This window comes from Paenarthrobacter sp. CCNWLY172, from assembly GCF_037402035.1.
Lineage (GTDB): Bacteria > Actinomycetota > Actinomycetes > Actinomycetales > Micrococcaceae > Arthrobacter.
The window spans coordinates 115,344-173,014 of sequence record NZ_JBBEGB010000007.1; the positions used below are offsets into that span (position 1 = coordinate 115,344).

Below are 57,671 nucleotides of genomic sequence, written 5' to 3' on the forward strand. Positions count from 1 at the left end.
GGGAGTCGGCGTAGGCGTAGGGGTCGATGTTGCCGAAGAGGGAGCGCCGGCCTCCGCAGCTCCACCGGGCCCTGCGCAACCAGTAGCTGCGAGCGGAGACATGACGATGCACAGCGCCAGCACCTTGAACAGTTGTTGATGAACGGTGGAACTCATTTGGCCTCCTGGGCCTAGGCGGGAGTTGTGATCATCAAACTTTGTCCGCCCCTCCGCGTACCCTCATGGGCATGGCGAAGTTTGACCCTGAGGGTTTCCAGACGATGATGGCTGAACTCAACGAGGAGGACCGCGGCGCCGTGGTTGTGCGCAGCCCGTACGAGGACATGGAATCAGACCTGGAGTACCTTTCAACTGGCAAGAACTAGCCCCGCAAGCCTATGTACGCGTAGACATCTTCTGTCGTAGCGTCTAGCGAAGGTGCCGCTCTCAGAACTTCACTCTCCAAGGTGTCCACGTGTGCCTTGGAGGCTGCTATCCATGCACTGTGCGCCTGGAAGTCGTCACCAGTTAAGCCTTCGCTGGCCTCTTGCAGACGAGACAGGAACGCGCGTCTTTCAGTGACCTGCTTCCATACCTCGAAGCGCTTCTCGAATTCAGCAAGCTGCCTCTGCACAAGTATGGAGCGTCCGACTACTCTGCGGAGCTCGGGCATGTGATCGTCAGCCAAGCGAGCCAGCCGCAGGTCTTCTTCCCTACGCCTTAGGGCGAATGTGGATTCAGCTTCTGCTTCACGAAAGAACCGCGGCAGGGAAAGTGGCGCGCCCGTGGAACCACCCCAACTGACTTCAAGCTGACCCGTGGGAACAAAAGTGTTCTGCCTGTCGCGCATCCACGCAGGAGTCTTCGGGTCTGTTCGAACATAGTATTTCTGCCTTTCGGAACCAGTCCCGCGCGTTTCCGAGACGTTAACCGTAATGACCATGTGTGGGGGCCTGATTTGAATGTGAGCACCCTCCGCTAATTTCCCATCCGACGGGCTAGGATCGCCGTGCATGTATGTGCCCCACCCTCGCCGGCGGGCTTCCTGGCGAATCTGCTGAAGGATCAGCGCAGCAGGCTCGGGTATGGGACTCCATTGCCGTAGAAAGTATCCGATGCGAGGTGGTTTCGGCTGAGCCGCGTACTAGTTCAGGCGGATCGAGGGGGTCAGCATCTACTGCCGGTGTTTTAGTGCAGACTTCTAATTGCGGAAGCATTTCGGTGTCCCAAGGAGTAACTTTCCAAAATAAAGAGAAGATTGCGTCGTCTTTCATGAAAGGCAGTGTGTTCGAGTTCGACATCGGTGTGACAGGAAGACGATGTCCAATAGAAATAGACCTTCTGAAGGCAAGGCTCCCAGGCGGAAGTTTCAGAGGCTCTGGCAGGTAGCAGGAGTCCTCATACTCCCTCTCGGGTTTCGTCAATTCATTGCTTGCAGCTATTAAGTACTAGTTCCAGCATGCTTACTGGGCTCATCACTGCGTGAACGGCGCCAGACCGATGCGTTCCGGTGCAATTTGCGGAACAGCCAGATGCACTTAATCCAGCACCATCCAGTAGGTTCCGTCGAGCGATCGCCAGTGTAACCCTGCGAACTGCCGTCGCCCGTCAGCGGGGGTCGAAGCGCCGACCTTCCTCCTTGGACGGCATAAGCGCCAAAATCAAAACAGCCAGTCCGCCGACCATCGGAACAAGCCCAACGAACGCAAGCGGACCCGCAAGATTTGCATCATGCAAACGCCGCCAAAGCAACGACAGCTGAGGCACCACAATGGCCAGCCCCAGAACAACGACGAGAATGAAACCTACCACCATGAGGCTTCCAGTCGGGGCATTCACGATACCAGGAGCGGCCTCATAGAACACTTCTTTACCGGTGGCCGGATCGAAACCCATGGATTGCACATTAGGGTTCTGTTGAGCCCAGGAGTACTGGCCACGAACCCGACAGTCATCACGAGGTATGGGACCACCATCACCAGGAAAACGAAAAGCTGACTCCACCAGAACTCACTCCGCGAGGCGCGACCAGCGAACTTCGCATACTTGGCAAAGAACCGCTTCACCGACTTACCAAACGACGCTCCATATAGAGGACCAGCCAGCTCACCCGAACCTTTAACCTCCGCAACGCCTCCGCCTGCAGGATCAACAGTCTTCATATCCATCTGTCTCCATGTCCTTCCCAGAAATATCTATAGAAACCAACAAACAACTATCTTCCGAACGCAAACGTTCTGCGCCCGATAATCTCTTCCGTAGAAGATAACTTGAATGAGCAGAACGAATAACCACTGATCAGAAGTGGAAACCTCACGAATTAGACCTTCCCGCGAAACCTCCCTTTTTGGCAGCTCAAGCCATCTGGTGCACTGAACACAAACACAGTCACCAGCTAAAAGCTAACGATGTTCACCGGCAGTCAGCGTCAAGCCAATCAATGGGCCGAGAGGGCATCCCGTCCACAGCGCACCGCCCGTCAAGCCAATCACCGGGATAACATTGGAAAGAACTGCGAAGGCTAAGCTGCCTAGGATGATGGTGGCACCAAACGATAACGTGGCGGCGAAGTTGGATTTCCAATACGTCACACATCCAATGCCAAGGGCAGTAGCAACAAGGACAATAGCGTTAGCAATCCAAACGGATATTCCGTACTCTTCAGTCCTATTGACGCACAGAACCAGCATGAGAATTCCCGGTATAACGCTCCCGGTCCAGTAATACCATTCCGGAGCGACTCGTTTAGTTGGCGCATACACCCTTTGCTTCGAGATCATCTTAGTTCACTTCCACAACTCGTCAACAACGACATTTGTGCTCAAACCCCTCGCTCCTTCAATACTTCAGCACTCATCCTGCTGCGGCGAGGCCGCCACGGGATGAGCCGTCGTTGCTTTCAGGTCCGCGTCGTTCAGGGGCCCGCAACCCGGTCGGGTCAGGAGTGTTGAGGGGATTGTTCCCGGCGTAGCAGTAGAGGCAGACTCAGCAGCGCGCCCCATGCCAAACCCGGAAAGCGACCTCAACGAGATGTCGTCTCCACCCAAGACCGGAAAATTCACGCCACCACAGAACGGAAAGAAATACTAAGTTCCGAAGTAACCGCCTGCAGTAAGGATGGACTGACCCATAACCCACTGGCCAGCAAGACATGCCATGATCATGGCTGTTCCTAGAATGTAGGTCCCGACGCGAGATCCCTTTCGCATCCGGTGCGCATCGGGCTTTCTACCGGACCGCCAAAAGAGGAAGAGCACAAGAAACACAATGAGCATGGCCATCCGCATTGGAATCCCATTGCCAGAGCGATCAAACCTTCCGTCGTAGGGCATTCGCGTATCCCAAGGGACGTGAGTGAAAACAAACACTGCAATACCTACACAAAGCAATGCGACAATCACGCAAAGTATGTCTATATATCTACAGGATTTCCTTCCCAATCGCAGATCTTCATCCGTGAAATCATCCTTTGCCTCCGAATTCCCCTTTGCACCATTCTCATCATCTACCACAGTGGCGCCCCTGTTCCTTGCTTTACAACTTCATTGCCCACAAATTTCACGCTTTCAACGATAGCCCCGGCATGCGCTCCGCCGTAGGCTGCCATGCTGTGAGTCATCCAGCCTGGATTGGGACTCAGTTCCGCGGCCCCTGGGAAGCGTGTAAGCAGCCCCCCGCCCAGTCCGTCATAGACCATCTCCGCGGCTCCGTAGCCCTCACCACGAATCGCATGATCAACGGAGCCACCAGCGAGTGATCCTCCCGCGCCGACACCGTATTGAACGAATGACGAGAACCGACCTGTCAGCGGTTGGGCTAAATAGCCCGCTTGGGAGCCAATGGCTCCGCTGACGATACCGCCACCTGCAGCTCCGAGGACGCCCTCGGGTTTCCACTCGTTCGGTGATCGCTGTACAAGGTACATGCCTGTGTTGCCTAGTCCCCCCGATATCCCATTCGTCAGTGCCGCCCGGCCCATCTGCTGGGCCGACAACTGCGACAAGTAACTCCCCGCACCGGCACTGACACGGGACACCCCCGCAGTGACCGCAGTCCCAACACGCGAACCCACAGCCGACACAGCAGATCCTGCCCTGGCCGCACCCGACGCAACCACGGAGCCCGCACGGCCCATCGCAGGAAGCAACTGCGTACTCACTGCCGTACCAGCCCGACCGAGCCCTGCCGTCACAACGCTGCTGACCTTCCCAGCCAACGGCCCTGCAACCACGCCAACGGCACCCGTCAAGGCCACCTGCCCCCAATTGACCGAACCGGTGGTTGCTTTCTGGATGATCGTGTCAGCACCCGCACCGATCAAGGCCAAACCAACCGGCCCACCAACACCGGTAGCCATCAACACACCACCAGCAATCACCATCGCACCACCAGCCAAATACTCCCAGTTGTCTCCGAGCCAGTCCCCGGTCGCTGCGAGGGCGCCGCGGGAGGAGCCGTCGTAGGCTTTCAGGTCAGCGTCGGTCAGGGGCCGCAGGCCGGTGGGGTCGGTGGTGTTGAGGGGGTTGTTTCCGGCGTAGGAGTAGGGGTTGCCGTCCCAGCCCGCGCCAAGGACGGGGGCGAGGGGGTCGGTGGAGAGGAATCCCCGGGTGACCGGGTCGTAAGCGCGCTTGCCGAGCCATTTGAGTCCGACGATGTCGATCCCGGCACCAGCGGTCAGGGCAATACCGGCCGGCTCCGGGTCCGGGCTCTGTGGTCGAATTACGACGGCGACACGAACCGTGCCGCTTTCACCGACGCGCCGGAGCTACTATCACCTAAATACGCCGCGTGCCGGGTCAGCAGTTTGGCGATACCCGTGCCAAATTTGCCGAAGTAGAAGCGGCCCACGCCCAAGTCACCGAGAAGGAGGGCCAATAGGCATGGAGTTAGAAATGACTGTCTGGACCACTGACATGGGAAATTTGCTGACTTCCGGTTGACTGCTAGCCTGCCGGGCCTTGCCAACCGAAGTCGGTTGGCGTCTTGGCGCGCACGTCAGGCGTGACGTTCACTCACAACCACCATCAACGATGACTACCGCGTTCTGTCGCGCTTGTTTATGTAAAATTGCCAGCCTCGCGCAGGATTGTTATGGCCAACATCACCTGAAAGGAAATGAGCACAAAGATTGTTGCTGGTCCGGAAATATAGCGCAGTTTGCGCGCTTTTTCACGAGGGCGATTCTCACTAAACACTCGTTCCGTTGCCCAAAATAGGAAAAGACCAACGACAGGTAGAGCAAGAGCAAAAGGTATTGGTATATGCTTCCCATAATAGATGATCCCGGTATCAATGGGAACATTCACAACGACAAATATCGAAACACCAAGGCAAATAATAAAGCCGACAATACAAATTACGTCTATATAGACGCATGTCTTTTTCGACTTCCAGGCAATTTCACTTACTAATTCCCGCTGCGGAACATCGCTCCTCAATTTGGGATCTACCGGATCATTCACCACGGCCCCTCCCAGCTCATTAAACGTCGATACCAACAAGCCTAAGACTTGCGTCCCCAGCTACTCCGGTCAAAGCACAGCTCACACCTCACAACGCGCCCAGCCCTACCAGGTGCAATCACTAGTGACCGCACAGCGGCAGGCCGCGTCCTGGTTGATGCCGGAAACCAGCACTCCACCGATGACGCCGTAGCTTGGCCAGAAACGTAGGGCCAAGCAGTGAGCTATTTCCCGAAAGCATGTCCTGTCCACCAGGACCATCATCCATTGCAACCTCCGTCCAGCCCCTTGTCCGAGCGCCCACCTATCGTCGTTCACCAGCAGTCAATGTCAGTCCAATCAATAATCCCAGAGGGCACCCCGTCCATAATGCGCCCCCAGTCAACGCAGCCACCGGAATGACATGGGAAAGCCCAGCGAAGGCTAAACTTCCTAAGACGATCGCGGCACCAAACGATAGCGCGGCGGCAATATTTGATTTCCAATATGTTACGCAACCAACAGCTATGGCACAGAGGATAAGAACAATAAAGTTAGCAACCCATACAGATATTCCGAACTCTTCCGTTCTGTTGACGCACAGGATCAGCACAAGAATTCCCGGAACCACAACCCCAGTCCAATAATACCACTCCGGAATGGCCCGGACACTTAGGGTTTTATTACCTGATTCATTCTTCTTCATCTATTTTGGCCACATCTCATCCGTGTAAAAGTTTGCACCGGTTCCTATCCCTCCATTAGCAGCCTCAGTGAACACATTGCCCCAGTTGAAGTACTTTATCGGGGAAGGTGTATTTGGTCCGATAAGATCCCCGTAACCCTGCGGAATTTTGCCACGCAGCGATGCCAGAGTGGAAGACCCTGTACCCGCCATCACAGATGACACTCCGGACTTTAGCGGGTCGAAGGCTTCCCCGTTCACACCACTCTTCACCATTTCGCCTGCGAATCCAGCGCCGATATTGATGCCAAGGGTCGAACCATACTGGAGGCTCTTGGTGGCAGCATGGCCCGCTGCAGGGCCAAGGGCCCCGCTGATAACGTTTGTGGCGGCGCCTCCGGCAACGCTCCCTAACAGTCCTTGGGCCGTCCAAGGACCTCCTTTCTGAACGCGCTCGCGGAGGTAATCTATCGCCCCAACTACACTGCCTGACGCCCCGCTCCCGACCATGTCTTTCATCACACCTGCACCGAATCTCCGCGCGATGACGGCGGCATTTCCTGTCCCACGGGTCAGTGTCGAAGTCGCGTTTGAAGCCATGCTTCGCGCAGCCTGCTGTGCCACCACTTTCCCAACAATATGCGAAGCAGTTTTAGTAATGGCAACCCCGACTCCGCCGCCGGAGATGGCTGCTTGGCCCCAGTTGACTTGGCCGGTGGTTGCTTTTTGGATGACTACGTCGGCGCCGAAGCTCATCAGTCCCATGCCCGCGACTTGGCCGCCGGGGACGAACATCAGCACGGCCCCGCCGACCACAGCGGCCCCTCCGACGACGTATTCCCAGTTGTCTCCGAGCCAGTCGCCTGCTGCGGCGATGGCGCCGCGGGAGGAGCCGTCGTAGGCTTTCAGGTCGGCGTCGGTGAGCGGCCGCAGGCCGGTGGGGTCAGAAGTGTTGAGTGGGTTGTTCCCGGCGTAGGAGTAGGGGTTCCCGTCCCAGCCCGCGCCCAGGACAGGGGCGAGAGGGTCGGTGGAAAGGAAGCCCCGGGTAGCCGGGTCGTAGGCGCGTTTGCCGAGCCATTCGAGTCCGGCGATGTCGATCCCGCCACCAGCGGTCAGGGCGATACCGGCTGGCAACACACCACCGGCACCCAAACCCGCACCAGCACCGGCACCAGCCAGCCCGGCACCGTTTGTTGTGGGACTGCCCGGGGTGGGGGTGGTGGGGGTTCCGAGGACGGCCCAGGGGTCGTGTTGGTCGGTGGGGCGGGCGGTACGCCACCCCGGCGCGGTCCACGCCGCGCCTGTGCCGGTGACCCCACCGGGCAAGGACAACACCTGGGTGGTGTTGATCCCGGCCAGGGTCGGCACGGGCGCGGCGGTGTCCCACCACAACGTCGCCCCGTCCACGGTGGCAAGTTCACCGAGCGCGTCGACGTGGCGCCGGTGCCGGGACACCTCGGCCCCGTCCCGGTCCTTCTCGATGGTTCCGGTGAGGTAGCCGATGGGGCCCCAGGCATATTCGGTCCAGGACCCGTCCGCCCCGATCACCCTGACCCGTCGGCCCAACCCGTCATACACGTACTCGGTGACCGCACCGTCAGGTTCCGTCACAGTTAGGAGCTGGCCTGCGGCGTCGTACTCAAACGTTCGGGCCCCGGTGGGGGTGGTTTCGCGGAGAAGCCGCCCACCGGCGTCGTACTCCCACCCCAACACCGACGCCGACGCCGACACGTTGTGGCTGTCGGTGGTGGCGGAGACCAGTTGCCCGGCAGTGGTCCGTGATGACCACCCGGCGACGGGTTGGGTCGCGTTCGATGGCGGCGATCAATGCACCGTCCACCGCGGTGGTCGCTTCCCGGCCCGCAGTGTCGTAGGTCCACGTGGTCGTGCGCCCGTCAGGATGCAGGCTGTTGCTTCTGGTTTCTTTTCTTATCACCCTAGACAGAGAAATCGAGCCGCTGGGCCCCCACGGAGACGTGAGCTAAGCTCCAGCGCTAGCAGCAAGCCAAAGCACTTCCTCAAATTTCAGTTGCTTCGGAAATTTTCTTGCCCAGCGCACAGCCAACAACTCCCCCCGCGGCCGAGGTCAGCGCACCAATCGATAGTCGTGAGCCGACGGAATGCCGCTCCTAAGGTCCTTCATGACAACACGAGAGAACCAGCCAATATCAAACTCATAATCTTTGCCAATTTCGAAAGAAGAAGAAATTTCCTGTTGATTTTCAAAAGTTATACCTTGCGATATGGAAATCGTTCCGCAGTTCGACGTTTCGACTAAAACGCCAGCGCTCGAGGCGGAGCCTCTGGAGCCCCCTGAATTCGTATTCGGCGATGCAGAAACTACCTTGCAACGAATGCTTTCAACTGCAATCGAATCCCAAGTGGGAATAAGCAGAACGAATAAACCAGCTACCAGGATAAGGACTCCCGTAAGCTTCCAGAACCGCTTAGATCTGCGGTTGGGGTTCTGCTGTTCTGAAGCATCGATATTGTTCTTCGACATCCATTTTCCTGTTCCTCACCAACCACTTGAACGACGTCCGCTCAGTGGGCCTGTTGCACCGTTGGCAAATCCTTGAACGGCTCCATTTACGAGGTCATCCGTGGTAGCAGTACCCGGCTGCAGCTCTGTGTTGACTGCACCCACAATTCCACCACCGATCCGATTGACCACCTGCTCAGTCACGACCGAACCCCAATTGTAGGGTGCGCCGCTGTGAGAGCCTCTGGAGATTGGGCCTGTCCAATTGGGCAAGCGCGCAGCCACGTCATCAGCCCATGCGGCTCCCGCCTTGCCGACAACCCAGGATCCCCCAGCGCCGGTCAAGAATCCGGTTCCGGCCGTGGCGAGGTACCCTCCGATCGTCTGATCTTCTTTATCGTCAAGGGCATAAGCCACGACGTTGCTACCCGACCCGCCCACACCGGCTGACAAGGTGCTCCGAACGGTCGTGCTTCCCAGCACTGTGTTTGCCCTCGTCACGAGAGACGACGTTGAGCCCATGGATGTCGCCACTCGAGTCGCGTTCGCAGCACGTGCCAGCAGACCGCCCGCGGCCCCGCCAAACCCACCGCCGACAGCGCCAATGGCGGCATCCTGCCATACCTTTCCCATGTCGACTTTTCCAGAAGAAGCCTTCTGCACGATCACTGAAGCTCCGCCCGATGTCAGCGCGCCCGCAGCCGCTCCGACGAGGGCCATTCCAACTGGTCCTCCAACACCGGTGAACATCAGTCCCACACCCACGGCGATCGCGGCCCCGGCAGCGACGTACTCCCAGTTGTCTTTCCACCAGTCCCCGGCTGCGGCGAACGCGCCGCGGGAGGAGCCGTCGTAGGCTTTCAGGTCAGCGTCGGTCAGGGGCCGCAAGCCAGTGGGGTCAGTAGTGTTCAGGGGGTTGTTCCCGGCGTAGGAATAGGGGTTCCCGTCCCAGCCCGCGCCCAGGACCGGAGCGAGCGGGTCGGTGGAGAGGAACCCCCGGGTGGCCGGGTCATAGGCGCGCCGGCCGAGCCATTCGAGCCCGGCGACGTCGATCCCGCCACCTGCCGTCAGCGCGATACCGGCAGGCAACACACTAGCCAACCCACCAGCGGAGCTTACTCCTGCACCTGCGTTGGTTGTTGTGGTGGGGTGTGGGGTGGTGGGGGTGCCGAGGACGGCCCAGGGGTCGTGTTGGTCGGTGGGGCGGGCGGTACGCCACCCGGGCGCGGTCCACGCGTCTCCGATGCCGGTGACCCCACCGGGCAAGGACAACACCTGCGTGGTGTTGGCACCGGCCAGGGTCGGCACGGGCGCGGCGGTGTCCCACCACAACGATGTCCCGTCCACGGTGGCAAGTTCACCGAGCGCGTCGACGTGGAGCCGGTGCCGGGACACCTCGGCCCCGTCCCGGTCCTTCTCGATGGTTCCGATGAGGTAGCCGATGGGGCCCCAGGCATATTCGGTCCAGGACCCGTCCGCCCCGATCACCCTGACCCGTCGGCCCAACCCGTCATACACGTACTCGGTGACCGCACCGTCAGGTTCCGTCACAGTTAGGAGCTGGCCTGCGGCGTCGTACTCAAACGTTCGGGCCCCGGTGGGGGTGGTTTCGCGGAGAAGCCGCCCACCGGCGTCGTACTCCCACCCCACCACCTTCGCGGTGGTTCCTGTTTCTGTGGTGGTGGTGGTGGCGGAGGTCAGTTGCCCGGCGGTGTCGTACCCGTACCGGGTGGTGACCCCGCCCCGGGACAGGCCAGTGATCCTGCCGCCGTCCTCCCGGCCAATCAGGGTCACATCAGCTGTTCCTGGGTCATCGGTGGTGGTTCGGATGTGTTCTGCAAGGTCCCCGTCCCGGTAGACCCATTCCTGGGTGTAGTTCCCGGCGGTCGCCGAAACGATGCGCCCGGAGGGGTCGTGGGTGAAGGTGGCGTCCCCGAGCAACGGGTTCGAGACCTTCACAACCCGCCCGGCGGGGTCGCGGGTGTAGCGGGTGGTGGTCCCGGTGGGGTCGGTGAACCCGATCCGGTTCCCGTCACCGTCGTACTCCCACCCCAGCGCCTGCGTCCCGTTCCCGTTGGACTTTCGGGTGAGGAGGCCGCGGCGGTCAAAGCACAGTTCGTGCTCCACCGCATACCCCGCCCCACCCGTGTGGTCCGTGATGACCACCCGTCGGCCCGCCAGGTCGCGTTCGATGGCGGCAAGCAGTGTCCCGTCCACCGCGGTGGTCGCTTCCCGGCCGGCAGCGTCGTAGGTCCAGGTGGTCGTGCGCCCGTCAGGGTCCGTTTGCGACAACTGCCGGCCCGCCGGATCATACGTCGCCGTGGTGGCCCTGCCGAGCGGGTCCGTCACACTATCGACCTTGTCCGTGGCCGTATACGTCCGGGTGGTCACCCCACCCAAAGGGTCGGTGATCTTAGTGAGGCGGCCGCGGGTGTCGTACTCGAACCCGGTCCTGCCCCCCACCCCGTTCGTCGTGGACACTAACTCCCCGGCAAGGTTGTATTCAAAGCGGCGGGTCCCGTACCAGGAATCCTGGGAGAAGCTCAGCCGCCCGACCTTGTCATACCCGTACCGGGCCGTCCCCTCCCCCGGCGTATGCCTCGCGGTCAACCGCCCACAGGCGTCGTAGGCGAAGGTTTCGACCTCCCCGGTCGGCAGTCTCCTCGCGGTGAGGCGCTGGTCCGGGTTGTAGGACAGTTCCGTGACCGCCCCGACCGGGTCAACACTGCGGAAGGGTCGGCCGCAGTGGTCGTACTCGAACCGGGTCACCGCCCCGGTCGGGGAGGTGATCGAGGTGATCTTCCCCGCGGCATCGCGGCCCAGGACCGTCAACCCGCCCTCACCATCGACCAACTCGACAGGGTTCCCCGCCGCGTCATAGCTCACCAGCTCCGCGGACCCGTCGACAGATTCGATTTTCGTGGGGCGGCCGTACTCATCAAAACTATAGGTATTCGTGCTGAACGCATCGGTCAAGGACGCGGTGCCGCTGGTCCGGTCGGTGACCGCGCCGGTCCGGACCCCGGTCGGATCGATCACGGCGGTGAGGGCACCGACCGTGTCGTACTCCCGCACCCAGTCATGCCCGCCCGGGTCCGTGACCGAGACGAGCCGGGAGAGGTTGTCGTGGGTGAACCCCCACTTCGCCCCGTCCGGCAGCACCGCGGCGGTGAGGTTCCCGAGCTCATCAAACACCCGTTCCACGACCCGGCCGAGCGGGTCGGTGGTGCGGGCCAGTTCCCCGTTGGGGGCGTACTCGAACACGGTCCGGCCCCCATCGGGGGCGATCATTGCGGTGGTCCGGCCCGCAGTGTCGTGCTCGAACGCCCACACCGCCCCGTCCGGGTCCACCCGACGCACCAGTACCCCGGCATCGTCGTAACTGAACCGGGTCTCAGCCCCCGACGGGGTCAACGCCGTCACCGGACGACCCGCCCGGTCCCGCACGATCCTCGCAGTGTCACCGGCCGCGTTGGACGTTCCGATGAGGTCTCCGAACGTGTCGTACTCAAAACCGATCACCACCCCGGCAGGGTCGGTGACCTGGGTCAGGAGTCCGTCCCGCCACCGAAGCCCGGTCCGGCCGCCCAGCGGGTCCACGATCACGGACGGGTCCCGGGACAGGTCATCGGCGTACTCATAGGCCACGACGGCACCGGATGCGGTGACCAAGGTCCTCAGACGGTCGTGTTCGTCCCACCCGTAGGTCAGGTCCGCGCCTTCGGGGGTGACGGTGCGGATCTTCCGGCCGCGGGTGTCGTAACCGTGGACCGTGACCGCGCCGTCACGCTCAGTCAAAGACACCAAGTTCCCGTGTCCGTCATAGGACATGGACTGGCGCCGGTCCTCCGCGTCCAACACCCCCACCAGCCGGCCCTTGGAATCAGCGACCCAGGAATTGGACCGGGACCCGTCCTCATCGGAGACCACCGTGACCCGGCCCGGTAAATACGCGAACCTCGTCCGCCGCCCATGCTGTGTGACCTGCCAAACCACACGGCCGGCCTCGTCATAGCTGTTCTCGGCCTCCACCACACCCGCAGCAGAAACCACCGAGGCGATCAGACCCTGCTCGTTCCACCGATACACCCTCGTGCCGGCCTCCGTGCCCACCGTGACCAACCGGCCCGTGGCGTCGTAACCATACTCAACCCGCCGCCCATCCGATGAACGAACCACCGCGACAACACCACCGACGTAGTCGATCTCCACGAACCGGCCCCGGACATGCACCAACCGGTCAACCACCCCCGGCACGCCGCCATCGACCGAACTCTCCGCATCCGGCGCAGCCGGTGTGTGGCGGTGGGCGGAGATGGTCCGGCCGGACCCCGCCCCGGTCCCGAGCCACACCCCGGCGATCGTGTAAGCCCACCAACCGCCCTGGTTATCGGTCACGACCAACACCTCGGAGACACCTGTAGGGACCGAGGACAGCTCCGCCAACCACGGTGTGCCGGCATCTTCGCGGGTGAGCCAGTAATTCTCCCCGACCGCACGGGCCCAGCCTGCACCCTCGCGGGGGAAGTCCACCGCCCGGCCGTCAGCCAGCACCCAGCGGCAGCCCTCATCGGTCAGGACCAGGTGCTGGTCCAGGACCGAGGCCCACCCAGGACCAAACACCCCAACAGTGTCCAGGCCGGAACCGAGGGAGTTATACATCCGGGTGAGAACCAGGTCCGAGCTGGCCCCGGCGAACCCAAGATCTGTTTCGGGTTCAATGAAGTTACCCGTGGCCGTGTTCACCGGATCATTCGCATACCCGGACGAGGGCATCGCCCCGGCCGCGGTGGGCGGGTCAATGACCAGGCCCGTCCGGTTCGCCGAGACCCCGGCCGCGGCCAGTGCCTCGTTCACCGCCGCGTCCGAGAGGGTCGAGACCGCGCCCTCGCTGCCGGCGGCAGCGAACGCGTCCGCGACCACCACCGCCCACGCCGCGTCCGCCTCGTTCAACCGCAAATACTCCCGGAACGCCGTCACCACACCAGCGGCGTCGATCCGGCCCCACCCGCACCGGTCCGCGAACGAAGACAACTCCGACTCCAAGGACCCCGGCACCGACGCGATCCCGTCATCCAGGCCACGGGAACCCGCAGCGAAACTCCGCAACGACTCCGGACGGGCCGAGGACGTCCCGCCCCCGTACCCGCCACCCGGGCCCGGGATCTCCCGCCGCCCCGACGCCGGAGACTCCGAAGGGAACGACGGCGCACTGCCGGGCTCCATATTCGGACGGGCCTCCTCACCCCAAAGGTTGTCCCAGCCCTCTTCGAGCCAGTTGCGGTTGTTATGCCGCCGCACCCACTCGTTGTTCTCCCGGCGCCGGTCATCCTCGTCCCGCGCCTCGGAAATCATGGTCCCCACATACCCGGCCACCGTCCGTAACGCCGCGGCCAGGGACTCCGCGTCCCGGGACGCCGTAGCCGCGTTCGCCGCGAACACCTCCGAAAAATGCCCCCGGAAATCCTCCCCCGCCGAGGTCACCAACGGCGTCCGCGAGCCCGAATGCTCCTGGACCCGCGACGCTGCGGACTCAAAAGCACCCTTCACCGACTCGGCAACCCCATACACAAACCGGCCACCATGGCCAGCATCGGAATCCGGCAACAACGGCATCTCAACGAACTCGGTCACAACCACAGCCCCCAACAGAACAAGAACGCGAACAAAACCCAACAACCCACAAAACCCGGCACCACAACCAACAAACCCGGCGCCACCAGACCACAGCGGAACGGCCGGGCAACCACACCGCACTAAAGCGGCACGATCACCCGGCCCCCACACTCACAGCAAAGAAGGAATCAGGCCCCGCCACCGGCAGAGAAAATATCCTGCGAAATCTTCTGCAACTGACCGCGCAACTGCTCCAGCTCTTCCTTGGCCTTATCCAACGCAGCCTTCGTCTCCGGCCACGTCGAACCACGGAACTCAGCAGCCAACGGCCCATCCCACACATTCGGATCCGACAACACACGACCCTGCGCATCCAACGCCGAAATCTGATCCGTAAACCCACCAGTAATAATCGACTGCACCTGACCAATAGCAGCCTTGGCTTGCTCAGTAGACAACACACGCGACATAGAACTTTCCTCCCAATAAGAACAATCGCAACACCCAAGCCAAAAAACCCAGGCAACCAAACACCCACAAACTACCAACACCACCGAATAAATCCAACAAACAGACAAACAAAGTTCGAAAAACATGATTCGTTCGTGAACTGCGGGCGGTGCCCCGCACGGCGGGATTAGTCCATTCGGGAGCGCAACCTTATGATACTCAAGGCACCGTGAACGGAAAGAGGGGGACGATCCATGCCCAGGCAGGCTAGTTTTAACCAGTACAAACCGGGGCGGCGTATCCCCTCGGGCCGTTCTCTGGGCATCGCCCTGATAGCGCTGGGACTGATCGCGACCACTTCGTGCACCCAGACTCCCGAGCCAGAGCCGGTGTCCAACCCGGTCAAACTCCTGCAGAGCGTCCGTGTAGGCCTGTCCCCCGCCGCCGGAGTGCAGAAGATCGAAGGCACCACCATCTCCGTGTCCGCTGCGGGTGACTCTTCGGCGGAAAACACCACCTATGACACCGCCCAGGTAGTGGGCGAACTCCCGGTGCGCGTGAGCCTCCAGTACCGTGCCGGCGAGAAATCGGGTTCCGACCTCGCCGAGTTGAAAGGCCACACCGGCCCGGTAGAGATCAACCTGACGCTTGAGAACCTCACCGTCAAACCACAGACCATCCAGTACGACGCCGCCGGCCAGGCCCGCTCTGACACCGCTCTGGTAGGCGCTCCGCTGACAATCGCAGCGTCCACCAAGCTCCCGGGCATCCGGGCGGACGACGTAACACCCGGCTCAGCCGACGGCACTACCGGTACCAACGGAGTCCTGAGCAGCACCGAAGACGGCGCCACCGTTGTCCAGTGGGCCACTGTCCTGGCTCCCCCGCGTTCCGGCGCCAGCACCACGTTGCGCCTCGCCGCCGACGTGAAGGACTTCCAGGTTCCCGAATTCGACGTCGCAGTCCAGCCTGGCCTCAATACAGACCTCAGTGCCAACGGTGTGCTCGCCAGCGCCTTCTCATCCGGAACCGGTTCGGAGATGGAGCTGCAACGCCGCACCATTTCGCTCGTATCTGATGTCAACACGGTCCTGGCGAAGGCCGGATCCACCATCACCGATGTCCGCAGGAACCTGCAGGCAACCTCGCAGACTCTCGGCGCAAAGACGGCCGGTGAACTGCGGGACAACTCCCAGGCCCTTGCCGCGACGATGTCTGACCTGAAGCAGCAGCTGCAGGTTCTCGGCTCTGATTTGGAGTCTTCAACAACTGCCACCCAGTCCACCACCATGTCGCAGTTGAAACTGACGGTCTCCGCCGTGGACGCCATGCTGGGCGACACTTCCGCGACACCGCCGGTCACCCCCATCACCGGTGACGGCTGCACCGCCGAGGTGGCCAAGGCCGCGCCGGCAGCCACCGTTTACTCCAGCGTTCTCACCATGTCCTCACAGCTGGACGCCTACGCTAAGGTCAGCGCGAGTTGCCGGGACACCGTTGCCGGCGCCCTCAAAGCCACCATGGGACCGGAAAACCCCACGCCAGCGGAATGCGCTGAGCAGGGTTCCATGACCTGCTCCCTTTATGGTTCGGCTGTGACAGTTACCGGAGCGCTTCTGGGCCTGGTGCAAAAGGGCGACGAGCTCGTCTCCGGTCTCCAGCCGCAGGTCATCGAAGGCGCGATCAAAGACCAGGCAACTTCCGCCGTCGCACTTGAAAAAGTGCGCACCGACCTCGGTGCGATGCTTGACGGCTCTGGAACGTCCGAGGATTACAGCAAGGCACTGGCTGCACTGGATACGGCCATCAAGTCCGCCGCCGACTCTGCAGCCGCGACGCGGAAAGCAGCCACGGCAGCCCAGACCAGCGTTGACGCCCTCCGGCAGAAACTGCTCGCCATCGCCACCAATGCCAAGGATGCCAAGGGCGAACTCGGTCAGGGAACCTGGCTGAACGGCTCCATGCTGCAGCAGAACCAGAAGGTGGCGGACGAGCTGTGCAAGCTGTCCGATGACAGCCTCATCCCCGGCAAGGGCAAGCTGTCCGCAAAGGATGTTGAGCGGCTGCGTTCCTATTTGACCTCAGTGCCGTGCGAACCGACTGATGAGGACGGCAACCCCACACCCGCGCTGAATCCGCCGCCGGGCTTCAAGGAGCCACTGGACGTGCGGCTCGAAGGTCAGTCAGCCGCTTGGGACGAGGTTCTTGCAGCCACTGACACGACTGCCGCCGACCAGGCAATTGGCCAGGCGTTCACCGCCTTGGAAGCGACGTTCGACGACGCCGACACCAAGCTCGAAGCGATCAAGACGGGCGTCAAGACGCTCGACGGCGCCGCAACAGGAAACGCCAATGGCACCAAAAAGGGACTTGAGGCGCTCGATACTGCACTGGCTGACGCGATTGACTCCTCCGGCACAGTGACGACCGCACTCGCGAAGTTGAAAGAGCAGCAGGACATGCTCGGCGACAAGATCAAAGAGTCACTCCGCGACGTTTCGGCCGAAACCGCCGCCGAGGTCTACAAAACCGTCGGCGAACAAGTACGCCAGGTTGCCGACATCGGCGATGCCAGCTCTGAATCCGTGACCACAGCCTTCAACCGGTCCATTTCCGGGCTGAAGTCCACCTCAGACGACGTTGTGAAGGACGCCGAGGGCACGGTCAACAAACAGCGCGACGAACTCCTCGGTCAAAGCGGTGACCTCACAGCCGCCCTGTCCAAGAGCACTCAGTCCTCGCTGGAGAACATTGCGTCCAGCACGTCCGGCTCCACCCGCGACGTCGAGGGTGCCAGCGCCCTTCTCGCCTCCAGCCTCAATAAAGTGATGCTGGATCTCGGTGACCGCACGGTCAACGGCTCGGGTCTGCTCGGCTCCATGGCCACCAGCGCGGCAAAAGCAGACACAGCGGACTTCCAACTGGCCCTGGCCTCCCAGAATGCTGAAGGCTACGCCAACATACGCTCCCGCGACGTTGCAGGACTTCTCCTGCGCCAGGCCCAGTTCAAGGCCTCGCTCACTGCAGTGGATGAACTGCCACCGTTCCAACTCGAGGTCCCTGCAGGTGCGACGTCACAGACGCTGTACACACTGAAGATCGGCGGCAACGCGTGAACCCCCGCAACCGTCTCTTCTTACTGATCGCTGCGGGAGCCGCCGTCGTGATTGCTGCTGCTGTGGTCCTGACCATGGCACTGAACCGCCCCACGGAAGCTCCCCGGCCCGATCCTGTGGCTGCCACAGTTCCTGTTGCCCTCAAGGCTGACGGCCTGCCGGCGGACTTTTCGATCGGCGTCGTCATGACATTCGGCCAGTCCGGTGAGCCCGGAACCGAATACAACCGCGCAGCACAGGGTGCCGTGGTGGCGGCACAGCGTTTCGCCCAAGGCGGCGCGACAGTCACCCTCCCCACCCAGAACGACCAAGGCACCGAAGACGGCGCCCGTGCCGCAGTCGGCGCGCTTGCCGAGCAGGGTGTGTCCGGCGTTCTCGTTGCCAGCACAGGTCCGCAAGCCCGTGCAGCAGCGAAGGCCGCTGAGGAGCGGGGCCTCCCGGTCATCTTGCCCTACAGCGAGGCGTCGGAACCGACCCAAACGACGTGGACCACTGGACCAACATCAGCCTCTGTCCAAGCCGCTCTGGGGACCGCACTTGCCGGCAAGAGCCGGGTGCTGCTGGTCAGCGACGGCGGCCAGGTCCCGGCATCCGTCACTCCCGCTGACACACTGACGCTGGAGGGCTTCTCCGACGTGTCCGGCTTGGCCCAGGAAGCAGCCATCCGTACGGGCGACCAGCTTCGACCTCCGGCCAAGGACGCGCCGGCTGATGCTGAAGGCACACGGATTGCCAACCCCGCAGACGCTGTTGTGGTGTCGGCGGCAACCCCGCAGCGCCTGGCCCGGCTGGTCCAAGCCCTCCAGTCACGCGACGTGTCCGTTCCGCTGGTACTTCCCGACGGCGCCATCACCCCCGCGTTCGCGTCCTCGCTCGCGGAGCTTGACGGCACCGCTTCAGGACAACTTGTCAGCGTCGCCCCGGCGACCGGCGATGCAATCGCACTTCAGCAGGACGCCCAAGGGCGGGGCATGTCCGCGTTCCTCTCCGGCATTAGATTGGCTGGCGGGAACCCGGAGATCAAGAACCTGACAGACGATACCCCGTTCTCGGCGGATGCCTGGGCCGCGGACGCCCGAAGCCATGACGCCGTGGTGGCCCTGGTCCGCGCGGCTGCACTGGCCGGCAGCAAGGAACCGTCGAAGGTCGCAGCGTCGCTGCGCACCCTGTCCTTCGGCGCCGGGGAAGGCCTCGCCGGACCGCCGCTGGACTTCTCGCAATCCCAAGCACTGACTGCCGAAGCGATCCCCGTCTTCGCGTCACCTCAGGACCTCGGTCTTCGTCCGGCAGACGAGAACGCTCCACGGCTCGTCTGGGTACCGGCACCAGCCAGCCCTTAACAACCCTTTCTGTCCCCACGCCTGAGGGGAACAGTTCCACTACAGGAGGAGCGCCCGTTGCGTGTGCTGATCGACCTGGACGATCGTCGTTTCGAGTGCGAGGTTGCCCATGCTGCGCCCGCCACCACGCTGTCCGACTTAGTGGAAGCTGCCGGCGGACCCAGGGTTTCGCCTGATGAGCCGGTGTTTGTCAATGAGACAGAGGTCCGGGGTGCCACGCCGCTCTCCGAACTGATTCTGTTGGAGGGCAGCCGCATCTCACGCGCACCGTGGCCCGCGCCGCACCGTGTCCGTGGTTGGAGCCTGACGTTGGCCGGCGGGCAACGTACGGGTGGTGTGGTGGATGTTCCGCAGGGGCGTGACATGCTGGTCGGCAGGTCGCCCCATGCCGACCTCAGTCTCCCCACCGAAAGTGCCTCGTGGGATCACTTCCGTCTTCGCCGCGAAGAGGAGGGGCTCCGGGTGGTGGATGGCGGTTCCACCAACGGCACCTTGGTCAACGGGGAGCCTGTGGGCGAGGACGGGGTTTTGGTCACACAAACGGCCACCATCACGGCAGGTGGCACGGTCCTTCTCCTCCGCCCCACCTTGGATGAGACCCCCGCTCCCGCCCCCGGCAGCCTGCACAACCTGACCCCGGCAGCCACTGCTCCCTTTAACAGGCCACCGCGCCCCGGCCGCGCACCCGCCGGGGATCCGTTGGTCCCGCCGAGCCGCAAGGACGTTCCGCCAGCCAACAAGTTCAGTTACATCACAGTGCTGGCACCGCTGGTCATGGCCGTTGCGATGGTGATGATCCTGAGGGACATGCGCTTCGCGATGTTCGCCATGCTCAGTCCGGTGATGGCGGTGGGCATGTGGTTCGAGCAAAAGCGTCGCCATGCCCGGGGCCTCAAGGAAGAGGCAGAGCGCTTCGACGGAGCCCTCAAAGAGTTTGAGCAACAGATCCGCACAGCCGCAGAGGTGGAAACCGCCCGCCGGCACAAGATGGTCCCCGATCCCGCTACGGTGGTCCGCCGTCCGTCACTTCCGGCGACGTCACTGTGGCAGCGCCGTGCTGACTCCGACGACTTCCTGGTCCTGCACGCGGGCACAGGTGACGTCCCGTGGAAGCCCGAAGTTGACCGTGCTGCGGGCTCGCGCCCGGACGAAAAAGTCAAGGAGACCCTCACCGCCGCCCGTCTCCTGGCAGCCCCTGTTCTGGTGGACCTGACCGACGCCGGCGTCGTTGGCATTGTTGGCTCACGGGAAGGAGCCCTGGCGTTGGCCCGTTCACTGGTTGCCCAGGCCGCGGTGCACGTTGGTCCTGCCGATCTGACGATCGGCGTTTTCTGCGACGCCGGCCGGGCCGATGAATGGGAATGGGCGTCCTGGCTCCCCCACACACGCCAAACCGGCAGCAGCACGGGCGATCGCTGGATGTCCGCGCATCGTGAGACCAGCCTGGCCATGCTGCGCATGCTGAAGGATTCAGTGGAGGAATTGCCCACCCCAGCGCTCATGGTGGTCCTGGATTCCGACGTACTGACAGAGGGCAGGGACGCCCCTGCCCGCGCCTTGCTCGGCATGGGGCGTTCCGTTCCCGGTGGCCACGTCAACCCGCAGCAGCGGCCTCCCCGCGTGGCGGGCATCGTCATAGCGACGTCCGAGGAACAACTGCCGGCGTCCTGCACCACCATTATCAGGGTTGGGACGGATGCTGCAGCCACCGTGGACCAGCCGGAGGACCTGACCCGCGTGGAGGACGTCATCCTGGCAGGTCTCGACCAGGAAGAAGCCCTGCGCTGCGCCACACGCTTGGCACACTTCGATGATCCCGAACTCAGCGTTCCCGGGGCTTCCTTGCCCTCTTTGGTACGGATGCCCGGGCTTCTGGGCTACGAACGCCCCGACGCGGCCACGATCCGCCGGATGTGGCAGGCCCCCACCGGCGTTTCCACGCCAATAGGTACCGGCGAAAACGGACCCCTGACCCTTGACCTCGTCAAGGACGGACCGCACGGGCTGGTGGGCGGCACCACCGGCTCCGGAAAGTCCGAATTCCTGCGCTCCCTGGTAGCTGGCCTCGCCGCCCGCAACGATCCCACCCGATTGAACTTCATTCTGGTGGACTTCAAGGGAGGGGCAGCCTTCAAGGCCTGTGAGCGCCTCCCGCACACCATCGGAACCATCTCCAACCTGGACGAACAACTGGCTGACAGGGCCCTGATCGCCCTGGAAGCAGAGATGGAGCGCCGCCAGCGGGTTTTCGCAGAGGCAGGCGAGGGAATCGACAACCTCAATGCCTACTTGGCCACGAACCCCGCCGAGCCGATGCCCCGGTTGCTGCTGGTGGTCGATGAGTTCGCCATGCTGGCCAAGGATTTCCCGGATGTCCTGACGGCCCTCGTCAGCATTGGCGCCGTGGGCCGCACCTTGGGAGTGCACATGATCCTGGCTACGCAGCGTCCGGCTGGGGTGGTGAGCGACGACATCCTCGCGAACACCAACCTTCGGGTGGCGCTGCGCGTCCAGAGCCGCGACGACTCCAACAACGTTATTGGCGTCCCAGCCGCCTCAGCGATCGGCAGGGCCCAGATGGGCCGCGCCTTTGTGAAACTCGGCCAAGACGACATCACGCCCGTCCAGACCGCGCTGGTCACCGGACAGGCACAGCTCGACGGCGGCCCCGCCGTCGATGTTCGCGACATCCGGCAGTTCGGTGTCCCCGCCCCCGCGCCCGTACTTCCACGGTCCGCTGCGATGGACGAAAACGATCTGGATCTCCTTATCGACGCCGTGGTGGAAGCCAATGCCGAAGCCGGATACGCCCCTCCGCGGCAGGTCTGGCCGGAGGCGCTGGGCGAGCGGGTGGAGCTGGAAGGATTCCTGGCGGAGGGATCTCCCGAGGAGACCTCTACAGCCGACCGTCCATCGGTCGGAAGCGTACAGGGGTCCACCGTCCTCTTGACCCTGTTGGACGAGCCTGACTTGCAGCGCCAGTCTGCCGCCGGATGGGACATGTCCATGGGCAACCTGATGCTGATGGGTGTAGCGGGCTCCGGTACAAGCACCACCCTGGCGACCATCGCGCTGACCCTTGCGAAGAATACAGATCCCGCCGACTTGGACCTGATGATTCTGGACATGGGTTCCGGCGACCTGGAGATGCTCAAACGCCTGCCCCACACGGTGGCCTATGTGGGAACCGGTGCCGGCGCCAAGGAGCAGCAAGCGCGTTTCCTGCGGCACCTGAACACCGAATTGGAAAGTCGCAGGGCAGCACCAGGTACGCATCGCCGCACGGTGGTCCTTCTCGACGGCCTGGCGTCGCTGCGCGATGAATTCCAGGACTTTGAGGGGCAGCAACTCCTGGGCCTGCTGTACCGGGCCTATGCCGACGGGCCGGCCCTGGGGCTCTCCTTCGCCGTGACCACGACCCGTGCCAAAGCAGTTCCTTCCGTGATGAATGAAGTAACGCTGCAGAAGTGGCTCTTCCGGCTTGCCGACACCTACGACTACTCGTCGCTCGGGGTGCGGGCAAAACATGTCCCGGCCGCCCTCCCCGGACGTTGCGTGGATCCGCGGACCTCCCTGCAGATGCACGTTGCTACTCCCGGCATCGGCTTGGAAGCCGCTGTGGACCGTGTCCGCCAAGGGTGGGGAGATGCGCCTGCCAAGACCACTGCAATCAGGAGCCTGCCCACCAACGTCACCATGGCGGATCTCGGCGTGAAGCCACAACTCGAGACCGAGCCGTGGCACATCCCCGTGGGAATCCGCGAAACAGACCTCTCACCGGCTTTCCTGGAAATTTATGAGGGCGAGCACGCCCTGATTGCCGGGCCGGCCCGTTCTGGTAAATCCACCGTGCTGCTGGCTCTGGCCGAGGCTGTCCGTGGCGTATCCACCTCCCGGGGCCCGGCCCAGGTCTGGGGCATCTGCGACCGCCGCTCCCCTTTGGCCACCGCCGATCTGGACCGGATAGCCGTAGGCACCGACGAAGTACCTGCGTTGTTGGCTTCACTGCGGATCGAGCGCGGCCCGGTGTTCCTCTTGATCGATGACGCCGAACGCTTTGAGGACACCGATCAGTCCATTGCGGGGATCGTAGCCTCCGGGCTGCCCGGGCTCTGCATTATTGCCTCAGGGCGGGCCGCTGACCTCCGTGGGCTGTACAGTCACTGGACCAAGGCCATCCGAAAATCCCGTCTGGGCGTGGTGCTCCAGCCCGACGTCAATTACGACGGCGAGCTTCTGGGTGCCACGCTTCCGCGGAAGGCACCCGTGGCGCTCACTGCCGGACGCGGATACCTCGGTGTGGGCGGGCAAATGTCGCTGATCCAGTCCCTGAGTCCCGGGAGCTAAACCAACAGCAGATACTTTGCAGGGGTCCGCGGAACGGCCCGGACATCAGATCGACAGCTTTGGAGAGTACGGACATGCAATTGGCACAAACGGGTCAGGCGTTGGGCGCGTCCTACCGCTTTGGGGAGCGCGTGGGCTCAGGGGCTGTGGGCGAAGTCTGGACGGTCACGTCCACCGACGGCCGCACCCTGGCGGCCAAAGTCCTGCGACCGGAGCATGCCGATGACCCTTCCTTGGTAGAGCGGTTCGTCCGCGAGCGCTCCGTGCTGCTCGGTCTGCAGGATTCCAGCATCGTCACAGTACGGGACATGGTGGTTGAGGGTGAACGGTTGGCCATCATCATGGACTACATCGCGGGCGGCTCGCTGCGCGACGTCGTCAAGGACTCCGGCCCGCTGCCCTCCGAAGACGCAGCGAAAGTGGCCGCCGAAATCTTCGATGCCCTCGCGTTCGCCCACTCGCGGGGCGTGACGCACCGTGACATCAAGCCGGACAATGTGCTCCTGGCCCGCCCGTGGTCCGAGTGTGAAAGCGGCGACGTGCGTGTGTCCGACTTTGGCATTTCCGACGTCGTGGGCGAGAAAATCCGCCAGACGACAGGCCTGATCGGCACTCCGCAGTACATGCCTCCCGAACTCATCAGCCAAGGGCGGTCCGGGCCCGCCGGAGATGTCTATTCCACGGGAGTCCTGCTCTACGAACTCCTTGCCGGCCGCACGCCGTTCGCGGGTCCGGGGACGGACTTCAGCGTTGCGTACCGCCATGTCTCTTCGCGACCGCCCCGTATTCCGGTGGATGATGCTTTGTGGAGCGTCCTGGATCGGCTGTTGTCCAAAGACCCCAACCAACGCCCAACAGCCGGTGAAGCTGCGTCGTCGCTCCGACGCCTGGCGCCCGGTCTTGCGGGCAAGCCCGCTCTCCTCCGGGGGACAGCGCCCGAAGAGTTCGACGACGTCGAACGTCCCGCTACCGTCGTCCGCGGCGCCTTTACCGATGACGAACTCACAGCCTTTGCAGCGGCCCCACCCGCCGGCGTCGATGTTGAGGCTCCGGACCTTGGGCAGGCCGGCAGCGCTACCATTGCCCGCCCCATGCCGCGCCGCGAGGTCCTTCCCCAAGCGGAGGAAAAGGCAGAGGAAAAAGACTCGACCCCGTTTTGGCGGACACGCAAGGCGCTGCTTCTGGCCGCCAGCGCGGTCTTCCTGATCGTGGCCATGGTGGTGGGTTTTATTCTCCTGTCCCCCACCACCCAGCAGGCAGCACCCCCGCCTCCCGGACAGCAGCTGTCAGCGCAACTTCAGGACCCTGCCCTTCCGACAGGCCTCGCCATTTCGCGGAGCGCAGCGTACGAGCCTTCGTCCGGCCAGGTCCGTTTGACAGTGTCCTACTCGGCGCAGAAAGCGCCCTTGTCCGGTGAGTTCCTGGAGGTCATCCCCGGACTTGCCGATGGCGAAGCATGCCCGGCTGTGACGTGGGATGGTGGCACGGTGAGCCGTAACCAGGCTTCCATCACCGGCCTGGATGTTGAATGCGGCTGGAAGCTGTCCGGGGTGGAGATTCCCGCCGGAGGATCTGTACAACTGACCGCCAAGGTACCTGTGCAGCCCGCGGACCAGAGGGCAATGGATGCCTGGCTTCGCAGCTCATCGGCTGCAACCACGGCTGCCACGCAAAACCCTGCCGTCAAAGGCACCGCGTACCCGGTGCAACGCCTCAAGGGCGTAGAGGTCCGCACCCCTGCCCGCGTTGTCACGCCCAGTCCCCTGAAAATCACGCTGGTTCCGGTGTGGGCAGGCGGCGCCGATGAACTCAATCCCCTCTACGTCAGCCCGGCCTCGGGTAAGCCATCGCAGATGCTCGACGCAGTCACCGGCGGTGAAAAGGGAGTGCGGTTCGCCGACGGTTGTGGCGGAGCGCTGGCGGTGGACAGCTCAGGACTCACTGTCACAGCCCTGCAGATCACGCCGCAATGTACGGTCCGGGCCAGCGTGGGAAACTTCACCGAGCTCCAGTCCGCGCCGTTCGGCATCACATCCCGGGAGAACTCGGGCGAGTAGCTTTGTCTTCGCTTCCGCCGAGGGGCGGGATCTCAACCCTTTCACGACCGGCGAGGGGCGGGATCTCAACCCTTTCACGCTGTCAAAGGGGCGAGAGCTAACCCTTCGACGATGCCAAGAGTAGATTAATCACGGATGCCACCAGACACCCTCGGAACCAGCACGGACCTCGGAGGCAACAATGGCCGGGACCACCAAAAGAACCAGCAAAAGCAGTGACTACGAGTTCGTTACTGTGTGGCGTGTGGCGGGATCCCGCGAGGAAGTGGTGGACATCCTCGGTGATGCCGCGGCGCTCAAGCAATGGTGGCCGTCCGTCTATCTCACGGTCACTCCCGTCGCCGACGGCGGACCTGACGGCGTTGGCGCCAGCTTCGACCTCCACACCAAGGGCTGGCTCCCGTACACCCTGCGTTGGCGGCTGACCGTCACTGAACCGGTGACCCTCGACGGCTTCGCCCTCACAGCACAAGGCGACCTCAACGGAACAGGCCGCTGGACGTTCGAAACCGACGGCCCGGAAGTGGTCATCACCTACGACTGGCGGGTCAGCGCAGCCAAGCCACTGCTCCGTTGGCTGAGCTGGCTTCTCAAACCCGCATTCTCGGCCAACCATCACTGGGCCATGGCGCGCGGCGAGGAAAGCCTCAAACTGGAACTCCGCCGTCGTCGTTCCACGTCGATAGCGAAAGTGCCTCAGCCCCCACAAGCAACCTTCGTCCGGCGGGCGAGGGGTTAGCTCTCACCTCTTTTGTCGCTGCCAAAGTGCCGGGATCCCGCCCCTCGGCGCACCTATCCACATAGCCACCCATCCGGGGCCAGGCCGGCGCCGAACTCCCGATAGAATCAAGACGCCGACAATCAAGCAACAAATGAGATCAGGGAGGACCACGTGCGCACATCGCGGACCCGGGCTCCCTTCCATGCTCTGCGGTCGGGCGCCGTCTCCCTTGTCGTGGTTCTCCTCGCAGCAGGTGCCCACATTGTGGGCGGCGGGACGCTTCCCACGGCCCCGGTCCTGTTGGCGCTCGTGGTGCTGACGGCTCTGGTGGCAACACTGGCTACCCGTTTCAAGCTGAACCTCGTCTCCATGGCGGGCCTCTTAGGCGCGGGACAATTGGTGCTTCACGAGGCCTTCACGGCCCTGGGGCCCATCACAGCCACGGGTCCGGCGGCAAACCACCACCTGGGCGGTGAATCCCTGGACCCCGGGATGGATATCGCGGCGACCCACACCCACGAGCTCGGGACGGCTTTCGGCGCACTGATGCTGGTGGGTCACATCCTGGCGACCCTCGCTTCCGCCGTCGTCCTGGCCAAGGGCGAAGATGCGCTCTGGCAGTTGGCGGCCTGGCTACGGCCGCTGCTCGCCCTGCCGACCTTGGTGTTCAGGCCCGACGCCGGCGCCTCCCCTGTCACGGTTGGCGCACCCGACGTCTTCATCCCCCGCCCCTGGCGGAACCTCAGGCAAGACAGCCGACGCGGCCCGCCCGCCGTCGTCGTACTTCCCTAGTTCCGCCCGGCACCAACGCGACGCGACAATGCGCCGCACACGCAAAGCCTTTGCATGGTGACGGGCCCCAACCCCGTACCCCTGCGCCGGTTCAGCCAGCGCATCTGAAAGGCATTCCCATGAACAAGTCCGCCCTCCGTCGCACCCTTTCCGCTACCGCCGTCGCCGGTGGAACCGCCGCCCTGATGATGGCCGGCCTGGCCGGAGCGTCAGCCCACGTTTCCGCAGACCCGAACAAGACCGCTGCCAACTCATACGCCCTGGTTACCTTCGGCATCCCGCACGGTTGCGACACGTTCGGCACCACCAAGGTAGCCATTTCACTCCCCGAGGAGCTGAACGACGCCCAGCCCACAGTCAACCCGAACTGGACCGTGGAGAAGGTCACGGAGACCCTCGCAGAGCCCAAGAAGCTGGACGATGGCACCACCATCACCAAGCGCACCAGCCAGATCGTGTACACAGCCAAAGCTCCGCTGGACCCGCACCTCCGTGACGCTCTGGTCCTGTCGGTCAAACTGCCGGACGCGGCTGGCAAGACCATCTACTTCCCCACCTTGCAGACCTGCGAGCAGGGCCAGACTGACTGGTCGGAGATCGCCAAGGAGGGACAGGACGAGCACGAACTCAAAGCTCCTGCGCCGTCGGTGACCATCACCCCTGCTGCCGCGGAAGGTGACCACCACGCGGCAACCGCCGTCTCCACCGAGCAGGCTTCCGCAGTGACCTCGGACGACGGTTCGCAGGCACGCAGTTGGGCCGGCCTGGTCGCCGGCATCGCTGGTTTGGGCCTGGGCGGTGCTGCCTTCTTCCGCAGCCGCGCTGCCAAGCCTGCGGTGGCCAAGGCTGATTCCTCCAAGTAGTTGACCCCGGGTTGGCGCCCGGAAGATCACGATCCGGGCGCCAATCCGCACACTGTGCCGTGGCTCAATTGACTCGCGTCACGGCCGGGGCAAGGCTGGTGCCCATGTGGACTCAGCGCATCAAAACCGGACTTGTCACAACGACGGCAGCCGCTTCATTGCTGCTCCTGGCGGCTTGCGGGCCAAGCCCCAGCCCGGCGGGAACCAGCAGTGCCCCGCCCACTTCTTCAACTCCGTCGGCCTCGTCGACACCCAGCTCACCATCGGCGACGGCCACGACGACGCCCTCCCCATCGCCGACCGCCACGTCCGCCGCGCCAGCAGACGCCACCCTGTGCAAAGCGGCGTCGCTGACGGCGGCTACCGATTCAACCGGCGGCGGAGCAGCAGGCAGCATCTACGAAAAGCTGATCCTGACGAACTCCGGCACAACCCCCTGTGTCCTCGAAGGCTTCGCCGGCGTCTCACTGACAGCCGATGCCAGCGGCGAACCGATCGGCGAACCGGCAACCCGCGAGACCACCACTCCGGTCACCAAGATCGAACTGGCCCCGGGCAAGTCTGCGTGGGCTGAAATCCGCTACACGCAGGCCGGCAACTACGGCGACTGCACCAAGGTCCCTGCCGCCGGCTTCCGGATCTACCCGCCAAACGACACAGCATCGCTGTTCGTCGCAGAGCCCCACGACGCCTGCAGCAATGCCGGCATCAAACTCCTGACCATTACCGCGTTCCAAGCAGTCTGACGTTGACTCCACGGCTCCCGGCTTATTCTGTCGGGGCCGTGGGGCATGATGGAGGGATGCAGGAGCCGCAGGCGTCGGATGGCGCCATCAGCCGTTTCAGCCAGGCAACCAGGGAATGGTTCCTCGGCGCCTTTTCCGAGCCCACCCCCGCGCAAGACGGGGCGTGGAACGCGATCTCGTCAGGTTCGCATGCCCTGGTAGTCGCTCCTACCGGTTCCGGTAAGACCCTCGCAGCGTTCCTTTGGGCGCTGGATCGGCTGCACTCCACCCCGTCGGACACCCTCCCAGGGCTGGAGACTGTCCCCGCCAACGGCAAGGGCCGCGCCAAACGTCCCAAGACCAAAACCCGCGTCCTGTATATCTCCCCACTCAAGGCACTCGGGGTGGACGTAGAGCGGAACCTCCGTGCGCCACTGATAGGCATCACTCAGACGGCCAAGCGACTAGGGCTGCCTGCACCGCTCGTGACAGTCGGCGTGCGTTCAGGAGATACGACGGCGGCAGATCGCCGAACGCTGCTGACCAACCCGCCGGACATCCTGATCACCACGCCCGAATCCCTGTTCCTCATGCTGACCTCCCGTGCCCGGGAGACGCTCAGCGAAGTGGACACCATCATCATCGACGAAGTGCACGCCGTTGCGGGTACCAAACGCGGGGCCCATCTGGCCGTTTCCTTGGAGCGCCTGGATGCCTTGCTTCCCAAGCCGGCGCAGAGGATCGGGCTCTCGGCCACCGTGCAGCCGCGTGAATTGGTGGCGCAGTTCCTGGCGGGCCAGGCTCCAGTGGAAATCGTAGCTCCACCATCCAAGAAAAACTGGAACCTCACAGTCACCGTGCCTGTGGAGGATATGTCGGACCTCCAAGGTGCCGCGGGAGCATTCGATTCCGGGCCGGCCTCAGGGTTGCAGCCCCAGGCGTCCATCTGGCCCCATGTGGAGGAACAGATTGTTGATCTTGTCCTGTCCAAGCAATCCACTATTGTCTTCGCAAATTCGCGGCGCCTTTCCGAGCGTCTGACGGCCCGGCTCAACGAAATCTACGCTGAACGGCAATTGATGGCTGTAGGCGGCAGCGAGTGGGCCGCCCCGGCATCGGACGCCGGAGTACCGGCATCCACAGCCACCCCGGCCCACATGATGGCGCAGGCCGGCAGCACCACCGGCGCCGATCCTGTCCTGGCCCGGGCCCACCACGGCTCGGTCTCCAAGGACCAGCGGGCCATGATCGAGGACGACCTCAAATCCGGCAGGCTCCGCTGCGTGGTGGCAACCTCGTCACTGGAACTGGGCATCGATATGGGTGCGGTGGACTTGGTCATCCAGGTGGAGTCTCCTCCGTCAGTGGCCAGTGGCCTCCAACGTGTGGGGCGTGCCGGCCACCAGGTGGGCGAGATTTCCGAGGGCGTGCTGTTCCCGAAGCACCGGGCGGATCTCCTGCACACGAGTGTCACCGTGGAACGCATGCTGAGTGGGCAAATTGAACGCTTGAGCATCCCCACGAATCCGTTGGACATCCTGGCCCAGCAGACGGTGGCGGCGACTGCCTTGGGGAGCATCGACGTCGAAGACTGGTTCAGCACTGTGCGCCGGTCAGCACCGTTCGCCAGCCTCCCGCGGTCCGCGTTCGAGGCCACACTGGACCTGTTGGCGGGACGCTATCCATCGGACGAATTCGCCGAGCTCCGGCCGCGCATCATCTGGGACCGGCATGCCGGAACCATCGAGGGCAGGCCGGGGGCCCAGCGTCTTGCTGTGACCTCCGGTGGCACCATCCCGGACCGTGGACTGTTCGGCGTGTACATCATCGGCACAGAAGTTGAGGGCTCAGCCTCGCCGGGCAGCGCGGACGGGAGCGAGCCAACTGCCTCGGCACGCGCAGCCAAGGGCGGCCGCCGCGTTGGTGAACTCGATGAAGAAATGGTGTACGAGTCACGGGTGGGCGACGTCTTCGCACTCGGCGCTACCAGTTGGAAAATCGAGGACATCACCCACGACCGCGTCCTGGTCTCCCCGGCCTTCGGCCAACCCGGCAAGCTCCCCTTCTGGAAGGGTGACTCCCTCGGCCGCCCCGTTGACCTCGGCCGGGCGCTCGGCGCTTTCATCCGCGAACTTTCCGCCGCTGACGAGGCTCCCGCCATGGAACGCTGCCAAGCCAGCGGCCTGGACGCCTTCGCGGCAAGCAACCTGCTTCAGTACCTCAGGGAACAGAAGGAAGCCACGGAGATCGTCCCCAGTGACCGAACCTTGGTGGTCGAACGCTTCCATGACGAGCTCGGCGACTGGCGGGTAGTCCTCCACAGCCCCTTTGGCATGCCCGTCCACGCCCCCTGGGCACTCGCCGTGGGGCAACGTCTGCAGCAGCGTTACGGACTGGACGGTTCCGCGATGGCGGCCGACGACGGCATCGTCCTGCGCGTGCCCATGATGGAAGATGAGCCGCCCGGCGCTGAGCTGTTCCTGTTTGACCCGGAGGAACTGGAACAAATCGTCACCGCCGAAGTAGGGGGAAGCGCGCTGTTCGCCTCCCGGTTCCGCGAGTGCGCAGCCCGGGCGCTGCTGCTGCCGCGCCAAAACCCCGCCAAGCGCCAGCCGCTGTGGCAGCAACGGCAACGCTCGGCCCAGTTGCTGGACGTCGCCAGGAAGTATCCTTCGTTCCCTATCGTGCTCGAAACGGTGCGCGAATGCTTGCAGGATGTTTACGATCTGCCCGCACTCAAAGACATTGCGGCCTCTGTGGAGCGTCGTGAACTCAGGATCGTGGAGACCACCACGCAGCAGCCGTCCCCCTTCGCCAAGTCGCTGCTCTTCGGCTATGTGGCCCAGTTCCTGTACGAGGGCGACTCCCCCTTGGCGGAACGCCGGGCCGCTGCCCTGGCGTTGGACTCCACTCTCCTCAACGAACTCCTGGGGCGTGTGGAACTGCGCGAGCTCCTGGATGCGGCAGTTATCGACTCCACGGAAAGGGAACTGCAGCGGCTGGCCCCTGACAGGCGCGTGCGTGGGATGGAGGGCGTGGCTGACCTGCTGCGGTTGTTGGGTCCGCTCAGCGTTGAAGAAGTGGCGGAACGGCTTCAAGGCGTGGAGCCCGCAGAAACAATGCTGCAGCCCGGAACACTGGAGCAGCATGTCAGCGCAGATCATCCGGACGGCGCCGAACACCTGGAGGAAGCTCAGCCGGCCGCGCCACCGGGCACCGTCACCGACGCCGGATCCCACCTCGCTGCCCTGCAGAAAGCCAACCGTGCGCTTAAGGTGACCATCGGCGGCGTCGAACGCTTCGCTGCGGTGGAGGATTCCGCAAGACTCCGCGACGCAATCGGCGTTCCCTTGCCGATGGGTGTTCCTTTGGCGTTCATTGAGCCGGTCAATGATCCTTTGGGTGACCTCGTCTCCCGGTATGCACGCACACACGGACCGTTCACGGCGTCGGAAGCAGCCTCAAGGTTGGGACTCGGTGTAGCGGTGGTCAATACGGCCCTGAAACGCCTGGCCGGGGACGGCCGGGTGGTGGAGGGAGAGTTCCGTCCACACGCCGTGGCCGAACCCCAGCCCATGGCGGAAGGGGCAGATCGCGAGCTCATGACCCTGGACGCCCCGCCGTCCAGCGAGTGGTGCGATGCCGAAGTTCTGCGCAAGCTGCGCCGCCGTTCCCTTGCTGCCCTCCGCGCCGAAGTGGAGCCCGTTGACACCGCCGCTTACGGGCGGTTCCTGCCGGCTTGGCAAAACGTCACCCCACCGGGCAAGTCGCGGAGCCAGGCGTTGCGCGGACTGGACGGCATCATCACGGCCGTGGACCAGCTGTCCGGCGTACCAATCCCCGCCTCAGCCTGGGAGCCTTTGGTGCTGGCGAGCCGGGTGGCGGACTACAAACCGGCCATGCTCGACGAACTGATGGCCGCGGGCGAGCTCCTGTGGTCCGGTGCCGGTTCCCTCCCGGGAAACGACGGCTGGATCAGCCTCCACGTGGCCGATTCCGCCGAGCTGACCCTCAACCCCTCCCCCGAGTTCGAACCCGGAGACGCACAACAGCGGCTCCTGGAGCACTTCAGCGCAGGCGGTGGCTACTTCTTCCGGCAACTCACTGACGTGGCAGGCGGCATGGATTCGGTGTTGAGCGACGACGCCGTGGTCTCTGCGCTGTGGGACCTGGTCTGGGCCGGCCGGGTGACAGGAGATACTTTTGCCCCGGTGCGCGCCATGATCGCCGGCGGCAAAACCGCACACCGGCAGGTGGCCAAGGCGCCAAGGGCGCGGGCTCCCCGCCTCAGCAGGCTGGGCCGCTCCCATGGGTCAGGTCTGCTGGGCTCGCCCGGGCTTACTGGTGGCCGCTACGGATCGGTTTCAGGCGGAATTGCTGCTGCACCGCCGTCTGCTGTGGGCCGCTGGTCGGCCCTGCCTGCCCCGGAATTGGATCCCACCATCCATGCCCGCGGCACGGCCGAACTGCTGTTGGACAGGTACGGCGTGGTCACCAGAGGTTCGGTCATGGCGGAGAACATCATTGGCGGCTTCGGGCTCATGTACAAAGTGCTTGCCCGGTTGGAGGAGGCAGGCCGGTGCCGCCGCGGGTACTTTATCGAACATTTGGGGGCTGCCCAGTTCGCCGTTCCAGCAACCGTGGATCGGCTGAGGTCCTTCACAGAGGATGCCCGCATTTCCAAGGCGGAACCGTCGGCTTTGGCCTTGGCCGCGACGGATCCGGCCAACCCGTACGGCGCCGCCCTTCCGTGGCCTGCCTTGTCAGTCGACGCCGGGTCCGGGCACCGTCCGGGACGGAAGGCCGGAGCGCTCGTGGTGATGGTCGACGGCGCGTTGGTCCTTTACGTGGAACGCGGCGGCAAGACACTGCTCACCTTCAATCAAGACGAGGCCGTGCTGACACTTGCGGCCCAGGCGTTGGTGGATGTGGTGCGCCGCGGTGCCGTGGACAAGCTTTTCATGGAGAAGGTCAACGGCCACGACCTTCTCGAAACCCCCATTGCCGTAGCCCTGGCAGCAGCCGGTGCCTACTCCACTCCGAAGGGACTCCGGATCCGTGCCTGAGGGTGATTCCATTTGGCGCGCTGCGTCGCGGTTGAACGAGGCCTTGGCCGGACAAACCATCACGGCCTCCGACTTCCGTGTGCCACGCTTCGCCACCCTGAACCTCGCAGGCTGGACCATGACCGAGGTGGTCCCCCGGGGCAAACACCTCTTGATGCGCCTTACCGGCCCCGTGGACGAGGCACCCGGCGCCAGCAAAAGGCCGCGTGCCCTGACCATCCACTCCCACCTGAAAATGGAGGGGAACTGGATGATCTATCCGCCGGGTGGTCGATGGACCAAGCCCGGCCATACGGCACGGTGTGTGCTCCGCACAGCCACGGCTGACGCAGTGGGGTTCTCGCTGGGCATCCTGGAAGTGGTGCCCACCGCCGAGGAAGACAAGATAGTTGGACATCTGGGACCGGACCTGCTCGGCCCTGATTGGAACGAGGACGAGGCTCTGCGGAGGCTGCGGGCCGAGCCGGACGTCACCGTGGGTTTCGCGCTGTTGGACCAGCGGAAACTGGCAGGCATCGGCAACATCTACCGCTGCGAAGCCTGCTACCTCTCCGGCATCCACCCCGCCCTCCCTGTGGGAGAGGTCCCGGACCTCGCCAAGACGGTGAACGACGCCAAGCGTCTCCTCGGCGAAAACCTTGGTCCAGGGCGGCGCAGCACTCTTGGGCCGCGGGCCCTAAGACCCGGTTACTGGGTCTACGGCAGGGAACGCCAACCGTGCAGGCGCTGTGGCGCCACGGTTCGGCGTGGCCTGTTGGCCGGCCCGGATGGAACCGAGGAACGGGACATCTACTTCTGCCCGAGATGCCAGCCGGCTCCGTAAAGCGGAAACGGCAAACACTCCACCGAAAAACCAGCCCAGCCCGGCCGGGCCCAGAACAACCAGCCCGGCCGGGCGACCCACCATCCGCCGCGACGACGACGCACACCCACGGCTCCGGCCGACTACTCCAGGAAGCTCCCCAGCCGCCCCAGCAATAGTCGAACGGACCCCGTAAAGCCGCGCGCCGCCGTCGGACGCTTTCCTACGCCATCCGCCACCACTTCTGGTTGGCGGACCCGGCGCAATCCCATAATTGCAGCCGTGCACCGTTGGATGGACTCCAATCGGCGACGTCAACACACTTATTGGCCTGCGGATTAACCAGGTCCCCGGCGTTGTTCAGAACGAACTTCTGCGCCGCGTTGCCGTTGCACCCGGTGAGTTGAATGCGTGCGCCGTTGGATGTGGATCCCCAGGCGACGTCCATGCATTTGCCCAGTGAGCGGATGGTGCCGTCGGCGGCGAAAGTCCACTGCTCCGAGGCTGCTGTGTCGCAGTCCCATAGCTGGAGTTGAGCACCGTCCACGGCTTGCCTCCCGGCGACGTCGATGCACTTGCCCGCGTAGCCCTGGATCCGGGTTCCGGCCGCGCTTGCAGGTGGTGACGGAGGGGCAGCGAGTTCATAGACCCGGACGTAATCGACCAGGAGGGACTGCGGAAACGCTGTGCCTGCGTCCGGAGCTCCGGGCCAGTAGCCGCCGACGGCCAGGTTCAGCAGGAGGAAGAAGTTGTGATCGAAGACCCAAGGGCCCGGAGTTGTGGCTTTAGTTTTCCGTGAGTAGGGAGTGCCGTCGATGTACCACGTGATGGATTCGGGCCCCCAGTCCACAGTGAATGTATGGAACGCGTCGCCCAGTGCTTTGCCGTTGGTTACGGTGTAGCTGGCGTTGGACGAGTTCGCGCCCGAGTAGCCGGGGCCGTGGATGCTTCCCCACACGGTTCCGGGTTCCTTGCCGACGTTTTCCATGACGTCCAGTTCCCCGCTGGCTGGCCAACCGTCGGTGAAGACGTTGTTGCCCAGCATCCAGAATGCGGGCCACATACCTTGCCCTTGAGGTAATTTGAGCCTGGCTTCGAACCGACCTTGCGTCCGGCTGAATTTTCCGGCGGTGAGGAGGCGTGCGGACGTGTATTGGCATGAGCCGTAATGGCACTGGTAGCCGGCAGGATTCTCCTTGCGTGCCGTGATGGCCATGTTTCCCCTGCCGTCTGCTGCGGCATTCCTGGGGCTGGATGTGTAGTACTGAAGTTCGCCGTTGCCCCAGCCGGATCCTCCAGTGTCGTAGGACCATTTTCCGGGGTCCGGCGCGGTTCCGGCAGGGCCGTTGAACTCGTCACTCCACACCAGCGCACCCGGGGCCGGCATGCCCGCGGCGGCCATTGCGGACGGCTCCGGAGCTATGACAGCAGCTGCGAGGGTCAGGCCGGCGACGAGCATCGTCAGGGGCATGAGTCTTCGCTTCATGGTTGCCACTCTGACGGTGCGGCAACCCGCGCGCAAGCCTTTTCAGGACGACACACAAAACGTCACGGCCTGGAAATAATCACCGCGACTTTACTTTTCTTTTTCGTAACAGCGATGAAATAGAAGCGGGGGAAAGTGGAATGAGGAACCATTTGGGTGACGAAAATGATGTCACTCCAGATGGCACAGGAAAATTCCGTTCGCAGCCGAATTCCTTCCTCTGAGCATCGACGATGCATGCTCCAGGCGCGTCAGCCGTGTCCTCCCAACCCCCACTTCGAGGGTGTTCGGGCATGCTGCGCGCCTTGGCCTTTTCCCAGCAGTTACCGGAGGCTAAAAATGGGCATTTACAGACAAATACTTGTAAGGATTCTTGCAGTTCTGGTGGTTTCCTTTGGATTGATCTACATCAGTTGGCGATGGTCCGGCACGGTCGCGTGGGACGCATGGTGGATTTCGCTGCCACTCGTGGTGGCCGAGACTTACAGTCTGGGCGAATCCGCCCTGTACGCGGTCACCATGTGGAACGCCCGACGACGGCCGCCTCCCCCGCCGGCCCTTCCGGGCAGGACGGTAGACGTGTTCATCGCCACCTACAACGAACCACTCGACCTGGTCCTCAAAACGGCCATCGCCGCCAGGGACATGGAGTACCCGCACCAAACATGGATCCTGGACGATGGCAACCGCACCGAATTCGCGAAGGCAGCCGGGCAGATAGGCGTCGGGTACATCACCCGCGGACCCGAATGGGATGGCAGGCAGCGCTTCGCAAAAGCGGGCAACGTCAACAACGCCCTGTCCTTGACCACGGGCGAGTTCGTGGCCATCCTGGACGCCGATCAGGTCCCGGAACCCCGTTTCCTGGACCGCGTCCTGGGCTATTTCGATGCTGAAGAGGTGGCCTTCGTCCAGACCCCGCAGCACTTTTGGAACGTCACAGACCGGGATCCCCTGGGCAGCCAGGCGGAACTGTTCTACGGACCCATCCAGCAAGGCAAGGATGGCTGGGACGCGGCGTTCTTCTGCGGCTCGAATGCTGTCCTGCGCCGGGAAGCCCTCATGGCCCTGGGCCTGACCCGATACACACGCACAGCAACGGAACAGACGTGGAGTTCCCTGCGTAAGGGACGCTCAAGGCTGCAGGATCTCCTGGGTGAACTCGGCAGGCGCCGTCCCGCGGCAATGCCGGTGGTCGAACAGGCCCTGGAAGCGATGGCGCGTGCGGAGCGCCAGCTCCGCAGGGGCGATGTCTTGGCGGAGATCACCTTCGAGCTTCGCGTAGCTTTCCATGCGGCCGCATTGTCAGTACCTGATGCCATGGATGATGTGGTTCCCGAACTCGACGCCATCCTGGAGTCGGTGGATGTGGCACACACAGACCAAGCACTGGCCATCCACCCCATGGACACCACCACCATTACCGAGGATATGGCCACCGCCATGCACCTTCACGCGATGGGGTGGGGCAGCGTTTACCACCACGAGGTCCTGGTCCACGGCCTGGCACCTGAGGATGTGTCCACCATGCTCTCCCAGCGTCATCGCTGGGCAGCCGGAACCATGCAGGTGTTCTTCAACGACAACCCGCTGTTGCTTCGTGGCCTCACGGTGGCCCAGCGCCTGATGTATCTGGGCACCATGACAAGCTACCTCAACGGGTTTGCCGCCCTGAGCTATATCGCAGCGCCGGTGGTTTTCCTGTGGGCCGGCACCTATCCGTTGACGGCCAGCCCTGTGGTGTTCTTCTGCCTGTTCCTTCCCTTCTTCATTTCGTGCCAGGTGCTGTTCCAGGTAGCGGGCAATGGCGCGAAGGGTCTGTGGCGTGGCCAGCAATGGTCTTTCGCGCTCTTTCCCACCTGGATCGCTGCCACTTGCTCAGGAGCAGCTGCCGTTTTTCTCGGCAGGCACCTCACCTTCTCCGTCACAGCCAAGAGCAAACAGGCCACGGGACGCGGTTTCCAGCACGTCAGGCTGCAGGTTGCTGCCATGGCGTTGCTGGCTATTTCCGCGGTCATTGGCCTCGCCCGCGTAACCACCGGGGAAGCTCCGCTGTATCCCACGCTCATCACGTTGGCCTGGGTTGCTTTGGACCTGGCACTTTTGAGCGTGGTGATCGGGGCCGCACGGTACCGCGGTCCCGGCGAGGATCTGGCGGGCCCGGTTCCCACCCCGCATGAGCTCAACCGCGTCCTCGAATCCACTCAAGGTTCACGCCCAACACATCCCTGACAACAAACCTGAATAAAGCCGTTCCAACCCCCAGCCAGGAGCGCCCCATGTCCGTTCTTTCCCATGCCCCGAATTCCATCCCCACCTTGTTGACATCAATCGATCTGACCATCGCGGGCCCATTGGACGCTTTGAGCGTCCTGGATTTTCGCCACCTCACCGCAGAAGCCGCGGCCGACGGCCCCATAGTGGTCCTGCTGAACGTTGCCGACGTGACAGCTGTCGGCGCGTCCGGCGTCGTTGGCCTGCTTGAAGTACTGCACGTGCTCCGCGCCCGCGGCGGCGATCTACGTCTTTTCGGCACATCCTCCGCCCTCGACCAAACACTGCTCCAAGCCCATCTGGGGCAGGTAGCCCGTATCTACGCCACCCGCCAGGAAGCGCTCGACGGCGGTACGAACCTGGTGGGGGCACGTCACCTCGCGCCGCAGTCACGCTGGCGTGGGCTCTTCGCGCGTCCGCGCCGCACCCTGGGATGGGGATGACGGTGGCCCCGGCACCTCCCACCTTTAGCGGCCACCCGAATCGCAAGCGCCGGCGGGCCAGCCTGCTCATCCCTTTGGTGGTGACGGCCCTCGCCGCCACTGGACTGGGTTTCGCGTCCAAGGAGGTGGTGCCTGTGGTGCAGGCGCTCTCCCTCTGCAGGGCCGTGGATGCTTCCACCATCGTGCCCAAGGACGGGGTGTTGCTGGGCGTCAACCTGGACTGGAACTCTGAAACCCTTGCAGAACACCAGGCCAATCTCGGGCATGATCCGGCGGTGGTGGTCCAGTTTTCGGACATCCCATACGACGACGAAACGTGGTCCCACACCACCAACGCCGTCACCCAGGTCCGTCCCACAGGCGGCGTCCTCCTCCTGACGCTGGAACCACACGGTGGCTTGGCGACCATGAGCGACGAAGTAATCGCCACGTTGGCAACCGACTTACGGGCCATCAACGATCAGGGAACGCCCGTCGTCGTGCGCTTTGCGCATGAGATGAACGGTTCCTGGTATTCCTGGGGCCAGCAGCCGCTGCGCTACGTGGAGGTTTTCCGAAAGGTGGCAGCAGCCGTGCATACCCAGGCGCCGGGTACGTCCATGATGTGGGCACCGAACTACGGCGGTGGCTACCCGTTTACGGGAGGCCAGTTCGCCGCCAGACCGGGCACCCCGGACTTCGCCACCCTGGACACTGACCACGACGGTACGCTCACCATGAACGATGACACGTACGCCCCCTATTACCCCGGGGACGACGCCGTGGATTGGGTGGGCGTGTCGCTGTATCACTGGGGCAACCAACGGCCCTGGGGCAACAACGACATCTCCGAACCGGGCAAATTCCTGGCCATGCTTACCGGCACCTACAACGGAACCGCAGGCGATGACAGTGCCGTCCCGGACTTCTACCAGGTCTACGGAGTGGACCATCAGAAGCCGGTAGGGATACCGGAGACGGCTGCGATCTTCACGCCGGCGCGCGGTGGAGCGTCAGAGCTGGACGTCAAACGGGCCTGGTGGCGCCAGGTCTTCTCCCCCGAAACCCACCAACAGTTTCCGCAATTGAAAATGATCAACTGGTTCGAGTGGAAGAAGTACGAAATCGAAATTAACGACGACGTCGATTGGCGGAGCGCTGGAACACCCGCCATCCGCGATGCCCTGACGCAGGACCTGCCGGACTGGTTGCGGTACGGCGAGGATCTGGGTGTGTGCCGCTAAGGTCCGCCGGTCAAGCGGCGGAGCTTAGGCCGCTGGCGCTGTCGGCACGGCTTCTGCGGGTTCCGTTGCCGGGCTGGAAGCCGTGCCGTCCGTTGCCTTGGCCCGTTCCGGAACCATAAATTTCGGCAGCAGCACTTGCACGATCGGGCCAATCGCCAAGGCATAGACCACGGTTCCCACACCTACTGAGCCTCCCAGCAGGAAACCCACGGCAAGGACCACCACTTCGATGCCGGTGCGCACCAGCCTGACGGACCATCCGGTGCGGCGAACCAGGCCTGTCATGAGGCCATCGCGGGCACCGGGACCGAGCCGGGCACCGATGTAGCAGGCGGAAGCAATACCGTTGAGGATCACGGCTCCGGCAAGCATGGCGATCTGGCCTCCAAGGTGGGATAACCCGGGGATCAGCCACAGTCCAAGGTCGGCAAAAAGTCCCACGAGCACCGCGTTGGCGATGGTTCCGATCCCCGGCATCTGCCGCAGCGGAATCCAGAGGAGCAGGACAAGGAAGCTGACCGCGATGACCACAACGCCAATGCTGAAACCGGTCTTCTGGGACACGCCTTGGTGGAACACGTCCCAGGGGTCCAAGCCAAGGCCGGCCCGGATGAACATGGCCAAGGAGATGCCATACATCGCGAGGCCGATCAGGAGTTGTGTGATTCTTCGGGTCATCATGATGTCAATCATCCAAGAGAACTGGCCTTGTATTCCATAGCCAGTTTGGAATACTGGTCTTATGTCCGGCTCACTGAATCCCATTGCACTCGTCCGCCTGCTGGGCTCTTGGAACTCCGGCGCCCTGCCTGCCTACCGCGAGTTGGCCGACGTCGTGCGGTTGCTGGTGATGGACGGGCGCATCCCACTGGACGTCGCGCTGCCCAGCGAACGCGCCCTCGCCCAGACGCTTGGCCTCAGCCGCACTACCGTCACTGCCGCCTATGCGAGCCTGCGGGAGCAGGGTTTTCTCACTGCCGGGCAGGGCAGCCGCGGCAGGACCTGCATCCCGCACCGCACGGTACCAGTCAGCGCCCCAGGGCTTGCCGTTCCGGACGGGGTGCTGGACCTCGCTTATGCATCGCTTCCCGCCGCCGGAGAAGTGGTGCACAGGGCATTCGCGGAGGCACTGACCGAGCTGCCGGCCCTCTTGCCGGGCTTTGGGTACGACGCCGTCGGCGTACCCGCCCTGCGTGAAGCCATCGCGGAAAAATATACCGCCGAGGGCGTGCCCACCACAGCCGGCCAGATCCTGGTCACCTCCGGCGCCCAGCATGCCCTCAACATCGTGCTGCGGACGCTCGCCGGTAAACAGGACCGGGTCCTGGTGGAACACCCCACCTATCCCAACGCGCTGGACGCCATCCGCTCCGCCGGCTGCAAACCGCTGCCGGTGGCGTTACCCGTCATAGAGTCGAGTACATCTCCTGCCTGGGACATCGACGCGATGGTGTCCACGATGAACCAGCAGCGGCCCGCCATGGCCTACCTCGTGCCGGACTTCCACAATCCAACAGGACGCATCATGTCGGATCTGCAGCGGCGGCGGTTGGTGCGCGCTGCAACTGCGTCCGGGACGGTGCTGGTGGTGGATGAGACGTTGCGGGGTTTGAACCTCGACGGCGTCCGTACGGCTCCGATGTCGTCCTTCAGCCCCTCGGTGGTTTCCATTGGGTCGCTGAGCAAATCGCATTGGGCAGGCCTCAGGACCGGATGGATCCGGGCCGATGAAGCGATGATCACCCGTTTTGTTGCGACGAGGACCGTCATGGATTTGGGGGGTCCTGTGGTGGAACAGTTGGCGGCTGCGCGCCTGATCAGGTCCTTCTCGGAGCCATTGGACGCCCGGCTGGAGGAACTCCGGCGCAACCGGGAATCGCTGTTGGACCTACTGGCCGAGCACTTGCCATCGTGGGAGGTGGAGCGACCACAGGGCGGACTCACCGTCTGGTGCCGGCTTCCCTCGCCGTGCAGCACGGCGCTGACGGTGCTCGCACCTGACTTCGGGCTCCGCTTGGCCGCCGGTCCGCGCTTTGGAGTGGGCGGAGCGTTCGAGCACTACCTGCGTGTGCCCTACACCTTGCCGCCCGCGCAGTTGGAGTCCGCCGTCGGTGCGCTCCGCACCGCCCAGGACAAGCTCGACGCCGCCCCCCACCTGCGCCGTACCCTCAAGGCCGGGCGACCCGCCGTCGTCGCGGTTGCCTAAGCCGCAGTACTCCGGGCCCCGCCCATGCGCTGCTTCGCCGTGTTGCTGCCGGGTCCCACTGGGACATGCGAGGTTGCCTTGGCTAATCCGAACAGTGGCATCCCGTTGTAAACCACTTCAATGCCCGACGCCGGAACCTGGTACGTTTCGTGCCACACACCGACGTCGCCGCTGCCCGCAATCTCCTTCATGAATTTCCGCCACGGACCTAGATGCGGCGAATCCTTGTCGGCAGCAAATGCGCGAAGATGCCCGGGGCTTTCCCAGTAGCTGAGCAGCATGGTGGTCCGCCCGAACCACTGCTCACTGCCGAGCAGTCCAGCCTCGGGGTTTTCTGCGAGGTGCCGCATCATGGCGGGCATGGCCGAGGCAACCTTCGCCACACGGCCCATCTTCCACCACCGGTTGGCGCGCATCCCGATGAGGAAAACGGTCACGGTGTCGCGCTCGATGTCCGCCGTGAAGCGGCCGGGGAAAATCTCCTGTGCCATGTGAAGCCTTCCTGGATGCGATCCTGGTTGCCAGTTTCATAACGCTGTTATGAAACAATGTTATGAAAGACTTGAGGGCATGGCAAGACCCGTCGTTCATGATCAGCACGTCCAGCAGCGTCTCCTGGCGGTCACTGCAGACCTTGTGGACCGCGAAGGTCCTGCCCGCGTCACCCTTCGGGACGTCGCAGCGGCGGCAGAGACCTCCACCACGGCCATCTACTCGCTGTTCGGCGGAAAGGCGCAGCTGCTGACGGCCGCCGTCGACGACGGTTTTCGGTCCTTCGGCCAGTCCCAAAAGGAGGCCGCCGAGGGCGGACTGCTGGAGCTTGGGCGCGCCTACCGGGTGTGGGCCTTGGAACATCCGGCGTTGTACCGGCTCATGTTCGGCGGCGCGTTGGCCGGCTACGTTGACTGCAGCCCGACGCCGGACGTCGCCTCGGATTCAATGCTCCCCTTGGTGGAGGCGGTGGTGGCTGCCCAGTCAGCCGGCAGGCTCCGAAGCGACGATCCCACCATGGTGGCGATGGCCATTTGGGGTCAGGTCCACGGGCTGGTCAGCCTCGAGCTGGCTCAAATGAATGACCCCGCAACGGACTGGGCTGGAATCTACGAGGCGGCCCTGGAATCCGTGGCACGGGCCTGGGCCGCCTAACCTGGTCCGCCTACGAGTAGACCTTCTGCAGGAATCCGCCCCAGGCCTTGGCCGTGAGCTCCGGGTCGCCCGAGCCGCTGAAGTCGTGCACGGTCATGCCAACGGGAGCGCCGAAAGCATTCCGGCCAAAAAAGCGGTAAAGGGTGTCGCCGGTCCGCAGTCCCAGGAAGTTCTCATTGGAGAAATCCACTTCGCCGCTCAGCTGCCCCACGCCGTCCACGTTCAGGTCGAATCGCGAGCCGGCATCAACATCCTCCACACCCAAGGCCTTCTTCAGCTGCACAAACCCTTCAGGGGTCTGTGAAGAAGCGGGCGCCTGGATGTCGGTGAACACTACGGGCTTGCCGTCGAAGTACTGCAGGTACTGGCCCAACGTGTGGAGGTAGAACTCCGTATGCTTGCTGGCGCCGTCGTACTGCTCGTCCCAGTTATCGGCGAAGATGCCGCTGTGGACGTAATGCAGCTTGGCACGGCCACCGTCGAGCGGCTCCAGGACGTGCTCCAACTGGTTGAACCAGCCGTCCGGGCCATCCATCCGGGACACCAAGTGCGTGGGAAACTCCTCGGTGGTCTTCACGTCGGGCCACTGATCCGTGGGGAACATCCAAGCGGCCGTGTCCGCCGTGACAGCATTCCATACCCGCTCGGGGGTGCCGGGCAGTTCAGTATCCGCCACGATGTCGAATCTCCGGTTGTCAGTCATTGCCTTGGTCCTTTTCTGCTATTGGATCTGCTGGGGGCTCGTGTTGCGTCTTCAGTGCGGGGTGAAGCACGACGACGAGCCGGTGCTTGCGTGCCCCGCCCGCCTCCGCGGCAGCACCGCCGTCGTGGTACTTATCCACCAGTTGGGTCACCGCCACGCCGAGCTCTTCGGCGAACGCTGCGCGTTCCGCCGCAGAGCGGAAGGTGATCTCGCCGTCGATCGCGAAACTGGCCAGCTTCTTCTTCGCCACGGCGGCACCGGAGATGAGCTTGCCCATTTCCTGCACGGTGCGCGAGGCAAGGGAGAGAAGCCAAAACGCGGAGAAGCGGTCCGCAAAACGTCGAGGGTCCGGCGCCACAGATGCCAAGGCGACGGGCGAGATCAGGTAGGAGGCCGCCGTCGCACGCACCACACGTTCGGTGACATTGCCCTTTCGACGCTCCTCCACCAGTTCCACCAATCCGTGCCGTTCGAGCGCTTTCAGGTGGTAGTTCACCTTCTGCCGCGGCAGGCCGACCTTGAGCGCCAGCTGCGTGGCGGACGCGGGCTCGGCGAGCTCGCGGAGGATGCGGGTGCGGATCGGGTCCAGCGACGCTTCCGCCGCGGCCGGGTCCTCGATCACTTCGATGTCCAACATGCTTCAAGTATGCTTACCGACAACTTTTATTGTCAAGAACTTTTTTATCGTCGGTTGTGGGCTGGTTGTGAGGCCCGCTCTGCACGCTTCAGCGCGGCCAAAGTACGCAGAGCGGGCCCCACAACGCAGCCGGTAGAATTGTCCGGTGATGCAATCCCCCCTCCCCGTGCGCGACGGCGTGAATGCGACCCGCCTCCGCCTCCCGGACGAGGGGCCGTGGACCACCGCCATGGACTACATGATGCATCGTTGGGGACACATCGACCCCCAAGGCATCGAGGACCGTTTCGATGCCGGCGAAATCGTAGGCGAGGGCGGCGTGCCGCTGGACCGGAACACCAAACTGGAGGACCACACCTTCATTTGGTACTACCGGACCTTGCCGCCGGAGACACGGCTGCCGGTGGATATCAACATCCTGCATCAGGACGAACACATCCTGGTGGTGGATAAGCCACACTTCCTCCCCACCACGCCCGGCGGGACCTACATCCAGGAATCCGCTCTGGTCCGGCTCCGGAACCTCCTGAACCTCCCGGACCTCATCCCCATGCACCGCCTTGACCGCATGACCGCCGGCATCCTCCTGCTGTCCACCAACCCGGACACCCGGGGAAAGTACCAGGTGCTCTTCGAGAAGCGCCAGGTCCAGAAGGAATACGAGTGCGTCTCTGCCGCGACGCCCGCCGCAGGCTATCCCGCCGTCGAGTTCCCCACGGTGGTCCGCAACCGCATGACCAAGTCCCGCAGCTATCTGCTCGCCGAAGTCATCGACGGCGAACCGAACGCCGAAACGCGGATCGAACAAACAACAACGTTCGACGCCGGCACTCACCAACGCGCGCTGTACCGCTTGGAACCCCACACCGGAAAAACGCACCAACTTCGCGTCCACATGGCGTCGTTGGGCCTGGGCATCATCAACGATGCCTTCTACCCGGACCTGCTGGACAAGGCCCCGGACGACTACAGCAAGCCGCTCCAGCTCCTGGCCCGCGGCATCCGGTTCGTTGACCCCATCACCAAACAACCCGTGGAATACCGGAGCCAGCTGGAGCTCAGCGAAGCCCACGCTTGAGCACCTGGCGCGGGTCTTTCCGGCACTTGTTCCGCGCGGCCCGGTGCGGACCCCGGCGGCTGCGTCAGTCCCCCGGCGTCAGGTGGTCGAAGACCAGGTTTGTTTGAGTGTTCGCGATAGCCGGATCCGAGGCCAGGTGAACCGCAATGAAGTCCCGGAGTTCCTTGGGCGTCCCGCAGGCCACATGCATGAGGAAGTCCTGGTCCCCGGCCAGCAGGAAGACGCTCTGAACGTTCGGCAGCGCCCTCAACCGTTGGCCGATGGCCAGCATCTTGTTCCTTGCCTGCGGATTCACGCGCACTGAGATCAGCGCGTAGACCAGGAACCCCAGCGCTTCCAGGTCCACCGAAGCGTGGAAACCCCGGATGATCCCGGCGTCCCGCAGTGCCCGGACCCGTCCGAGGCACGTGGAGGGCGCGATGCCCGCCTTCGAGGCGAGCACGTTGTTGGGGATCCTGGCGTCGGCCATGAGTTCTTTGAGGATCAGCCGGTCGGTTTCGTCGAGTCGAACCCGGTTCGGAACCGCTCCCCATGTACGCGCCGTAGGTGAATCCGACACGAACACACCTCCAATATTCTCGTGATGCTTCGAAATCCGTTGTTCTGCCTTGAGCTGGATTCTATCTTGAAGCGATTTGCAGAATCGACGAGGAGGTCGCGATGGGCAGTTTCGACAAGATCCAGGCACGTGAAGGTGGGCTTAAACGGCAGCTCACCTCCCGCCAGATGACCATGATCGCGCTGGGCGGTGCTATCGGCACAGGACTGTTCCTGGGGAGCAAGTTTGCCATCGGCCTTGCCGGTCCAAGCGTGATCATCAGCTACGCCATAGGCGGGTTGATCGCACTGCTACTCATGGGCAGTTTGTCCGAGATGACGGTGGCACACCCCACGTCAGGCTCGTTCGGTGCCTTTGCCGAGCACTACGTGAGCCCGCTGGCCGGGTTCCTGGTCAAGTACATGTATTGGTCCTGCATTGTGCTGGCTGTGGGAACTGAAGTAACGGCCGTTGGCGAATACATGAAGCTGTGGTTCCCGGACGTTCCATCAGTGCTATGGGTCATCTTCTTCTCCGCAGTGCTGATCGGCGTGAACACCATGAACGTGAAGGTATTCGGGACCCTGGAGTATTGGTTCTCCAGCATCAAGGTCTTCGCGATCATCGCCTTCATTGTGCTTGGCGCCTACATCGTGTTCGGCGCCCGTACGGAGGGCACGGGTTTCCACAACTACACTGCCGAAGGCGGCTTCTTCCCCAATGGCCTGTCCGGCACCTGGTTCGCCGTGATCGTGTCCATCTTCAGCTACCTCAGCATCGAAATGATCGCCATCGCGGCAGGTGAAGCAAAGGACCCCGCAACAGCAGTAAAGAAGGCTTTCCGCACCACCATCGCAAGGCTGCTCCTGTTCTACATCGTCACCCTGGCGCTCATCCTTGCGATCGCACCGGTCAGCCAGATCCTTGCCGGCGGCAGCCCCTTCGTCACTGTCATGCAAAACCTGGGCATCCCTTTCGCCGACAGCCTGCTGACTTTTGTGGTGATCATTGCCGCGCTCTCCGCCATGAACAGCCAGCTCTACATCTCCACCCGCATGATCTTCAGCCTCTCCCGCAGCGGGGACGCTCCGGCCATGTTCGGAAAGCTGCGCTCCAACGGCGCCCCCGTGAATGCACTGGTCCTGTCCACGGCCGGAATCGCCGTTGCCACGGTGGTCTACGCGATGTTCCCGGAGACAGCCTTCACCTTCATGATGGCCATTTCCATGTTCGGTGCCATGTTCACCTGGTTCATGATTTTCACCACCCACTGGTTCTTCCGCCGCAGTATGAAGCGCAGCGGAACGGAGCTCTCCTACAAGACCCGCTTCTACCCAGCGGGCACCATTCTTGGCGCAGTGCTCATGCTCTCCATCGGCATCAGTACGCTGGGCACCTCGGCCTTCAATATGACGTTGATCTTCGGCCTGCCGTCGTTGGCGCTCGTCGCGGCGCTCTATTTCGTGGTTCAGCGCCGCAAACGTCAGGAGTCCGGCCCCGGTGAGGAACCAAACACCGCCCGGAAGACCGCCGTCGTATCCTCTGAAAACAGCACGAACTCCACCACCTCAAGCAGGTTGTCCGCAGCCACGCTGCCGGAAGATGACGACGAAAACGACCTCACGGCGTCGAGCGCTACCCCGGCAACCTGACGGGCGTCCCATCCGTAAATTCCGGCGCTGATCGCGGGAAAGGCGACCGTCCTGGCGCCCAGACCGGCCGCGACTTTCAGGCTTTCGTGGAAACACGAGGCGAGCAGCGCCGGATCCGTCTGCCCCGCGTGCCGGTTGGGACCCACCGTATGCACCACCCACTGGGCGGGAAGCCGGAACCCGGGGGTCGCGACGGCAGAGCCCACCGGCAGCCCGTCCGGCAACGACGTCCGCCTCACCTCGCGACACGCGGCGAGGAGTTCCGGGCCGGCGGCCCTGTGGATGGCCCCGTCCACTCCCCCTCCACCGAGCAGAGACGAGTTTGCGGCATTGACAATCGCGTCCACCGGGCGGCTGGTGATGTCCCCCTTCAAAATGTCGATTCGCATGGCGTCAGTCTCGCGCCGGAGCGGCGGATGCGGCAAGTGCGGTACCTTGTGCCCATGGACATCACCGCCCCTGAGACGTGGGGATCCGCGATTTACCTGTGGATCGTCCCCATTGTGCTGGGCGACGCCATCTTCCCGCCCATCCCCTCGGAAATGGTGGTGATCACCGGCGGTGCCCTCGCCGCCGACGGCCACGCCAACTTCTGGCTGATCTTGTTCCTCGCCGCCTTGGCATCCTGGCTCGGCGACATGGCGGTTTTTATCCTCTTCAAACGGCGCATCAGCCATGTCCTGGACCGGTGGTCGTGGGGCCGTCGGCTACACCGCGGAATCCACGAGGCCATCGCCAAAGCCGGACGCTCCTCCACTTACGGCGCCATCATCGGCGCACGCTTCATCCCCGGAGGCCGGCTTGCTACATCCTCGGCGGCGGGCATTGCCAACGTTTCCGTCCGCGGTTTCAGCCTCTGCGCCGGCCTGGGTGCGGTCCTCTGGGCGGTCTGGCAAGTGGGCCTCGGCTACTTCACCGGCTCAACCACCAAGCTGCCGTTTTGGGCCAGTTCACTCATCGGCGTGGCCGTAGGCCTGGTGATCGGCGTGATGGTGGGACTGATCGTCACGCGGCGCCGCGGCAGCAGCTCACCCGTTGACGAACCGTACAACGCCGATAAGCCCGGCGACGTACCCCAGCCCGAGTAACTTCCCCGATTTAGACCGGTGACCAGCGTCGTTAGACCGGTGACCAGCGTCCGCGGCTGCGGCGCAATACGTAAAGGCTGCCCGTGATGGCCACGCGTTCGACGGCGTCACGCATCATGGCTGCCGACGTCCGGGCTTCGTCGTTCTCACCTGAATAATCGCGGTCCCCCACCGTGAAGCGCAGGCTGATCTGGGGTACGCCGCCCACGATATCCAGCTGGTTCGACTCCACGTGGTGGCGGGTTTCCAAGGCTTCCACGGCTGCGGCCATCACTGACTCAGGCGCATTCCCCGGTTTGAGGCCAGTGATCTTCAACTTGGTTTGGAACGACGGCATCCCACCACCCTAACGCTCTCTCACATCCCGCGCCCTTGGGCAGATCCCTCTCTCACATCCCGCGCCCTTGGGCAGATCCCTCTCTCACATCCCGCGCCCTTGAGCGGATCCCTCTCTCACCAGATGAGAGAGGGATCCTTGAAACCCCGAGGGACGTGAGTGAGCGTTTGTTAGCCGGTGTTGCGCAGGCCCGCGGCCACACCGTTGACCGTGATGAGCATGGCCCGCTGCAGCCGTTCGTCGATCTCGGTTCCGGACACGGACTCTTCGCGCACGCGGCGGAGCAGCTCCACCTGAAGGTAGCTGATCGGATCCAGGTACTGGTCGCGGATCTCCAGCGACCGCTTGAGCGTGGGCTGGGCATCGAGGAGCTCGATCTCGCCTGTAAGCCGCTCAATTTCGGCCACGGTGAGCTCGTATTCGTCACGAATCATGTGGAACAGGCGGTGAAGTTCCTCCGGTACCAGCGACGAAACGTAGTGACCGGCAATTTCCATGTCAGTCTTTGCCAGCGTCATCTCCACGTTGGAGATGACGGAGCGGAAGAAGTGCCAGCGGTCCATCATCTCCAGGAGCTGGTCGGTGTTGCCTGCCTCGCGGGCAGCCTTCAGGCCTGAACCCACACCAAACCACCCCGGAACGATCTGCCGGGACTGGGTCCAACCGAAGACCCAGGGGATAGCCCTGAGACCCCCGAGGCCTGCGCCGGAATCCGGACGCTTGGACGGGCGCGATCCGATGTTCAGCGAACCCAACTGCTCTACCGGGGTGGAGGCAAGGAAGTAGGCCGGCAACTCGGGATCGTCGATCAGTGCGCGGTAGCGGTCGAATGCTGCGTCGGAGATGGTTTCCATGACGTTCGCGTAGCGCTCGCGCTCGTCCTCCGAAGTACGCGGAGTCCGGTGCAGGGCCGAGCCCTGCATCACCGCTGCAAGAGACAACTCAAGATTTTCGCGTGCCAGTTCGGGCAGGGAGTACTTGTCCGAAATGACCTCACCTTGCTCAGTGAACTTGATCTCACCTTCCAGGACGCCGTTGGGCTGCGCCATGATGGCGTCGTATGTTGGTCCGCCGCCACGGCCCACGGAACCACCGCGGCCATGGAACAAACGGACTCGCACACCATGTTTGGCCGCAACATCGCGCAGTTTGCGCTGGGTCTTGTGGATTTCCCATTGGCTGGTCATCACACCGGATTCCTTGTTGGAATCGGAGTAGCCCAGCATGACCTCCTGGACATCGCCGCGGAGACGGACAAGTTCCCGGTATGACGGATCGGACAGCAACTGGTCCACGATCTCGGCAGAAGCGCGCAGTTCTTCCACGGTTTCCAGCAGCGGGGCAAACCCAATCTTGGCGTGAGGCTTGGCCCCGAAAAGGTCAATCAATCCAGCTTCACGGGCCAGGACCGCCGCGGCAAGGACATCATCAGCGCCCCGGGTCATTGAGATGATGTACGTCTCCACGACGTCCGGCCCATAGGTGTGAAGCGCCTGCCGGATGCTCCGGAAGACGTCATACGTGCCGTCGGCAGTACCCTCCAGCTTGATGGGGTGCCCGGAGAGCGGGCGGTGGGAGGCCAGTTCTGCGCCCAGGAACGTAAAGCGCTCCTCACGGCTGAGGTCGCCGTACGGCTTCTCCGTGCCGAGTCGGTCCACAAGCTGGCCAACAGCGTCGTGGTGGTAATCGGCGTGCTCGCGGATATCCAACGTTGCCAAATGCAGGCCGAAGGCTGCGATTGCCCGGCGAACACGGGCCAGAGCACCATCTGCCACCAGCGCGGCTGAGTGGTTCCGCAGCGAGTCCTCCAACAGCCCGAACTCTGCCAGCAGCTCGGAGGTGGTGGCGTAGTCCCGGCCAGGCTCGTGATACGTCGACGCCGAAACGCGGCGTCCAGTGTTGATGAGCTTGGCCTTGATGCATGTCAGCTTGAGCCTGTAGGGCTCCTGGGCGTTCAGTTCAAGGATGCGCTTGTCCAGCCCCGGGAGGTTCTTGAGGTCTTCGGCGATCGAATCCAGCAGTACCTGGTCGGCCCCAAAAAGTGCCGTGGAGTTGGACAAAACCGAAATGAGTTCGTCGATCAAGGCAATGCTGATGCGCACGGCGTTCTGATTCTGTAGCTGCAGGATCTCCCGGGTGACAGCGGCGGTGACGTTGGGGTTGCCGTCACGGTCACCACCGATCCACGAACCGAACCGCAGCGGAGCGGCGGCCACCGGGAGTGCGACACCGTGCTCGGCCAAAAGCTCGGACAGGTCCGTCAGCATTTCCGGCATGGCGTCGGTCAGGATGCTGTTCAAGTAGTAGATGGCGTTTCGTGCCTCATCCACGGGCGTGGGGCGGACTTGGCGCAACTCATCGGTCTGCCACATCTGATCAATGATTTCGGCAAGCTGCCGGTCCTGTCGACGACGCGCGGACGTGCCTTCCGCCGTGGGCTCGGCAAGGACATCGGAGAGTTTGCGGACCTTGTCCAGCACGGACCGGCGTGAGGCCTCCGTAGGGTGCGCCGTGAAAATGGGGCGGACATCGAGCTCGTTGATCACGTCCTGCAAGACCTGTGGACCCGCTTGGCCGGCGATCTCGGAAACCGCTTTGGCCAACCAGCCGTCCTTTTCCTGCCGGGTGCGGAGGCCTCGGACACGATGGACTTGTTCCGCCGCATTGGTGAGGTGGAAGTAGAACGCAAAGGCCCTCACCAAATCCGTCGCCTGGTCCAGCGGCAGGGAGGCGAGCAATTCGCGGACCTGGGCAACGACGTCGTGCGCGCTCCAAGGCCCGGTGGCATCAGCACCGCCGCGCGCCGCTTCCTTGGACTCCTTGGTCAGCAGGCGGACCTGCTCCACCAGGGCAAGCAATTCCGGACCGTGCTGGCGAACCAACGATTCACCCAGGAGGGTGGAAACGCGGCGCACATCGGCGCGCAATTCGGCAGCGAGATCGGTGTCTTGAGGGGCAGTGTGAACCATGGATGCATACCTTCGGGATCTGGTTTTGGCCCGTACACTGCGCTGGATACTGTGAGCCGGATTACTAGGGTTTCCTACGGGATCTTACCCGCCCCGAACTCGACCCATGGAATGCGTCTCAGATTCTGGCGTCACCTTTTTGATCAGTCCGCCCGGGCAGGACCACCTTGCCACTCATCAGCTCGTCGTGCACCATGCCGGGCCCCGCGGAGAGCTTCTCGTGCCTGCGCTGCCGCATTTCTTCGATCGCAGCAGCCGCCTCCACTCTGGTAGGCGCACCGGTGGCAGGTTCAATCATCGAGAGGACACTACCCAGTGTGCCTGTTGCCCCCTTCGCGCGAACACCCCGTTTAACAAGTCCTGTGCCAGCCCAAATGGAGCCGCATATCAGGGCACCACTGACAACGATTGCAACCACTGTGTCCATCCCCATGCGGTCAGCGTACTCCGCGGGGAATCGGCTCAACAGTGCTCACTTCCCCACCCAGGCCTTCCTCAGTTCCCCCCAGTGCTGCTCCTCCATGAGACTGGCGGGCGTCACGGATACAGAAGTGGCCCCGCCGAGCGCCGCCTCCCGCAAAGCTGTACCGAACTCTCCCGCCGTTATCCGGCCCTCACTGGACCAAAGTCCCACCGACAGGGACATGCGGGAACCCGCGCGGCGGTTCATGGATTCAGCCAATTCCCGGGTCTTGGGGGACCGTTCGCTGTTGAGCCCCACGTACTCCCACACGTGAAGCCGGTCCACCTGCTTGAGTAGGAGATCGTAGTCATGTCCGCTGTCCGCCCGGTCCCCGGACGGTGAATCGCGCGGCGAGCGCACGTCCATGTCCAGATTGACACCATAAGGTTCGACGGCGGAGCTCACTTTGCGCACGATGTCCGCCATGGCTTCGCTGCGCCAGGTATGGATTCGTGGGTCTGACGTATCGATGGTTCCGTCACCGTTTCGGGGCCAGTCCGTGGAGCCGGTGGTGATTTTGAAGTCCTTGAGATCGTTGCCGCCGAAAGTGAAGTCGTCGAACATGAGCTCTGTGAGGTTCACTGCCGAGGGCCTGTACTTCTTGGCGACAGCAGCGGCTAGGGAAGCCAGCCGGGTACCGGCCGCGCCATGCCTCAATGACCACACACCCGCAAAGGAATCGGATGCCGCCCCGTCAACGTTCCTCCCGGCAAGGGCAGGATCTTCCTTCAGCGCGCGGTCCAATAAGACGTCGATGGTCAGGATGACATCGCGTTTGCTTCCGTCATCCGCAGTCTCCAGCGCCGTGATGGACTCTGCCACGAAGTCCCGTCCTGACTGGGAAACCTCACTGGACTCCGCCCCGGATTGGTCCGGCCATGGGAAAGCTGTCCAATCGGTGCGTCCAACGGAGATGGACACCGCCGTGGCATTCACTGAGTCCAAACGTTCTGAGAGTTTCGCAAGGTAGCCGGGCTCACTGTTCACCACGTCCTCAAAGCCCAGGTTGACCATGCGGTCCGCAGGCTTGGGAAGCGGCTCCCCGGCGCACGAGGCCATCGTCAGGGTCGAGGCCAGCAGGGCGCCTGCGATCGCTGAGGCTGCGCGGTTCACGCGCCCACCTCTTTCGGGACTTTGGCCTCGGCAGCAATCACGCTGATGACACCGGTGCGTTGCAACTTGTTCCATTTGGCCGGTGTGCCACGGATCTCCTTGGCGATTGCGCTGGCCAACGCCAGTCCAACGAACACCGAATAGAAGGGCCATAACGGCAGGGTCCAAAGGAATCGCAGATCCCGCCATGACCGGTTAAGACCAATGGAAAAACACACCAAGGCCAGAGACACGAAAAGGCCCAACCAGCCAAGAATCGCGAAGACCTGGCCCGGCACCGGACCTTCACCGGCGATGTAGAGAAAGGGCAGGACCGCCAAGATGGCAAGTTGCAGCACGGGTATCACCACCATGGTGATGGCGTTGAACACCAGGAACATGCCAAACAGTCCGTAACGACGCCGCCCGAGCATCCCCATGTGCATCCGGAGTGTTTGCAGCAACCCGCGCGACCAGCGCACACGCTGGCGCCACAGTCCTCCTATGGTGGAGGGCGACTCAGCGTAGACCAGGGCACTGGGCTGGAAGCGAACCCGGTAGCCCACCTTGTAGACCCTCCATGTCAGTTCGAGGTCTTCACCAAGGGTGTCCTCGTGGAATCCGCCCACTTCCCTCACAAGTTCGCTCCGGAAGGCGCCAATGTTCCCGGAAACAATGGGCAGGCAGTGCAACAAGGAGAGAGCCCTGCGGACCAGGCCCGTGCCAACGTGGCTCAGGACGGCAAGCATCATGGTTTGGACACGGTTCAGGTTCACGGGCCGGTCATCGCCGCACACCGCTCCGACCTTTGGATGGTCAAAACCTTCCAGCATGTTCACGATTGTGTCCGGTGCAAAGATCCCGTCAGCGTCAACAAACATCAGGATGTCGCCGTGCGCTGCGGCGATTCCATTGTTGAGGGCGGCCCCTTTCCCGGCGTTCGTCTGCGACAGGAAGCGCACCCTGTCATACTGTTCCGCCAGTCCCGCCATGATGCGTGCAGTGGAATCGGTGGAGCCGTCGTCTACCAGGATGACCTCGAGCCGCAGATACCTGCTCGCCAGGATCGACTCGACGCATTTGGTGATGACCACGGCTTCGTTGTAGCCGGGGACGATGACCGACACCAAGGGCCTCTGGCTGAGAACCGAGTAGCGATGCTTTGGAGCTTTGGAACGGTGGAACCAGTTGAAATACAAGGCCAATGGAACGTAGGCGATCTTGACCGCTCCGAAACCCAGGATCACCAAGCCACCACACTGGACGAACACCATGGCCGCGTCAACCAAACTCACACAGTCCGTCCGAGCATTGGCCCGTGGATATAGCTCCGCAGGACCCGTTCCAGGAGTTCCGGTGCGAAGGCACTATTGGCACCAAATCTGGCGTTGACCTCCAGAACTACCGGAGTTCCGTCCCACATGCGGCGGACGTCAACGTCGACGGGACCAGCCAGGCCCAGTGCGGCGGAGGCTGCTTCCGCTATCCGGGCGATATCGGGAGCCTCCGGCGTATCCACTCTCCTGACCGAGAGCGCGTTGCCGATACGACCGTGTTTAAGCTCTGTCTTTTCCAGCACCACCACAAGATCGTCCTGCTCCGACTCCTGCCAGGGCCGAAACACCACAGGCGCATACTCGGCGCCCGGCGCAAAGCGCTGCACGATCCAGGAATCATCCAATGAGGACCATATGCGCGCGGCGCTTCTTCCGCCGTCGGCAGCCCTTTCCAGGATCTGGACTCCGCGTCCACCGCGCGATACCCGGGGCTTGACCACCAAGGATCCGCCAAAGCGGGCCATTGCCTCATTGATTGAGCTGAAATCCCCCGGCAACGCGAAATCCGGAACCCCCACATTGGCGTTGGCAAGGCACTTCATGGTGAGGTACTTGTCATTCGCGAGCCGAACGGGTGTCGGGTCCGCGATCAGGATCTCGACTCCCGGAGCGAAACCATCCCGGGCCTCCGCCACCATCACCAGTTCCTCGCTGACGGTTGGCACCACCAGTTCTATCTCATAAGCGGCTACGAGTCCGCGAAGTTCCCACAAGTAGCCCGGTGCACTAGAGGGTGACACCACAGACACGGTGTCCGCCGCCGAAGCGTGGACCTGTTTCATATCGACGCCCAGAACCCAATGTCCCTGGTCCACCAATTGACGTGCCAAGGAATCCCCAGCCGGCCCGCCAACACCCGTCACCAGCACGCGCACCATCAGAACTCCCCTACGGCAGAGCCGAGCAACCGGACAGGTTCAAAACCCTCTGCATATGTGGTCTTGACCTGTGAACCCCGGAAGGCCGCGAGACTGCGGACCCTTTCAGCGCTCATGTACGGCTTTCCCTTTTGATCCCGGTGCATACCCACGGCATGGATTTTTACGTCCACATACCCGGCGATGTCCACGAAAACGCTGGGATCGAACTGCCGCGTGGATGACGGACTTTCAAAACACAGAATGGAGGAGTGCCGCCGCGCCGCCCGCATAGTGGCACTATGGACCGCTTGGTGATCCTGGTGGTAGTCATTGCGGGAATGCGTGATGACAACGTCCGGACGGAAGTCCTCAATGGCCTCCTCGATCGCTTTGACCATCTCCGGCCCATGCCCGGACAAGTTGGTGTCTTGGAAGTGGTGGACCTGCACTGCAGTGGCGCCCATGAAGTCCGAGCCTGCAGCAGCCTCCGTTACGCGGACTCTGCTGTCTCCGCCCTGGCTCCCGTTACTCATCACCATGGTCCTGACGTCATGGCCGGCGTCGGACAACTTGGCCAGCGTGGCCCCACAGGCCAATTCCAGATCATCGGGGTGTGCTCCGATGGCGAGCACTCTTCGAGGCCGGGCAGCCACCCTGTAGCGGATCCGAAAAGCCGGAGCAACAAGGCACGCAACAATCAGCCCTGCACCGGCAAGCACAACCACCGTATTCAGCCAGGAAGGATGTGTCTGGCCGACTGCACACCCCGCAAGGGCTACCAGCAGCAAACTTCCAAAACAGGCCAACGTCCAACGGAGCCTGTTCGGTGAGCTGAACTTTCGCGCGAACCAGTTCCGGCCAGCTGGAACCAAAGTCCAGCCAGCCACCAGAATCCCCAACAAACCAGCAACGGAGAACAGCGTTGCTTCCATAATGCCCCCATAATGCGTAGCGAATTAGCACGGTTCCCATCTCCGGAGACCGCCGTAGAAGTAGTGAACTGGGAAGGAGATTCGTGACGCTGCCGATGAATCCCTTTAATAGCGGTACTCAAACTCCCCCGTGACCAGGCCGCTTCCGCTCAGTGAGTACCTCAGCACGCTGTTGGACTTATGGCGCTTGGATTGCACCGTCACGTGGAAGTGCAGATCGCTGCGCTGGACTGAATCCGTGTTGCACGTAACTTCTGTGCCCCCCGCCATGGAACACGACCATCCTTCTGGTGCCTCGATGGAGTTCTCCACAATCCGTGAATCCCTGCCCACTGCAAACACCGCCGTACCTGCGCCCAAGGGTCGGGTGCCTGAGGCATTGAAGTCGATTTCCATGGCAGTGCCGCGGAAGTAGCCCTCAGAGGTGCGCCTGGCAGTACCGGAGACCTGTGCCCGCCCAGATTGCGAAGGCACGGCAGAGGGAACTGGTACAGGCGTGGTGGGGGTGGACGTCGGAACCGGAACGGGATCCGGCTCCGGTACTGGTGGCGCCACGGGCTCCGTTGACGGCTCCGGCACTGACACCGGAGGGGTGGTCTCCACCGGCGCCGGCTGAACCTCGGCCGATGGGGCAGGGGCCGAGGTACTGGTTGGGGACGCTGAAGGTGTAACGAGCGCTCGGCCCGTCCCCACCGGAGGGGCGCCGGTTTCGACAGCGCGCTCTT

44 protein-coding genes and 2 pseudogenes (2 of these 46 cut by a window edge) are annotated in these 57,671 nt (G+C 63.2%); 19 read left to right on the forward strand and 27 right to left on the reverse strand.

All coding sequences use genetic code 11. The features are described 5' to 3' along the window. Positions 1-156, reverse strand: the start of a protein-coding gene (locus WBN73_RS12715; RefSeq protein ID WP_280626723.1) for a hypothetical protein. Its footprint begins 372 nt before the window's first position; 156 of the gene's 528 nt are visible here — the first part of the coding sequence; the start codon lies at positions 154-156; its stop codon lies off the left edge, out of view. A gap of 71 nt (positions 157-227) precedes the next feature. Between WBN73_RS12715 and WBN73_RS12720 the strand changes: the two genes are divergently transcribed. After that, on the forward strand, positions 228-365 hold the full coding sequence (locus tag WBN73_RS12720) for a hypothetical protein (protein ID WP_337340421.1): 138 nt from the start codon (positions 228-230) through the stop codon (positions 363-365). A 1,222-nt stretch (positions 366-1,587) separates the two neighbouring features. Here the strand turns inward: WBN73_RS12720 and WBN73_RS12725 are convergent. The 11 genes and pseudogenes from WBN73_RS12725 to WBN73_RS12765 form a co-directional block, all read right to left on the reverse strand. After that, the gene (locus WBN73_RS12725; RefSeq protein WP_280626719.1) at positions 1,588-1,875 is read right to left on the reverse strand and encodes a DUF805 domain-containing protein; all 288 of its coding nucleotides are present in this window, start codon (positions 1,873-1,875) and stop codon (positions 1,588-1,590) included. Continuing rightward, complete coding sequence (locus WBN73_RS21445) at positions 1,815-2,147, reverse strand: DUF805 domain-containing protein (protein WP_443193261.1); 333 nt, start codon at positions 2,145-2,147, stop codon at positions 1,815-1,817. The genes WBN73_RS12725 and WBN73_RS21445 overlap by 61 nt, the downstream gene beginning before the upstream one ends. 1,337 nt (positions 2,148-3,484) lie before the next feature. Then, complete coding sequence (locus WBN73_RS12730) at positions 3,485-4,360, reverse strand: hypothetical protein (RefSeq protein WP_280626717.1); 876 nt, start codon at positions 4,358-4,360, stop codon at positions 3,485-3,487. 123 nt (positions 4,361-4,483) lie between these two features. Then, a pseudogene (locus tag WBN73_RS21450) lies at positions 4,484-4,699 on the reverse strand (RHS repeat-associated core domain-containing protein); the annotation flags it as partial. Beyond that, entirely contained in the window at positions 4,699-4,944 is a 246-nt protein-coding gene (locus WBN73_RS12735; RefSeq protein ID WP_089593720.1) for an NINE protein, read from the reverse strand. The pseudogene WBN73_RS21450 and the gene WBN73_RS12735, both read right to left, overlap by 1 nt. A 92-nt stretch (positions 4,945-5,036) precedes the next feature. Continuing rightward, positions 5,037-5,441, reverse strand: coding sequence for a hypothetical protein (locus WBN73_RS12740; RefSeq protein WP_157731599.1), 405 nt, complete (start codon positions 5,439-5,441; stop codon positions 5,037-5,039). 304 nt (positions 5,442-5,745) lie between these two features. After that, positions 5,746-6,126 carry a hypothetical protein gene (locus tag WBN73_RS12745; RefSeq protein WP_280626714.1) on the reverse strand — a complete coding sequence of 127 codons (381 nt, stop codon included), beginning with the start codon at positions 6,124-6,126 and terminating at the stop codon, positions 5,746-5,748. Further along, entirely contained in the window at positions 6,127-7,836 is a 1,710-nt protein-coding gene (locus tag WBN73_RS12750; RefSeq protein WP_337340422.1) for an RHS repeat-associated core domain-containing protein, read from the reverse strand. Between the two features lie 355 nt (positions 7,837-8,191). Further along, a complete protein-coding gene (locus WBN73_RS12755) occupies positions 8,192-8,608 on the reverse strand; it encodes a hypothetical protein (protein ID WP_207596280.1) in 417 nt (138 codons plus the stop codon). A gap of 15 nt (positions 8,609-8,623) precedes the next feature. After that, entirely contained in the window at positions 8,624-14,221 is a 5,598-nt protein-coding gene (locus tag WBN73_RS12760) for a DUF6531 domain-containing protein (RefSeq protein ID WP_337340423.1), read from the reverse strand. Positions 14,222-14,391: 170 nt separating this feature from the next. Further along, positions 14,392-14,799, reverse strand: coding sequence for a hypothetical protein (locus WBN73_RS12765; protein WP_280626706.1), 408 nt, complete (start codon positions 14,797-14,799; stop codon positions 14,392-14,394). Positions 14,800-14,907: 108 nt separating this feature from the next. On the opposite strand from WBN73_RS12765, the gene WBN73_RS12770 reads away from it, so the two are divergent. The 10 genes from WBN73_RS12770 (at position 14,908) to WBN73_RS12815 (ending at position 34,503) form a co-directional block, all read left to right on the forward strand. Next, complete coding sequence (locus WBN73_RS12770; RefSeq protein WP_337340424.1) at positions 14,908-17,769, forward strand: hypothetical protein; 2,862 nt, start codon at positions 14,908-14,910, stop codon at positions 17,767-17,769. After that, positions 17,766-19,109 carry a hypothetical protein gene (locus WBN73_RS12775; RefSeq protein ID WP_207596277.1) on the forward strand — a complete coding sequence of 448 codons (1,344 nt, stop codon included), beginning with the start codon at positions 17,766-17,768 and terminating at the stop codon, positions 19,107-19,109. The genes WBN73_RS12770 and WBN73_RS12775 overlap by 4 nt, the downstream gene beginning before the upstream one ends. Positions 19,110-19,166: 57 nt before the next feature. After that, on the forward strand, positions 19,167-23,456 hold the full coding sequence (locus WBN73_RS12780) for an FtsK/SpoIIIE domain-containing protein (protein ID WP_443193262.1): 4,290 nt from the start codon (positions 19,167-19,169) through the stop codon (positions 23,454-23,456). Positions 23,457-23,530: 74 nt separating this feature from the next. After that, positions 23,531-25,513: a serine/threonine-protein kinase gene (locus tag WBN73_RS12785; protein WP_337340425.1), complete on the forward strand. Its 1,983-nt coding sequence runs from the start codon at positions 23,531-23,533 to the stop codon at positions 25,511-25,513. A 181-nt stretch (positions 25,514-25,694) separates the two neighbouring features. Then, the gene (locus WBN73_RS12790) at positions 25,695-26,252 is read left to right on the forward strand and encodes an SRPBCC family protein (protein WP_207596274.1); all 558 of its coding nucleotides are present in this window, start codon (positions 25,695-25,697) and stop codon (positions 26,250-26,252) included. 153 nt (positions 26,253-26,405) lie between these two features. Then, the gene (locus WBN73_RS12795; protein WP_337340426.1) at positions 26,406-27,026 is read left to right on the forward strand and encodes a hypothetical protein; all 621 of its coding nucleotides are present in this window, start codon (positions 26,406-26,408) and stop codon (positions 27,024-27,026) included. Positions 27,027-27,145: 119 nt separating this feature from the next. Next, positions 27,146-27,889: a YcnI family copper-binding membrane protein gene (locus WBN73_RS12800; protein ID WP_337340427.1), complete on the forward strand. Its 744-nt coding sequence runs from the start codon at positions 27,146-27,148 to the stop codon at positions 27,887-27,889. 104 nt (positions 27,890-27,993) lie between these two features. Beyond that, positions 27,994-28,635, forward strand: coding sequence for a DUF4232 domain-containing protein (locus WBN73_RS12805; RefSeq protein ID WP_207597470.1), 642 nt, complete (start codon positions 27,994-27,996; stop codon positions 28,633-28,635). Between the two features lie 56 nt (positions 28,636-28,691). After that, positions 28,692-33,680 (forward strand): Lhr family ATP-dependent helicase, encoded by a 4,989-nt coding sequence (locus WBN73_RS12810; RefSeq protein WP_337340428.1) that lies wholly within the window; start codon positions 28,692-28,694, stop codon positions 33,678-33,680. After that, positions 33,673-34,503, forward strand: a complete 831-nt coding sequence (locus WBN73_RS12815; RefSeq protein ID WP_337340429.1) for a DNA-formamidopyrimidine glycosylase family protein — start codon at positions 33,673-33,675, stop codon at positions 34,501-34,503. Before WBN73_RS12810 ends, WBN73_RS12815 begins: the two co-directional genes overlap by 8 nt. Positions 34,504-34,705: 202 nt before the next feature. On the opposite strand, the gene WBN73_RS12820 is transcribed toward WBN73_RS12815, so the two are convergent. Beyond that, a complete protein-coding gene (locus tag WBN73_RS12820; protein ID WP_280626691.1) occupies positions 34,706-35,968 on the reverse strand; it encodes a glycoside hydrolase family 16 protein in 1,263 nt (420 codons plus the stop codon). A gap of 339 nt (positions 35,969-36,307) precedes the next feature. Here WBN73_RS12820 and WBN73_RS12825 point away from each other — a divergent pair, with 339 nt between their 5' ends. From WBN73_RS12825 to WBN73_RS12835, 3 genes are read left to right on the forward strand one after another with little or no spacing between them, the layout of a single operon-like run. Beyond that, complete coding sequence (locus tag WBN73_RS12825) at positions 36,308-38,200, forward strand: glycosyltransferase family 2 protein (protein WP_337340430.1); 1,893 nt, start codon at positions 36,308-36,310, stop codon at positions 38,198-38,200. A gap of 47 nt (positions 38,201-38,247) precedes the next feature. Next, positions 38,248-38,685 (forward strand): STAS domain-containing protein, encoded by a 438-nt coding sequence (locus tag WBN73_RS12830; protein WP_337340431.1) that lies wholly within the window; start codon positions 38,248-38,250, stop codon positions 38,683-38,685. Further along, entirely contained in the window at positions 38,676-39,908 is a 1,233-nt protein-coding gene (locus WBN73_RS12835; RefSeq protein ID WP_089593706.1) for a glycoside hydrolase family 26 protein, read from the forward strand. Before WBN73_RS12830 ends, WBN73_RS12835 begins: the two co-directional genes overlap by 10 nt. Before the next feature lie 24 nt (positions 39,909-39,932). On the opposite strand, the gene yczE is transcribed toward WBN73_RS12835, so the two are convergent. Further along, positions 39,933-40,589: a membrane protein YczE gene (gene yczE, locus WBN73_RS12840; protein ID WP_337340513.1), complete on the reverse strand. Its 657-nt coding sequence runs from the start codon at positions 40,587-40,589 to the stop codon at positions 39,933-39,935. 61 nt (positions 40,590-40,650) lie between these two features. Between yczE and yczR the strand changes: the two genes are divergently transcribed. Beyond that, entirely contained in the window at positions 40,651-42,114 is a 1,464-nt protein-coding gene (gene yczR / locus WBN73_RS12845) for a MocR-like transcription factor YczR (protein ID WP_337340432.1), read from the forward strand. Here yczR and WBN73_RS12850 read toward each other — a convergent pair. Next, positions 42,111-42,605 carry a DUF4188 domain-containing protein gene (locus tag WBN73_RS12850; protein WP_337340433.1) on the reverse strand — a complete coding sequence of 165 codons (495 nt, stop codon included), beginning with the start codon at positions 42,603-42,605 and terminating at the stop codon, positions 42,111-42,113. The genes yczR and WBN73_RS12850 overlap by 4 nt on opposite strands. 79 nt (positions 42,606-42,684) lie before the next feature. On the opposite strand from WBN73_RS12850, the gene WBN73_RS12855 reads away from it, so the two are divergent. After that, positions 42,685-43,260 carry a TetR-like C-terminal domain-containing protein gene (locus WBN73_RS12855; protein ID WP_337340434.1) on the forward strand — a complete coding sequence of 192 codons (576 nt, stop codon included), beginning with the start codon at positions 42,685-42,687 and terminating at the stop codon, positions 43,258-43,260. A 10-nt stretch (positions 43,261-43,270) separates the two neighbouring features. Here the strand turns inward: WBN73_RS12855 and WBN73_RS12860 are convergent, their stop codons facing one another. Together WBN73_RS12860 and WBN73_RS12865 are read right to left on the reverse strand one after the other, a co-directional pair. Then, positions 43,271-43,963 carry an SRPBCC family protein gene (locus WBN73_RS12860; protein WP_337340435.1) on the reverse strand — a complete coding sequence of 231 codons (693 nt, stop codon included), beginning with the start codon at positions 43,961-43,963 and terminating at the stop codon, positions 43,271-43,273. Next, positions 43,956-44,600, reverse strand: coding sequence for an ArsR/SmtB family transcription factor (locus WBN73_RS12865; protein ID WP_207596261.1), 645 nt, complete (start codon positions 44,598-44,600; stop codon positions 43,956-43,958). Before WBN73_RS12865 ends, WBN73_RS12860 begins: the two co-directional genes overlap by 8 nt. 148 nt (positions 44,601-44,748) lie before the next feature. On the opposite strand from WBN73_RS12865, the gene WBN73_RS12870 reads away from it, so the two are divergent. Continuing rightward, positions 44,749-45,678 carry a pseudouridine synthase gene (locus WBN73_RS12870; protein ID WP_337340514.1) on the forward strand — a complete coding sequence of 310 codons (930 nt, stop codon included), beginning with the start codon at positions 44,749-44,751 and terminating at the stop codon, positions 45,676-45,678. A 64-nt stretch (positions 45,679-45,742) separates the two neighbouring features. On the opposite strand, the gene WBN73_RS12875 is transcribed toward WBN73_RS12870, so the two are convergent. Next, the gene (locus WBN73_RS12875) at positions 45,743-46,237 is read right to left on the reverse strand and encodes an Lrp/AsnC family transcriptional regulator (RefSeq protein ID WP_337340436.1); all 495 of its coding nucleotides are present in this window, start codon (positions 46,235-46,237) and stop codon (positions 45,743-45,745) included. 173 nt (positions 46,238-46,410) lie between these two features. On the opposite strand from WBN73_RS12875, the pseudogene WBN73_RS12880 reads away from it, so the two are divergent. Continuing rightward, a pseudogene (locus tag WBN73_RS12880) lies at positions 46,411-47,613 on the forward strand (amino acid permease); the annotation flags it as partial. An 86-nt stretch (positions 47,614-47,699) separates the two neighbouring features. On the opposite strand, the gene WBN73_RS12885 reads toward WBN73_RS12880, so the two are convergent. Then, on the reverse strand, positions 47,700-48,257 hold the full coding sequence (locus WBN73_RS12885) for an O-acetyl-ADP-ribose deacetylase (protein ID WP_337340437.1): 558 nt from the start codon (positions 48,255-48,257) through the stop codon (positions 47,700-47,702). A gap of 54 nt (positions 48,258-48,311) precedes the next feature. Here WBN73_RS12885 and WBN73_RS12890 point away from each other — a divergent pair, with 54 nt between their 5' ends. Next, positions 48,312-48,956, forward strand: coding sequence for a DedA family protein (locus WBN73_RS12890; protein WP_207596259.1), 645 nt, complete (start codon positions 48,312-48,314; stop codon positions 48,954-48,956). A gap of 31 nt (positions 48,957-48,987) precedes the next feature. On the opposite strand, the gene WBN73_RS12895 is transcribed toward WBN73_RS12890, so the two are convergent. The 8 genes from WBN73_RS12895 to WBN73_RS12930 form a co-directional block, all read right to left on the reverse strand. After that, positions 48,988-49,293, reverse strand: coding sequence for a hypothetical protein (locus WBN73_RS12895; protein ID WP_089593699.1), 306 nt, complete (start codon positions 49,291-49,293; stop codon positions 48,988-48,990). 170 nt (positions 49,294-49,463) lie between these two features. Continuing rightward, a complete protein-coding gene (gene ppc / locus WBN73_RS12900) occupies positions 49,464-52,262 on the reverse strand; it encodes a phosphoenolpyruvate carboxylase (protein ID WP_207596258.1) in 2,799 nt (932 codons plus the stop codon). 118 nt (positions 52,263-52,380) lie between these two features. Beyond that, positions 52,381-52,560 (reverse strand): hypothetical protein, encoded by a 180-nt coding sequence (locus tag WBN73_RS12905; protein WP_337340438.1) that lies wholly within the window; start codon positions 52,558-52,560, stop codon positions 52,381-52,383. Between the two features lie 174 nt (positions 52,561-52,734). Then, positions 52,735-53,838 carry a hypothetical protein gene (locus tag WBN73_RS12910; RefSeq protein ID WP_337340439.1) on the reverse strand — a complete coding sequence of 368 codons (1,104 nt, stop codon included), beginning with the start codon at positions 53,836-53,838 and terminating at the stop codon, positions 52,735-52,737. Continuing rightward, positions 53,835-55,112, reverse strand: a complete 1,278-nt coding sequence (locus WBN73_RS12915) for a glycosyltransferase (RefSeq protein ID WP_337340440.1) — start codon at positions 55,110-55,112, stop codon at positions 53,835-53,837. Before WBN73_RS12915 ends, WBN73_RS12910 begins: the two co-directional genes overlap by 4 nt. Next, on the reverse strand, positions 55,109-56,032 hold the full coding sequence (locus tag WBN73_RS12920; protein WP_337340441.1) for an ATP-grasp domain-containing protein: 924 nt from the start codon (positions 56,030-56,032) through the stop codon (positions 55,109-55,111). Before WBN73_RS12920 ends, WBN73_RS12915 begins: the two co-directional genes overlap by 4 nt. Then, positions 56,032-56,946, reverse strand: a complete 915-nt coding sequence (locus WBN73_RS12925) for a PIG-L family deacetylase (RefSeq protein WP_337340442.1) — start codon at positions 56,944-56,946, stop codon at positions 56,032-56,034. The genes WBN73_RS12920 and WBN73_RS12925 overlap by 1 nt, the downstream gene beginning before the upstream one ends. A 105-nt stretch (positions 56,947-57,051) precedes the next feature. Continuing rightward, positions 57,052-57,671: the final stretch of a sigma-70 family RNA polymerase sigma factor gene (locus WBN73_RS12930; RefSeq protein ID WP_337681310.1), read on the reverse strand. It continues 943 nt past the right edge of the window; only the last 620 of its 1,563 coding nucleotides appear in the window; its start codon lies beyond the right edge, outside the window — the gene reads right to left on this strand; it ends in the stop codon at positions 57,052-57,054.

Excerpts from the sequence above, each read along its gene's own strand:
- WBN73_RS12720 (WP_337340421.1), top strand. The coding sequence starts at position 228 with ATGGCGAAGTTTGACCCTGAGGGTTTCCAGACGATGATGGCTGAACTC.
- WBN73_RS12725 (WP_280626719.1), bottom strand. The coding sequence starts at position 1,875 with ATGGGTTTCGATCCGGCCACCGGTAAAGAAGTGTTCTATGAGGCCGCT.
- WBN73_RS21445 (WP_443193261.1), bottom strand. The coding sequence starts at position 2,147 with ATGGATATGAAGACTGTTGATCCTGCAGGCGGAGGCGTTGCGGAGGTT.
- WBN73_RS12730 (WP_280626717.1), bottom strand. The coding sequence starts at position 4,360 with ATGGTGATTGCTGGTGGTGTGTTGATGGCTACCGGTGTTGGTGGGCCG.
- WBN73_RS12745 (WP_280626714.1), bottom strand. The coding sequence starts at position 6,126 with ATGAAGAAGAATGAATCAGGTAATAAAACCCTAAGTGTCCGGGCCATT.
- WBN73_RS12755 (WP_207596280.1), bottom strand. The coding sequence starts at position 8,608 with ATGTCGAAGAACAATATCGATGCTTCAGAACAGCAGAACCCCAACCGC.
- WBN73_RS12765 (WP_280626706.1), bottom strand. The coding sequence starts at position 14,799 with ATGTTTTTCGAACTTTGTTTGTCTGTTTGTTGGATTTATTCGGTGGTG.
- WBN73_RS12770 (WP_337340424.1), top strand. The coding sequence starts at position 14,908 with ATGCCCAGGCAGGCTAGTTTTAACCAGTACAAACCGGGGCGGCGTATC.
- WBN73_RS12785 (WP_337340425.1), top strand. The coding sequence starts at position 23,531 with ATGCAATTGGCACAAACGGGTCAGGCGTTGGGCGCGTCCTACCGCTTT.
- WBN73_RS12790 (WP_207596274.1), top strand. The coding sequence starts at position 25,695 with ATGGCCGGGACCACCAAAAGAACCAGCAAAAGCAGTGACTACGAGTTC.
- WBN73_RS12800 (WP_337340427.1), top strand. The coding sequence starts at position 27,146 with ATGAACAAGTCCGCCCTCCGTCGCACCCTTTCCGCTACCGCCGTCGCC.
- WBN73_RS12805 (WP_207597470.1), top strand. The coding sequence starts at position 27,994 with ATGTGGACTCAGCGCATCAAAACCGGACTTGTCACAACGACGGCAGCC.
- WBN73_RS12810 (WP_337340428.1), top strand. The coding sequence starts at position 28,692 with ATGCAGGAGCCGCAGGCGTCGGATGGCGCCATCAGCCGTTTCAGCCAG.
- WBN73_RS12820 (WP_280626691.1), bottom strand. The coding sequence starts at position 35,968 with ATGAAGCGAAGACTCATGCCCCTGACGATGCTCGTCGCCGGCCTGACC.
- WBN73_RS12825 (WP_337340430.1), top strand. The coding sequence starts at position 36,308 with ATGGGCATTTACAGACAAATACTTGTAAGGATTCTTGCAGTTCTGGTG.
- WBN73_RS12830 (WP_337340431.1), top strand. The coding sequence starts at position 38,248 with ATGTCCGTTCTTTCCCATGCCCCGAATTCCATCCCCACCTTGTTGACA.
- WBN73_RS12835 (WP_089593706.1), top strand. The coding sequence starts at position 38,676 with ATGGGGATGACGGTGGCCCCGGCACCTCCCACCTTTAGCGGCCACCCG.
- yczE (WP_337340513.1), bottom strand. The coding sequence starts at position 40,589 with ATGATGACCCGAAGAATCACACAACTCCTGATCGGCCTCGCGATGTAT.
- yczR (WP_337340432.1), top strand. The coding sequence starts at position 40,651 with ATGTCCGGCTCACTGAATCCCATTGCACTCGTCCGCCTGCTGGGCTCT.
- WBN73_RS12850 (WP_337340433.1), bottom strand. The coding sequence starts at position 42,605 with ATGGCACAGGAGATTTTCCCCGGCCGCTTCACGGCGGACATCGAGCGC.
- WBN73_RS12855 (WP_337340434.1), top strand. The coding sequence starts at position 42,685 with ATGGCAAGACCCGTCGTTCATGATCAGCACGTCCAGCAGCGTCTCCTG.
- WBN73_RS12860 (WP_337340435.1), bottom strand. The coding sequence starts at position 43,963 with ATGACTGACAACCGGAGATTCGACATCGTGGCGGATACTGAACTGCCC.
- WBN73_RS12865 (WP_207596261.1), bottom strand. The coding sequence starts at position 44,600 with ATGTTGGACATCGAAGTGATCGAGGACCCGGCCGCGGCGGAAGCGTCG.
- WBN73_RS12870 (WP_337340514.1), top strand. The coding sequence starts at position 44,749 with ATGCAATCCCCCCTCCCCGTGCGCGACGGCGTGAATGCGACCCGCCTC.
- WBN73_RS12885 (WP_337340437.1), bottom strand. The coding sequence starts at position 48,257 with ATGCGAATCGACATTTTGAAGGGGGACATCACCAGCCGCCCGGTGGAC.
- WBN73_RS12890 (WP_207596259.1), top strand. The coding sequence starts at position 48,312 with ATGGACATCACCGCCCCTGAGACGTGGGGATCCGCGATTTACCTGTGG.
- WBN73_RS12895 (WP_089593699.1), bottom strand. The coding sequence starts at position 49,293 with ATGCCGTCGTTCCAAACCAAGTTGAAGATCACTGGCCTCAAACCGGGG.
- ppc (WP_207596258.1), bottom strand. The coding sequence starts at position 52,262 with ATGGTTCACACTGCCCCTCAAGACACCGATCTCGCTGCCGAATTGCGC.
- WBN73_RS12905 (WP_337340438.1), bottom strand. The coding sequence starts at position 52,560 with ATGATTGAACCTGCCACCGGTGCGCCTACCAGAGTGGAGGCGGCTGCT.
- WBN73_RS12920 (WP_337340441.1), bottom strand. The coding sequence starts at position 56,032 with ATGGTGCGCGTGCTGGTGACGGGTGTTGGCGGGCCGGCTGGGGATTCC.
- WBN73_RS12925 (WP_337340442.1), bottom strand. The coding sequence starts at position 56,946 with ATGGAAGCAACGCTGTTCTCCGTTGCTGGTTTGTTGGGGATTCTGGTG.